The organism is Nitrospira sp. (assembly GCA_029194535.1).
In the GTDB taxonomy this organism is placed as follows: Bacteria; Nitrospirota; Nitrospiria; order Nitrospirales; family Nitrospiraceae; genus Nitrospira_C.
Genome location: JARFXR010000001.1, coordinates 1323806 through 1381476, shown reverse-complemented (window position 1 = coordinate 1381476; position 57671 = coordinate 1323806). Strand labels below are relative to the sequence as shown.

Genomic DNA, 57671 nt, shown 5'->3' with positions numbered 1-57671 from the left:
CGTCGCGTTCGATGGCCGGATAGATAGCAAGGTCCGGGCAACGGCCACAGCCGGTTTTCCACCGATCGCAGTCAAACGAATGTGCGCAATGACCGCTCAATAACCAGGCATCTCGAAGATTGACGATGACCGGAACCTCATAGCTGAGGCTTGAAAGAACGCGCAGGTCGAAGTAGTTGCCATGCAGGTTGTGGCAATGCACGATATCAGGTCTGCGTGGAGGGAGACTCAACAATCGCCACGTTCCAGGAAAATCAAACTCCTCCATCCCTAGGGATCGTTGCATCTGAAGCCAGGGATTCGACCAGGTCCTGAGCCATTCCCGTACTCGTCCTACCCCCGCCACGTCTTCTTCAACAGCCTGTAATCGTTCCTGGATATTCTCGTTGAGTCGCGTCCAGAGATTCCGGGGTCGCGCGTTGGGGATGACCAGCACATCCGCGTCGTCTGTGCGTTTCGTTCCGACGGCCAACCACGATTCATGGCCTCGATCTTTATAGGCGCGATACAGGTTCCACGCCGAGCGCTCCGCGCCACCGGCTCTGTCCGATGTACAGACTTGTAGAATTCTCAAGGGGTGAGATTTCACCAGGTTTGTATCTCCGTTCGCGGCATATGCACCTGGATTAGTTACTGTATTCATTTCCGGATCCTAATGGGAACCGACTCTCTACCCAATGCCAGGTGAGCACGAAGCAACGGACAGCCTATAGTGTGGTTTAGGCGCATCTACGTGCGGAGCCCACAATGCCGTTCGAACCATATCGGACTTCGATATCCGACAGCTTGACCTCTTCGAACCACGACTGGATGTCACCAATCGTTTGGGGCTGGTCGTACTTCGGCGATAAGGAATTGAACGTGTCGAGAATGGCCCAGTCCATGATTTGTTGCTCTGACAGCGGCAACGCTCCGGTATAATTCCAACAGGGCACGATTCCGCGCACATAGCTCGCAAATCGCCAGAGGAACGGTATCTGATCGAGCTTGTTATCTAAAGGCAGCCACCACGGCATGTACCATTTCACGAACCGGAATAAGAGATCCTCCGGCATCCGTTTCGTCACCGGTCGCCACAGATATTTGCTGGTCCATCGACTGGGCCATTTGTCCTTTCGATACACGTCTACCGCCAGCTTCCCCCCGGGCTTGAGAAAATCGATCAAACTCATGAAGGCCCGCTTCACATCAGGCGTGTATTGGAGGACTCCAAAGCAAAATACCTTATCAAAGGAGAATTTTCTGAACGGCATCGCATAGACATCCCCTTGAACGACGTTCAGGCGGGGGTGCGGTCCATGGTTGGCCCAACATGCATCGACGACATTGCTATAGTCCAGAGACCAGACTTCTGCTCCGGCATCAAGCATAACTTGAGTGAACCGACCGGCTCCGCACCCCACCTCCAAAATTCGTTGCCCCTTCAACTCCCCTGCAGACCAACCGGTGCCATTGTAGAATCTCGTAGCGGAGATAGTCGTCCCATTGACGCGATCTATTTGCAACTGCCGAAAGCTCTCCCATTGCCAGCCGAATTTCATCCGGTATGAACTGTCGTCCACAAATCTCGGAATGAAGTTTCGAATCGGAACAAGGCGATTCGACGAATGGTCAATGAGGCACCCCTCTTTGATTTCGTCGCCGACCTTTTCATCCACCTGTTTCAGTTCAAATTCACTTCCATTCGCAGGCAGGACATAGGCCTTCACAGCTTCATGCCGCATAGCTGTCACTCCCCTTTTATTATATGATCAAAGAGCCCCGGACGGGCACACGGATGCGGACCGGTGTAGAGACGCCGCTATGACGCAACCGCCACGCGCGATACGTGGAAGCGATCACGCGCCGTACCATCGAACAAGCTGGCGATCGAACTCATCTCCATCCCAATCACGGACTAAAAAGCGGGGCAACTGCCAGGGATCAGTGTCTGGCCGCACAAGACCTTCGAAATTGGAGCAGGCATATTCATATCCAGCTTCCCGTACCAGACTTATGGTCTGAGTTGTGTAATCCGAACGTGTTCCGTACGGATAGGCAAAGCTTCGTACCGGATGTCCTAAGAGTTCCTCCAGCCGACTCTTGCTCCGTTCTATCTCCTCTCGCTGCATCGAAACCGGAAGCGCGGAAAGAACCGGATGCGTCACTGTGTGGGAGCCCGCCTCCACAAGCCCGTCTTTGGTCGCCTGACGGACCTCGTCGGGAGTGAGGACACGATACGCAGGGCGACCGGGTGACACCCTATTTGCCCAGACTTCCAGCGTCTTGAACACTGTTCGCTGCTCCTGATCTGGCAAGGGGTGTAGGAGTTGGCAAAGAGACCGATACACTTCGTGCCGTGGAGTGGGATTCTCCGGTCGGATCACATTCCAAACGCGATGCCGCCGATACGCATCCTGGCTATACTCGGCCGCATCGCCTAGATACCACCGATGCGCGCGTCCGTTGACGGTAAGGGAAAGCTCTTGGGGCAAGGTTCCCGGCTGCAAGAACAGTCGTTCAACTTCGTCCCACCAGAATTCCCGGTCATGTCCAAGATATCCGGTGGCGACGAAGAAGGTCGCGGGGATACTATGACGCCTGAGTAAGGGTCCGCCACTGATCAGGTTGTCTGCATATCCGTCGTCAAATGTGACCGCTACCGCCCGCTGTGGCAGTTTGTTCTCTCGCCAGGCTCGAACCATGTCTTCGAGCCTCATAGGATGTGCCTGCTTCTGCAGAATCTCGAGGTGTTGTTCAAAGTGCTCGGGAGTCACGCTCAACAACTGAGGATCCAATTGTAAATCGGCGACACGATGGTACAGCAGAATGAGAGGCTGCCGAATGAATCGGCCTTTAATCCGCCGAGCGGCCTGTCGCAACTTTGTGATTCCCTGTCTAATCATTGTCCATCAGCGGGTTCACTGCCCGAAGACCGATAAGAAGTTCATAGCCCTGGTTGCGAGGGTTCAGCTATCGTTGGTTTAGATCTTCAACCGCAAGCAGATGTAAAAATGCGACCGCAGCATAGACATTCCCATACGCTTCGACCGAAGCATTCTCCACTGGAAATACTTCCTCGAGGAGTCGCCGTGCCGATCGAGTCGTAAACCGCGAGTACTCACCCCAACGCTCCACATCATGGCGGCTGATCTGGCTGATCCCCGGCGTGGTGGCCAGCAAGACCCCCCTGGTTTCAGGATGGAAAAGACCGTTTCAACCGACCCTCGCAAATTGTAAATGAATTGGAGAGTCTGGGTGAGAATGATGCAGCCGAAGGCAGCTCTGGGTATTCCCTGACCTGTTGCCAAATTACCAATCAAGGTGGCTTGAGGATTGCCCGAAACAGCATGGAGGACATCCGAACGCGTGACTCTCCCTCCGCCAAATTGACGGATATACCGAGGTGTTTCAACCTCTAATATGTCTCCTCGGATATCGTCGATATATTTCCTCAACAGCATTTCTATGTAATACCGGTCGACTCCTTGCCCCCGTTCTATGCCGAAGGTAGGGCTGATCGGCGCGAGCCTCTTTAGAGTGCCAAATCGGACCCACCCAGGCGAAGACCGCAGACAGGAACAATGCCGCTCTATACGAACCCACTGCTTCAACGAAACAGGCAACAATCCCTTCACTGCCGAGATACGGCCGCCGACAATAGAATCATCACTTGGGAGCGCTTCTCGATAGGTTTTCTCGCCCACCTGGATCCTGCTTTCACCTATTGCCGCACCGCCGTGAAACAGGGGCAACTCACTTGTTCGCATAGCCTTGGGGACCGAACTCCACCCACATTGCCCTACAGGTACTTGGAAATTATCTCGCTCAGGTCTTGCATTCGCTGAAAATACGTATGTGTCTGCAACGTTTTGCGCTGTCCTGAGAGTGCGATCGCTTCTCGCTCGTCGTCATGTTCAAGGTAATATCGTACCTTCTCAACGCATTCATCAAGGCCTCGATACGCTACGACTTCTTTCTCCAGCTGAAACATCTCGTGGAGATTCTCCTTCCAGTCAGTAACTAGCAGGGCCCCCGTACCGGTCGCTTCATACAGGCGCATGTTATTCGCGTAAGACTGCGCGACATCACTATGATAGTTGATGACGATCTTTGAACCGGCGAGGATCCTGAACATATTGATACCCCAGACAGCCCCCAGGTAACAAGAACGAATCGACGAATCCTGTGGCAAGCGTTCAATTCCGACTCCCCACACGTTGGTGGGAAGTGTCACGCACAGTCGCTCCAGCAACTGATCCCGCTTGGAATGCGAACTTGTGAAACTGCCGACAAAGGAAACAAGAATGTTTTTCTTTTGATGTTTGAGCGTGTGCAAGACCGACGGCTCAAACGCCAACCGATTAAATTCGCTGCGAACTCCGATGCCACGAAAATACTCCACAAAGTTCGGCAGGGAGGAAATCACGAGATCGTAGACGCTCCAGTTCTCTCCGGTCGGTAGGTAGGCCGCAATTTGTCCCGCCAAGAGCCCCGTATGGGGTTTCATTTCCTTGAGGAAGACACTGCTAATTCCGTCCATGGCCAGGTTCAGAATGACGTCGGGTCTGTACCATCTGATCTGAGCAGCCAGGATGGTATAAAACCACCGACGCGGGTCGCTGTGTGAAATCCAGGGTACGATCCCCCGACGTAATCGAAATTCCCAATCCAACCCGATATTGACTCCATGCTCCTGCGCCCACCGCTTCTGCATGATCTCATTGTTCACGTGCAGATCCTGAGCATCATGACCAAGCGCGCGTAGGTGTTTGGCGCAAAATCCCGCCATGCCAAAGCATGCCTCTGTATGAACGCCCAGCTGCTCGTCGAAGGGCTTGCCTTCCAGCCCGGGATTCTCGGCGTAAAGCCAGGCGGTAAACGCAGGATAATCGGTATCTAGAATGAGGAAACGCATGGTTCTAGTCTAGATTCCTCTTGCCATCGACTCCGGGAGCTTTAAGAACGTAGCCCGCTGAATAACGGCATGAAGCAAAGCAGCTTCGTCGAAAGCTGAGTCTGCTCCTAGACTGTCCTTGTATAGGCAAAATTCGCTGGAGGACTAAAGACCCTCAACCGGTAATCTTTTTTCCGCAGCAAACGATCGATTTCTTCAAAGTTTCTTTTTCCCCGGAGCGAGGGCGCTTGCAGCTCTTCGAATTCGACTAGAATCTGGGAAGGATAGATTCCCTTGCTGATCATATCTCTGATCACATCCCTCTGGGCGCCTTCGACATCCAGCTTCAGCAATACCGGATGCGACTTCAAAGAGAATGTTTGCAGCAGCTTGTCGATCGTAATGCATTCAACGTCGCAGGACGGACCCTGCCTCGAGTAGTTGTTCTGGAGGTCGACGATACTATGACTCACGCAGCTCGGATCCGGAGGAGCAAAAAACTCGACAGTATTGTTGTGAGTCCAGATCGCCTTGGGAACGAGGTGAAGATTATGCCTGTCGAGCTTGGATAAGTCATACGAATTGACGGGCTGGTTCCCGCCTTTAACATAACTCCTCTCTCTGCCCATGCCGATCCGCGTCATGATTTCGTCAAAATGCTTGATGGCCCGAACAGTCGGGTCTACAACAATTACTGTTGCGTTGTACCTTGATGCAAACTCGACATCGAAGCTCGCATCTTCACCCAGCCCGCAACTGATCACTGTTCCACCATAGAATCTTTCATCCTCCACAAAGTCCCAACCTCCATAGTCAGTTCCTAGTCTTCGGGTATTCGGAAGCGGTTCGACGACAAACTTAGGAGTGCGCAAGTACTGTTGGAGCGGGCTCATGAGAGCTTTCCCGAAGAGACGGACCGAGATGGCCCGCCCTACACCGCACGCCCCTTCGCGTTTGAACTTATTCATGACTTTACTGATCATATGAACGCGGCTCTCATGGGTTGTTCCTCCTCTTCGTCTGCCGACTACGGAACGCTATCCAGCCAATCGTTCGAGCAAGGCAGAGTGGTTGAGTGCGGGTGGAGGTTCGAAGATTTTTCGTTCCATCTTCCCAAAACGGCCATACGATCAAAGGACGTGAGGGAAACCTAGCAAGCGGAACCCACTGTCCACTTGTGCTTGACCAGGAATCCCTCATCATGGGTCTTCAACTGGCCCGTACCGAAGAAGTCGCCTCCTACGACATTGAGCGATCCCGCCTGCGTCACCCAATCAGCCATGACCCCTCCCACGGTTGAGTACAAATTGAACACGTACCGACCCGGTGCGAGCGGCAACTCAGGAATATGGCAGAACACCCGCCCCATCGGAGGGAGCGCTTCGAACGGATGCCCACTGGCCTCGCTCGAACAATTGAACATAAATTGACCCAATGTCGTATAGAAGGTGATGTGCATATCCAATCGAGAGATCGGCTTGTTGTCGCGTGACCGGTAGGACACTGGAATGGTGATGTCTTGACCGGAAAGAGCTTCATCGATCGGGGAACCTTTTCCGTCACAGATCGAGACATCCTCGATCCGAATCTCGCCGTTGCCTTGGCGATCCTGCCGTTCTCCCAGTTGCGTCAGTTGGCCCGACGCAGCGCCTGCCATGTATTCCTCGATCACCGCGCGCGGAGCCCCCTGTGCAACCAGCCTGCCGCTCTTCAACATGTAACACTGAGAGCAGAGCCCCTGCATCGCGGCCATGTTATGGCTGACAAACAATACCGTTCGTCCTTCTTTCGCCACATCTCCCATCTTGCCCAGGCACTTCTGTTGAAACATTGCGTCGCCGACCGCCAGCACCTCATCCACCACGAGAATTTCAGGTCTCAGATGTGCCGCCACCGAAAAGCCCAGGCGGACATACATTCCGCTTGAGTAATGCTTGACTGGATCGTCAATGAACTCCTCCACCCCTGAGAACTCGACGATCTCATCGAATCTCCGATCAATTTCCGACTTTTTCATTCCTAAAATGGCGCCGCTTAGATAGACATTCTCTCGCCCACTGAGGTCGCCCACGAAGCCGGTGCCGACTTCGAGGAGAGAACCCATCCGGCCGTACACCCGAGCTCTCCCCTCAGTCGGCTCCGTGATCCGGGACAAGATTTTCAGCAAGGTGCTCTTGCCGGCTCCGTTGCCACCAACGAAACCTATGACCTCACCTTGCTTGACCTCAAAGCAGATGTCTTTCAACGCCCAGAAACTCTTCTGACCAAGATGCAGCTGTTTATTACCCCTCCACATAGACCACAGACCATCCGCAAGTTTATCACCCAGCCTGTCATGCCAGTCATTTGCTGACTTTATGTGATACTGCTTCGAGAGATGCTCCACGCGGATGGCGATAGTGTCCATGGACTCGAATCCTCACTGGGAAGTCTTAATCGTGTTCGTCGCCGACTGATTTCTCATGTCTCCTGCTTCGCGGCGGCCGAAACCGGCTCAATCTCAACGACCACGCGGCTCCTTACTTCTCCATGCTCAGGATCGGATGGGTTGGAACGGAAGTTCCAGACCCATTCTTGAAGCTCTAATTGACTAATTTTCCGATCAGAGGGAGAATTCTTGTTGTAAATTGCGCCGCTCAGAATGAGGAACTTTTGGCAGGTTTCGAGGTCTTTCGCCAGCGAAGCACCTTTCTCATCGAGGTGGCCACTGAAGCATTTTTTGAGGAGAGGGGTGTCCCGACCGTCGTAGCGGAGCGCGCCAACGGAGTCTCCTACGCGGACAGGAATAACCGCCCCGGAGGCCTGCCGCCCGACCGCCTTAAAATAGCTGATCTCCCCTGAGTAGTTTAAGGATGCATACAGGTGCCATGAGGTCATCACAGGGTAAAACTCGACCCTGTAGAAATAGGAGACAGCCATGACGACGCAGAAGACAGAGATGAGCCAGGCGTAGCGGAACGCCTGTGGCCCTTCACTGACTTGGAACGTGGTCCGGAGGTCGGTGGTTCCTGAAGGCACGGTCGGACAGTGCGTATCGCAATGGAGCAGAGCGAGCCGATGGCGCGCGATATAGCCATAGACCCGCTCGCCAAACCACGAGACTCCAGGGATATAGAGCAAGGGGCTCAGCAGCCAAAACGCAGGCAATGCCCGTGACAAAACACGGTAGCCATAATACCCGACATACACCTGCCCCCGGCTGATGACATACATCTCTCTATCGAGATCTTCGATCGTCAGGGCTAATTGATGTCGTCGGTTGTACTCGGCGAGGTCCAACCGACGAAAGTCGATAAATTCAAGCCGGGTGAACAGGTCGAAAAATCCCAGGACTCGGACTGTCCGATTGCAGAGAGGGCAGTGTCCGTCGAAGAGAATTTGTATCGGGCCGGAAACGGTCTCCAGGCGCCGTGCGATCGTTTTCCGGATTCCGGTGAAATCGTAGAAGAGCGCCTGCAGGAGTATGAGATCGATGAAGAGGATCTTTTGTAAGAACAATACTCCTGTATGAAAGGTCGCCGTCAAGATAGGCCAGTACCTGCGAACGGTCTTAGAAAACAACACCGCAATCCAGAAGGACTCGAAAACCAGAACGAACAGTCCCAGAAAAACAAACAACGCATCAGGGGCCTGAATCAGGGAGAGGGACCAGGACCAAGGGTATTCCCTGGGGAGAAGGGTGTCTTCATAAAAGGTCGCCCTTAAGCCATCCGCGCTGCCCCAGGACAGTCCACCACCACGGAGCTTGCAGAGCCCGGTTTCCCAATACGTCACCGCGATCGCCACCCAACAAGTATATCGGGCCCATCCATACACGGGCACGGCACGTTTGGGATCAGGGACTGGCTGTCCACGGACGACTCTCAGGAGCCGATCCACCGACCACCCATCACCGCAAGGAGTGAAGGAAAGGATCGTGATCAGATAGAGCGGGACCCATCCCTGGTGCCAGTTGAAGCTATAATCACGCAGGATACCGCCCAATAGGGCGAAACAGACCGCGCCGAGCGGAATGACCAGTCTTGTCCTATAACCGATCATCCCCAAGAACAAGAGCAGTTCCGTCAGAAACTGAAACACATGCAGTCCTGCTTCACTCGCGACCAGTTTGTCGAAACCGATCGGAAGGGCGTACAGCCAGCCCATCACCCCCACCGGATTTCGCCCTTCGACGGGAAGCCATGCAATGCTGGGGAGATCTTCTATCACTGTCCAGAGCAAGAGAATTCCACATGTCCACGCCCTGATCGCGCCGAGTGTCCCGGGTGTCGCTTCTCCCACGAACTTGCGGAAGAATGTCGGACTGGTTGCCATCATGAATACCAGCAGACCAAGTAGCCCGAAGACGGTGGAGGCCACCGTCGTACGCCAGGCAAGTTGATCCCAATCCCGCAGATATTCATCCACTGAATGGGTTGCATGCCCCTTGATAAGACCATTGAAGACCGGAAAACTTTGGCCCCGGTGCGCGCTCTCGATCACCGAGGGCACGACCAGATCGGCGAAAACGATCCAGAGTCCCAATGCTACACACATCATCACTAGGGGCAACCGGATGCGTTTCATGCCCATCCACAGATCACCGTCGGGGTTCATTGTTACTACCCTCCTTTGTTTCGGCCTCCGCAAGGGCTGAAGTCATCGCTCTAATCCCAGGTCCCTTCATGTTTTCCATCGCCCGATTCCCTCAACCAGTTGTGACAACCGTCGGAAATCGGAAGTCTTGTGATGCATCTATATGATGTCGGCGAAATTCCGTTCCATTCGTTTAAAAAATACCAGCCCGCCTACGAAAACCAAAAGCACCACCACTACGCTGATGAACATCACGGAGAAATCCGGATTCTCTTTGCCCAGCAGCCCCCACCGAAATCCCTCGATTACCCCGACCATGGGATTCAGGCTATAGATCAGTCGCCAGGACTCAGGAACCAGGCTCACAGGATATACGACGGGCGATGCGAACATCCAAAACTGAGTCAGGAATGGAATCGTGTGACCGATATCTCGGTAGCGCACATTCAGGGGGGCCAGCCAGAGCCCTACCGCCAACGCCGTGACCATGGCCATGACGAGGAATAGCGGCAAGGCCAACAGTCCCCAGCTTGGCGTTACTCCAAACCAGCCGATCATTCCAAGGAGAAGCAAGAATGCAAACAGGAAATCCACGGCAGGCGTGATTACATCCGATAGCGGAACGACCAGGCGGGGGAAGTACACCTTCGTAATCAAGTGGGCATTACTGACAAGACCGGTCCCGCTCCGCCCTAGGGCCTGACTGAAGTAGGTCCACGGCAACAGCCCGGTGTAGGCAAACACCGCGTAGGGCAAACCGTCAGAAGGAATCTTCGCCAATTTTCCGAAGACTATCGTAAATATCACCATTGTCATGGCCGGCTGAAAGATCGCCCATCCCGCCCCGATGAGCGTCTGCTTATAGCGCACTTTGAGGTCGCGCCAGACGAAAAAATACAACAGCTCGCGGTATTCCCACAATTCCGCGAAATCGAGACTGACAAGCCCGCGTTGTGGGCGGATTTCGACCGTCCACGGTCCCATCCCATCCACACTCGCGTCCATCGCGTCAGGGACTTTCGTTTGGCTGAGGATCACTTCGGCCGCCCTCTCTTGGATTTATCGCGCAAGGTCACGCGCGTCCGGATAGCTGTTTTCTGCTCGTCAAGACGAGTATTCGCTCACACGTTCGCTTTAGGAGACTATGCAGAGCCTAGCTTCTAGCGAATCAGAAGCCGACTGGCCTGCAGGCGTATGCTGGAGGCCGGATTGATCGGCGGAATATTCAATCTGTGTCTCAAGATCGTCCGCAGTCTACATTAGGAAAGATCATTCATTCTTCTCACCGTTTCCAACATTTACGTCCCTTGCGGAACCTCGCACGAACGATGGGCCGGCAATGACGCGATATGTTGGCGGCATATTTGGGCGACAGGTGTGATCGTCTCGCATATTGGGGCAAAGCGGAAATCCCTGAGAAGTCGAATCAGCCGCCCCTCCGTCTTGTCAAGATTGACGTAATGGCGGAATCGTGACAACAGCGGTCCCTTCATTCTCGGCTGGGTGACATCAAATTCCCACGGATGCAGATACATGACCAGCGGCTGTCCCATTTGCTCGATCCGTCTCAAGCAATTCCTCAAGATCCCATATGGAAACAGGCGGAAATATCCCCCTCCTGCGACTGGAACTCTCAATCCGAGCACACTGATCGTCGACGGAGGAACCTCCCACAAACGTCCGACAGCCGTCTCCAGCTCGTGACAGGCAGGTTGTGCCTCGGGCATCCCATATCTATCGTGCACGATTGGGAACACGCTTGAATCGTAGACATGTCCCTCCTCTACCAGAATGGGTAACGCCCATACCGTACTCCTCGTAATTGAAAAGCTCGGGGCGCGATATCCATAAATGCGTCGGCCCAAGATATCCTCCAGAATGATCTTGGCCTTGCGGATGTCATTCCGAAAGGTCGCAGGAGTCTGGGACGTAATCAATTCGTGTCCATAACCATGGGATGCCACTTCATGCCCTGCGGCGGAAATGCTTCTGACAATTACCGGATAACGCTCCGCCACCCACCCCAACACGAAAAAGGTCGCGCGAACCTGCTGACTCGCAAGCAGTTCAAGGATCTTATCCGTATTTTTGTGAACGCGACTTTCGCACTGTTCCCATTGGCTCCGTCTGGCCGGAGATTCAAAAGCTGAAACCTGGAAGTGCTCTTCCACATCGAACGAGAGACAATGCACGAGATTTCCCTCTGAAACATTCATCGAGCGCCTTCGCCCAGGAGAATAACTCGCACCGTCTCAAGCAGAATGCGCGTATCCAATCGCATCGACAGATGCTTGACATAGTAGAGGTCATATTGCAATTTCACGTGCGAGTCCTCTACTGAGGCACCGTATCTGAACTGGGTCTGGGCCCAACCGGTGATTCCGGGCCTGACGGCATGCCGAATATCATAGTACGGAATCACTGCCCTGAGTTCCTGGACAAAAACGGGGCGCTCGGGCCGAGGACCGACAAGGCTCATCTCACCTTTCAGCACATTGATGAGCTGCGGAATCTCGTCAAGTCTCCATTTCCTTAAATACCGGCCAACCCGTGACACGCGAGGATCCTTTTCGGTCGTCCACCTGGCGCCGCCCTTCTCGGCGTCGAGAAACATCGAGCGGAACTTCCAAATCATATACGGCTGCGCGCGCAATCCTACTCTCACTTGCCGATAAAAGACCGGGCCGGGAGAATCCAGTCGGATCACAGCCCCGATCAACACCACAACAGGGAAAAGCACAGTGAGCCCGACGAATGAAACGCAAATGTCGATGAGTCGCTTGACGGTCTTAACAACGAACCCGGCTCGAAACCCGGTGGAGAAGATGATGGCGCTCGGCTTCAGCTCGTCGATCGGAATCCGGCCTGATTCCTCTTCATAGAGATGATGCCCGTCGAACACATCGATCCCCATCCCCTTCAAATCCAGTAGTTCCTTCAAGGGCAGAACTGCCCTCCGATCTTCGAGGCACACAGCGATAGTGTCGACACGATGGCGTTCGACTACGTCGATCAGCTGTTCCATCGTCCCGACCACCTCGCTCTGGCTATCGACCATCTGCCCGTTGTCTTTGGCAAGCATTCCCACGACATCGGTGAACATCTTTCGTCGCGAAAGTAGGATCTGCGACAAGCCTTTGGCCAATTGTCCTGTCCCAAGAATTAGAATTCGGCGCTTCGCTCCCGGGACGCGAAAAATGGCCTTCGGGGCTCGATCATCGATGAGCACCTGGGCTCTTTGCGACGCCGACCTATCTGAGCTGCTTACGATTAGGCTCATACACCCTGCTGCTATAGTTATAGTAAGAGTATGTCGTATCCTGCGCTTCGACTCCGTTCAAGACAATGGCAACGGCCCGCTCCTGCCCAATCATCTTGATAGCATTACTCACTACATCACGAGAGGTGGCTCGAGCCCTGACGACATGAGCTACTACATCTGCGGACCGGACTATGAGCATGGCTTCAGCAACAGGAAGCAGCGGGGGAGAGTCAACAACGACATAATCGAACCGCTCTCTCAGACTGGCAATGAGCTCCGTGAGCCGATCAGCATGGGTAAGTGCGGCAGTTCCAGACTGCTCAATTCCGGCTGGTAGGATCCAGATTCCTAACTGCTCATGGTATTCTAGGCACTCCTCCAATGTCTTGTGTCCAAGTAATACTTCAGCTACTCCGGCTGCCAGTTCCAATCCTGCATAAGCGTGTACCATCGGCCTTTTCAGATCACAATCAAGGAGCACCGTCTTTCTATTCAGATCTCTTGAGAGCACATGGGCCAGATTCAATGCGGTGGAGGTTTTCCCTTCGCCCATCAACGCGCTGGAGACACACACGACAGAGCTCTTCATCTTGTCCACCATCAGGCCGAGTCGGGTGGCGGCGACACGATACTGTTCCGCCACAGCCGACCTGGGATACCACATCGCAACCAGCTCTGGGCAGACGGTGACCTGGCTGAGACCGTTCACAACGGAGTCGTCCCTGCCTAGGCCGGGCAGTGACAACAATCTTGGCTTGCTCGAAGCCTGCTCCACCGCCCTGGCGGATCCTGGCCAGGCGGACTCGAATTGAAAAATCGCGGCGAGCACCGGAAGTCCCAGGGTAATTTCAATTTCTTCAGCCGACACGAATCCTCTCCGCAACAGTTCCATGCCGAATGCGGAGCCAAAACCCAGCGCGCAGCCAGCCGCCAAGCCTCCAAACATGATCATGTAGAGGTTCGGCTTCTCGGGCAGGTTGGGCAAACCGGCCTGCTGAATGATCCTTAGTTTCGTTCCTTGACGCTTCTCCTCGAGATCGCCCGCCATCCCTATCGTGAGCTTTTTCTCCAACAGCGACTGATAATTTTTTTGAAGATTGTCATAATCACGTTGGATCGACATCAACTCCTGCTGGTGCATGGTGGTGCCTTCTATCCTGGCCTCATACTTCTTGATCTCCGCTTTGATGCGCGATTGCCGCAGGCCGATCATCTCCAGTTCCCTCATCACTTCTTCCCGCTGCTTTGTCAACTCCGCCTTGTACGGGTCGAGAGCCTTGCGTTTCCGTTTCCCTCCTTCATCAACTTCGACGGGCTCCTGCTCTACATAGAGCGCAATGTAGTCCTCTGTGGTCATCGCCTGAAGTTTCTTGATCTCATTGCGCACCACGGCTACGTCGGGATAGGACTCTTTGTAGACAGATTGCAATGTCGCCAGATTGCGTTCAAGGGATTTGATCTTTGCCAATCGAGGATCTTTTTCCGCGCGTTTCTGGCCCGCGTCACTCGTCGGGTCTTCATACTCTCTGATCGCCTTATCGACGGATTCAAGACGGAGGTTGATCGACTTTTCCACTTCCTGTTGTGAGGCCAACTCGGTCTCCAGCCGATCGATCGCGTGCACGTTAGAATTGAGTTGATCTGGCAACTGTCCGAGGTGCGATTGTTTGAACTCGGCGAGTGCCTGTTCTTTGACTTCCAGTTGCTTTTTCAGGAGATCCAACTCGTGCTGCAGAAATTCGGAGGAACTTTGAGCGATCACGGCGCGGCTTTCCGTGTGCTCCTTCACAAAAAGATCCGCCAAGCGGGCTATGACGTCTCTGGCCATCTCGGGACTGGAATCGGCGAACGAGACCCTGACGAAGGGTGCCTCCTTCCCATCGAACTTGACCTGTACGCGCATTCTCGTCGCCACAAAGTCATCGATGTCAGGAGTCGATCCCTCCTTTTCGTATCCGTACAAATGGAATTCCTGAGCGACTTGCGTTAAGAGTTCCCGTTTATAGAGCCATTCGCTCATGCCCGCTATTCGATTCGCCATCACCAACTCCGGTTTGTCGGTGGGATCATCGACTCCTTGGACGTAACGGACCTTTTGTCCTTCAAATTGCACCAGCACGCTCGACCGGTAGCTTTTCGGCAGCCATTCATACAGCCCCCAGGCGAGACCGGTGCACACCAAGATCGCCAGGAGAATCATCCACTTGTGCTTTACGACGACCTTAAGATAGTCTTCAGGGGTATTAAGGCCTGTGTACACGTCTTAACGGTGCTCCTTGTTCTATTACTTTCCAGGGTCGAGCGGGGACTCGCCGCCGGATGGGCTTTCCCCAGGTCCCAGATCTGAAGGAGTCGCACCTTCAGCGGGAGCAGTCGTTCCAAACGACCCTAGTCCACCCGTCCGGAAGAACGATTGATTTGTGAATGCGTAGGAGAGCGTCAATAGCACCATTTTCTTCGAAAATGCGTATTGGTCTTCGATTCCACCCGGTTGCTCATTAATGTTTGAGAAATACATCCACCTGTAAGTCAGATTGGCGAGCACTGGTCCAATAAGATAGCTGGCTCCGACGTTCGCATTGACTGAGTCGTACGTCGTTTGGGGATTACTGCTTGAACCATGGGCATAATTGAGGCCCAGTTGACCCGAGAGTTTCGAGGTAATGCCCCCGGTGACGTTTGCGCTGACGACCTGCGTTTTCGTCGGACCTGACCCGATCACATAACTTGGGTACACATTGTAGTTGTAATTCAGCGTGGTCCGAAACTGACCGGGTGGCATGATCCCACCAGGCATCAAGGTTCCTTGTAAGGCAGGCAAGCCCTCGAATGGTCCAGGGGCAACCGTGCCCGCGGCTCGGAGACCTTCCGAAAATGTTACGTAATTCAGATTGGCGGTGATGGATGGCGCTATCTGAGTCTTGACCCTCTGACCGGGCGACGTTGAATCTATCGGCAAGGTCATGACTCCTCCCCCCATCAATGTTGTGGTCAGCCTCGAGGTCCACTTTCGTGCCCAGTTGAGCGTCCCGTTGAAAGTTGTGAAAGAACTCGACGCACCTCCATCGTTGGATCCTTCTTGCCCGAAATGAGACATCATCGCAGTGGTTCCCACTGTGTCCCTGAGCGACAATTGATTTGCAATGGTCATCGTCGCCTGATGGCCATCCGTATCAAAAAGCTGATTGTCCTGCCCTCCAGACTGACCTCCAAACATAACCTTGGAGTAGTTATAGCCTCCGGTTACAGTCGTGGTACGTGTCAACTGATAGCCTGTGGTTATTCCAAGATTCACGCTGTGCGTGTTCGTAAAGTTAGTCACCTGGCCGGTATTCAATGGAGCGGTTATGACCGTTGCTCCAGCTCCGCCTCCTAAGCCAGTCGCCTGAGGTCCAAAGGCTGCCAACGCTGGGGTATATTGATACGTACCGGTTAGACCTAAGGAGATAATGCGTGGGGAGATTCTCTCCGCATAGTTCTTGAGATCAAGCCGCCCTGTGGCATTGAGCCCCGTGTAGTTAAGATCGCTGTTGTGAGCATACATCGAAACCAGGCCCCCGACCGAGAAACTACCTCGCACGCGCGAGCCTAAATGCGCCACGTTGATCTGAGGAGTAATTTGTGTGATGAAATCCTCAGGTTGGGTACCAGGCGGCAATAGTGACTTAGGTGTATAAAAAACGTTTGAATCATACGTCTCTGTGACCGACACAAGCGGGATGACACGCGTCTGCGCAAACACGTCCATGCTCATGAACCAACCGAGGGTAGCAAGCACTATAATGAAGGCGACGACACCCCATTGTCCACCTAGGCCGGAATCAGGGTACAACAATGACGTCACCAGCCTTCAGGACAATATTTGCCTCCAGGTTTCTTCCTTGGAGAATATCTTGGTAAGGCACTGGAATCATGACCTGCTTCGTTTCCCCCTGCCCGTTCTTGACCATTCTAAGAACATGTACATTATTTCTGGACGCGAAGGTAGTGAACCCTCCGGCGTAAGAGATTCCCTGGATCACGCTCGCAAAGGACTTCAACACGTACTTTCCCGGCTTCGCGACTTCACCGACGACGAACACATGGTAGCTATTGATCTCTTTAACCTGCACTGACACCGTGGGGGTCGACATGTATTCTGCTAGCTTGTCCGCGACCTGCTTCGATAGGTCCTGCGCGGTAAGACCAGCCGCCGTAATATCACCGACTAATGGGAGAGAAATCTTTCCATCTGGCCTGACAATAACCTCTTTGGAGAGATCCTGATTTCTCCAAACGGTAACGACTAATACATCTTCAGGCCCAATGAGGAATTCGGTGGGAGGCACGGAGGAACCGCGGTACTGCATGTCGTGAGACTGACAGCCCGCTAAAGAATACTGCAGCAACACTACGAGAAGCCACGCAATAAGACGCCCTCTCCCCTCGCGTTCACTAGTGAGAAACTTCTTCGCTACGCCCATGTTGGCTCCATGAGACCAGAATTTCTACAATTTAACTCGTTTGCCGGTCGCCGTCGGTTCAACTTCTAGCGACTGGGGAGCACCACCATCGTCTCAGACGGGACAACGATCTGATCACCTGGCTTCAATTCGATGTTCTGACTCGATCCATCTCGTACGACGATGTCGTCATAGCTAGCCTTGAGCTTGGTCTGTCCTTCGCCATCCTTAGTGAACCGGAACACGACGATCTTGTTACGAGCCGCCATGGGTGTGAATCCTCCAGCGACAGTAATGCCTTGAAGCAAAGTGGTCTTACTCTTCAGAGGATACTTTCCAGGTTTGTTGACTTCTCCCAACACATAAATGTTGTAACTCTGCACGTCCTTGATCATGATAGAAATCGTGGGGTTTTCCATATAGGCCCTGAGCCCTGTCGAGATCTCCTCGGTCAATTGAGTGGGTGTTTTTGCAACCGCAGAGATATCGCCCAGAAGAGGGAGTGAGATTCTTCCATCAGGCCTCACCTGGACTTGCTTGGAGAGATCTGCATTTTTCCAGACGGTGATCTCCAAAATATCCTCGGGACCTATAATATAATCCGACGTGACTATTAGGAGTGATTTTTCGGCAGCGCCAGCTGTTGTCGCCTTTGAAGGAGATACGACATTTTTCTTCAGTTCAACGTCCTGCGCTAAAACCACGGATGCACAAATCAGCTTTATTAGTAGCACCCCGTACAGTCCAAATGCGTCTAGCTTCCGCATATCGATGACCTCATAGCAATATTGTTGTCATGACCAAGACAGGCTACCGCCATTGAGGATACACCTCTACCCCCTCAACCAACCCAAGAGCAGACCTATCTCGTGCACTATAATACTTATACAGCTTCAGGAAATTTTTCGATATCTGAAAGCTGCACAATTGCTCGGCTTTGATAGAAAAGAGTCCGCAGGAACACAATGACTCGTTCCTTCCTCGGTAAAGAAGAGTCAAATACAGCCTTTATTCCGGCCAAAGGACCATGATTGATCCTAACGACTTCGCCAGGTTTGAAACTAGGCAAATGGATCGTGTCCTGTCGTTCCAACCTAATCTTGATTTCCTCTAGTAAAGTTGGTTCGATTTCTGCTGGGAGGTGCCCAAACATCACTATTCTTCGAACTCCTCGACAATAGGATACCATCCGATATTGTCTCTCATAATCAAATCTCGCAAAAAAATAGCCTGGAAACAATCCTGCTGGTCGAATATGTCGTTTACCTCGAACGTAAAAAATTTCCCGGATCTCTGGATAGTAAGTAGCAATCCCTACTTGATGCAGGGCTGAAGCGGTTGGATACTCCTGCTTCGGTTTCGCCATAATGGCGTACCACTTCTCCATTTTTCTACTCCAGATCTCTACTCCCGCAACAACTAGTGATTTCCGGTCAAAACATAAACTTCAGTCCAACAAAATAAGGGCCAAACCCGTTGGGGCGGCTAAACGGCAATTTTCTAGTCCAACGCACTTCAGCTAGTGTGGGAGTTTCTGCAGCGGCCGTCGGTGTCGGGACATATACTTTCAATACTTGCTCAATGGCTGGAGCCTGATCCATTAATACAAGCATTCCGCCGCTACTTATATTGAGCGATAGTGCCTTCCCTTGGCGGGTTCCTCCAGCTGGATCTTCAACTGGAGCCGTAATTTCATACGGAATTGACCTCAATAACGCAACTCGTTCGCTATGCTTCTGAAAATCTTTGGTGATTGCCCATTCCCACTCGTTCTGTGCCACTGCTCCCCCTTTCAACACGTATCTAAGTCATTGTTCCATCAATATTTTCTCGATTTGCTGTGATGTTACCTGTCGCATCAGCGGCAATGTTCCTGTCCATCTTCCATGTGAACTTGCACATTAGAGAGGCAGAAAAACGGGAAGTCACCTCACAATGACGCGAGTATAGAAACGAATCGAGAAATGGACAATACCGAACACGTATGCCAGTGTTCGCTAAAGTGGGTGTTGACTCCCCCAAAAGGGTTAGGTAAAGTTTCCGTATTATCACTGTATTGGAATTAGGATTGTTTACGTAGATTAACAGAAATCATGCGATTGTCTAGCATTGACATTATACCTGTATACCTGTTCTAGAAAGCTTCCTCGGAACATGAGCGAATCACCATCAGCAGGTAACTCGGAAACACTTGCCGACCAGCGTGCAGGCCCAGGCATTGTGGTGCTGTCCGCATCCATGCAGCTACTGCATATGAATCGTCAGGCGTCGGAGCTGGCAAGACAAATCAATCTTGCCGAGCATGGAGGAAATAGCTCACGACCAGCCCAGGGTGTACTTCCGTCTGTGTTGACAGAGCTTTGTGGAGAGATCGTCAAAGCGCTCCACGTTCGCACCGAGGCAAAAGACTGGGAACAATTTGAGATTAAGCGTGTTACTGGCAACCCTGAGCAACCGGTACTTCTTCGAGGATTCGGATTGCCAGATCGGGGCGGAGTCCAGTTCGCAAGACTGGTCGTTACATTAGAAGAATTGACACGTCGACAACAGCTGAATACTGACCAAGCGAAGGAGAAGTTTCAGTTAACAAATCGTGAACAGGCGGTCATTGAGCATCTTGCAAAAGGCTGGACGAATAAAGAGATTGCAAATGCTCTCCAAATCACCGAACAGACCGTTAAGGAACACATTAAGCACATTATGAGAAAGACCAATGCCACCACACGAACCGGTATTCTTGTCCAAATCTTCAATTCCTAGATTATCTTTTGACTTACATTGTTCGATGTTGTATTAAAAATGCAACGGTGCGCTATTCACGCCACATTAGTTTCAACTGTGAAAATTTAATTTTTATTTGTTTTACAATTGGTTACGAGATTCTATCCTTGGTGCACCGATTGCAGTCCTTCGTTGTGCATGAAGAGCACATTGCCAATTCTCGTGGGGCTATCTCTTCTGACAATGCTAGGCTGTCAGAGCTCTAACCTGGCGAGAGAAGGTGACAACAGTAGCTTCTCAGCCCTCTGGCAAACCTATTCCCGCTGCAACAGTGGGGGTAGCATCGATCAACTCAACCGTGATGCTCTAACATTAAGAACTGCTGCAAAACGCTCAAATCCTCAAGACGGATTTGTGATACCGCTACCCGTCAACCTTGAGCGGCTTGTCTCCGCACCTTCCGCTCGCCTTGCTGTCGATGTAAAAGCAATGGCTGCATCCTGTTCGCTACGCGCGGGGCAAGCGGCTGCTCAAATCGGCCAAATCGAAGTCGCTCGATCGCTTTTTGAGAGCGTCCTAGAGTATAGACCTCAAGCTGATTACGCCTATTACTCCTTGCAAGCGAAGGCCGGGCTTTTGAATCTCGATAATCCAGCCATTGCGGTCTCCCTGTATCTCCACTAGGTTCTTGTTTTCACCTTGTTCCTGGACCGACTTCGTCGACCAAATTCACAAAAAGTTCCTCATACGATTGAGCGCTCCCTGCCCACGATACGTCAGTTTTCATACCTCTGCGGACCATATCGCTCCACAACGCTGGGCGTCTATACACCCTGACTGCCCTATGCACGGCATCGACCACAGCATCAGCTGTCGGTACCACGATGTGAAAACCCGTTGCTCTATCTGAGTTCGTGGCATCGCTGCCCAGTGGCGCTACGGTATCGACTAGCCCTCCCGTTTTGGTCACAATGGGCACCGTTCCGTACCGCAAGCTATACAGCTGACTCAAGCCACAGGGCTCGTAGCGCGAAGGCATGAGAAATATGTCGGCCCCACCTTCGATTCGATGAGCTAGCCCTTCATCAAATCCTATGCGCAATGCCATGCGATCTGGAAATCGATCTCGCATCTTCGCAAGACTCGATTCATGGGCGGGATCTCCAGTTCCCAAGACCACCAACTGCAAGTCAAGGTCCATAATCCGAGGAATGGCTGCCTCAACCAGATCGAGCCCCTTTTGCGAGGTTAAACGAGCAATGACTGCAAGCAGCGGCACTGCCTTTCGGGACAACCCCAATTCCTCCTGGAGCGCCTGTTTGCACTGCAGCTTACCGGTTCGACTGTCCGCCGAATACCGGACCGGAAGATGTGGATCAGTCTCAGGATTCCAAACGTCAACATCAATTCCGTTGATGATCCCCTGCAGCTTTGCTCGCCTTGCCTGCAGCACGCCTTCCAATCCGAAACCAAACTCCGAAGTGAGGATTTCCTCAGCATACGTGGGACTGACCGTCGTCAACCGATCGGCGAAGAGTATTCCACCCTTAAGCAAATTCACTGATCCGTAAAATTCAAGGCCCTCAGGGGTGAACAGCGCCTGTGGAAGACCCGTCTGCCAGAATTTCGCAGCCGGGAAAATTCCTTGATATCCGACGTTGTGTAGCGTGAGTACCGTTTTGGTCCCTTGAACATCCGGCCTGATACTGTCAACTGTCTTGAGATACACGGCGGATAGGGCGGTCTGCCAATCATGAAGATGCAATACGTCTGTTTTCCAACCTTTCTGACGATGGAGGTAAATCATCACTTCGATCACCGCTCGAGAAAACCAGGCGAATCGTTCAAGGTTATCTTCAAAATCCCTCCCCTGTTCTTGATAGAGGCCTGAGCGGTTAAAAAAGAACTCGTGCCGTAACGCCCAAACCCGCACCGATAGCTGGCCGGACAGTGAGATGATGTCCTCCTCAATCGACAATTCGCTTGTACCTAGAGGAGTGTGAAACAGGACAGGTTCGAGCACATGGAAAGTTCGCCCTGAATCATCTAAGCTGCGATACCGAGGTAACATAAGGATGACGTTATGACCGAGTTTGGCCAGTTCGGCCGGCAATGCCCCCACAACATCGGCAAGCCCTCCGGTTTTAGCATACGGCACAGCTTCGGACGCAGCTATTAAGAGATTCAGCGGGCGAGATTCTTTCACGAAAAGCCTGCAAAATCCTGGCTAGGGTGCAGAGGGGTTCTCAAGCCGGGAACGATACCGATCTTCCACCTTCCAATTTCGTCCTACCGCATGCAACTGTGCTGCCGTAAGTGCCTCCTTGTAGACCAAGCGTTCATCAAAGAATACCAAGAGCCAGCCACGATCGGGATAGGCTAGGAACAAGGCTTCACCGGCCTCAACACTTGCGTCCCACCCTTTAGGAGCTTCTCCGAGGGCCACACGAGACCGTGGAACGAACGCTCCGTCTTTCATGACAAAAAACTGCATAAACTCGACTCGTTGATAGGTTGGCATCCCCCACACTCCGACAAACGCTCGCGGTGTGAGCTGATGAAGCGGCAACTCGTTATTCCTAATATGCTGCTCCTGCTCAACCAGGGACAGCGTACCGCCGCATCCTGCGAGAATGCCGAGCAGGCAGATCACCGGCACCCCCGACCAGGTTGCGGAGTGTCTCACAATAACCTCCGGCTTCGGGGTTCGGTTGGCTTGACAGGCTGACACAGGTCGCACTGACAGAGCCTTCTCAGCAACTGATATGAATAAATCCCGGTATCGTGCCCATCGCTCCACTTGAACTGCAGAGCATACCGTCCCACCGATTCAATGTCCTGCAGCATGATCAGCAGCGGCACATCGTCCGCCTGCAGCCTTCGTTCTCCCGTCCACTCATCCACACAGGCCGCACAGGGGCATTGTTGACGCAGATATCGAACGGGATATACCGCGCGATGTCCATCGTTCCATTCTATACTCAGCACGCCTTTGTCGATCCAAGACATGTCCTTGGGCTCAAGCACTGCTTCCGCCATGATGTCTACCTTCCTCCGCCAGCAAGTCCTCTCACACGGGGTGCGAAAGAAAATCAACAGGAGGGAGTCGTTTGCCGACTACCACGGTAACATATCCTTCGATGGCATCCTCCACCTCGGCTCTGACCTGGCCTCCTGCCTTCAATCTGGTGATCACCGCCGGAGCCAACCGAAGTGCCTGCTGGAGGAATGCCAGGCTTCCGCGTGAAAGGGGCACACAATGAAACTGCTGTCGTGTCGCGCACGTCGCGCAGACCAGGCCACCGGAAACGGGAGAAAACTGCGATTCTGGAATCGTTCGCCCCCGTCCGCAAGCCGAGCAATGATCCGTCTGTGGACGGAATCCCGTCAGCCCGAGCAACCGGATCTGAAACAACAGCGCCGTCAGCGCAGGATCTTCACTCGCAGCGAGCGAATACAACCCCTGTTCGAGCGTCTCAAAGAGTTGTGGATCAGGATCTCCATCAGGCGTGATGGCGGCAACGACATTGGCCATTCTGGCCGCCGCGGCCATCAATGTCAGATCTTCTCTGAAACACACAAACGGTTCGACCAAATCAGCCTGTGAGACACGATAGAGCGAATCGCCTGATTTTTCGAAAAGATTCAACTCGCAAATCGTAAGCGGTTCAAGCGTCGCTCCTAATCGGCTCTTCGGGCGACGCGCTCCGCGAGCAACACCCCGAACTTTTCCGGCAACTCTCGTATAGAACGTGACAATGCGATCCGCCTCGCCCCACTTCCGGCTTCTCAGCGTGACCGCAGCGGTTTTAATGAGCGGCATGCAATCCAGGTCTTCGGGAAACGGGGATCACCATTCAATCCTCTACGTCAAGGGCTCCGCTACCGGAGATATTCCATAAACACCGTGGCCAGTGTGAGATAGATGGTGATGCCGGTGATGTCATTGGCAGTCGTCACAAAGGGGCCGGCCGCCACGGCCGGATCTACGCCCATCCGCTTCAAGAATATAGGCATAAACGTCGCCATACTGGTGGACACCAGAAACGCGGTAATGAGCGACATGCCGACAACCATGCCCAGAAACCCCTGGTGCCAAATCCAGCCGACCAGGGATAGAATCATTCCGCATGCCACTCCCATCAGCAGTCCGATCTTGACTTCCCTCAGAAAGACCGACCAGACGTCGGTCAATTCGACCACGCCGGTCGCCAATCCTCGAATGATCAATGTCGAGGACTGCAGGCCAACATTACCTCCCATGGCCGCGATAACGGGAATAAAGCTTACGATCGCCACGACTTCCTGAATCGTATATCGAAACTCCCACAGAATTGCGCCGGAAAGCAGGCTTCCCACCAGATTGGTGAACAACCACGGTAACCGGACTTTTGCTGCGGCAAGACTCGAGGACTTCGACACGGCTTCTTCCTGCACCGCGCCGGCCATCTTCAACATGTCTTCTGTCGCTTCTTCTCGGATGACGTCCACGACGTCGTCCACCGTGATGATTCCGACGAGAACCCCTTCCTTATCCACAACCGGAATGGCCAAGAGATTGTAGCTCGCCACTTGCCGTGCTACTTCTTCCTGATCCATGTCGACCGATACATTGATGACGTCACGCGTCGCGATATTTTTCAGAGGCGTCGAGGGAGGAACCGTCAACAACTGGCGCAAGGAGAGCACGCCGACCAAGCGCTCATCCTTGTCAGTGACGTAAATGTAGAACACCATTTCTGCATCGGTCGCCTCTTGAAGCCGCCGGATGGCGTCCTGTGCCGTCGCATCCTCCGACAGCGCGAAGAACTCGGTGGTCATGATGCCGCCGGCCGTGTCCTTTGGATATTTCAGGATGTCGGCGACCTCCGTCGAATCCTCGGTCCGCATGAGCGAAAGGATTTCTTTCGCGCGCTCTTCTGGCAGCACGCCGAGAATGTAGGCGACGTCGTCCGGTCCCAAATCCTTGATCAACCATGCGATATCCGATTGCAACAGATCCGCCAACACCTGTGTGATGCTGTCCGTGTCGAGCTCGCTCAGGACCTGTCCGCGTTTCGAGTCCCCTCGGACCAACTCAAATACTTCACGTTTTTCTTTCGGAGAGGACAGGTGCACAATGACTTTGGCCACGTCGGCGGGGTGCATCCGCCCCAGCATTTTCGCAAGATTAGTAATCGCACCGCGCCGGAGCAACCTCTGGACGGACAACAGAACGATGTCGGATTTCGTCTGACCTCGATCCGCCTGATCCCGCAACGCATCGCGCAAGAGATCCCGATCTCCTGCGCGGTGTCGGGCCTCTGCCGCACGGCTTTCTGTGATCTTATCCGTCTGGTGCATCTTGGCTTCTCAGTACCCCAATTCCCTCAATGCGTGCTCGTCTTCCCGCCAGGCTTCCCGCACTTTCACCCACACCTCCAGAAATACCTTCATGCCGAACACACGCTCCATCTCGATCCGCGCCTCGGTTCCTATCGCTTTTAGCCGTTCGCCACGCTTGCCGATGACGATGGCCTTATGCGACTCGCGTTCGACCAGAACCGAAGCGCTGATCCGCGCCCGCTTCCCTTCTTCGACGAACTGATCGATTTCGACCGCGATCGAATGCGGCACTTCCTCATACGTCTGCCGCAGCAGTTTCTCCCTGATCATCTCCGCAGCCAACGTCCGCATGGACTGATCGGTGATCGTTTCCTCGTCGTACACGGCATCTCCCACCGGAAGGTGGGCCACCGTCACGTCAAGCAGCCGTTCAACGTTCTCACCGGTCTCAGCCGAGACCGGAACGACCTCGACCCATGAATACAACCGGGCATAGGTGTCGATAACCGGCAACAGCTTCATCTTATTCACCAGATCGATCTTGTTCAAAACTAACATCACCGGTCTGGCCTGTTTGTGAACGGCGGTCTTGACATGATCCAGCACCAACAAATCGCTGGGGCCAGGAAGACTCGTGGCATCCATGAGCACAAAGAGCAGATCGGCTTCCTCAAGCGTCTCGAGGGTGGTTCGAACCATCCGACGATTCAGTAAGTGCTCAGGCCGGTGGATACCCGGGGTATCCAGGAGCGCGATCTGGGCACCGAGAGCATGAACCACCCCGAGGATTCTTGTCCTGGTGGTCTGTGGCTTTTCCGATACGATCGCAATCTTTTCCCTGAGCAACCGATTCAGCAATGTGGATTTCCCCACATTCGACCGCCCGACGATGACCACCGTCCCGAATTTCATCGCATCACGGCCTGGATCGATCTTGAGACATTTCCGGAAGCAATTGATAGACCGTTTCGCCTTTGCGCAGATATCCAAGCTGCTCTCGGGCCAATTGCTCGATCTTCAGCGGGTCATGCTCTAGTCGATCAATATCGCCGCGGAATCCTCTGACCCCCCGCTGGAGATCGAGGATCTCAACCTCAAGCTGTCGGGCATGGTCCCTCATGGCGAAATAGCGAGGCAGCCCCATCTCGCCGAAACATAAAGCCAGCAGAAGAAGCAGACACAGACCCAGGCAGGCGTACTGCGCGCCAGTGACGAAGCGCCGTTGCCAGTCCAACCATTGCTTGCCTCTGTTCTGCTTAATGAGCATGAACGATCGTTACTGCCTGCCCGGCATGGCGTCTCGGCCTCGATACACCGCCGCCGCCCCCAATTCTTCCTCGATTCTGAGCAATTGGTTGTACTTCGCGACCCGGTCGGTCCTCGACAGCGAACCGGTCTTGATCAATCCACTGTTCGTCGCGACCGCCACATCCGCAATGGTCGTATCCTCCGTCTCCCCGGAGCGATGAGAGATAATCGCCGTATAGCCGGACCGTTTTGCCAATTCAATGGCGTCGAGCGTCTCCGTCAGAGTCCCGATCTGATTGAGCTTGATCAAGATGGAATTCCCGATCCCCTCCTTAATGCCCTTCGAGAAGATCTCCACATTGGTGACGAAAATGTCGTCGCCCACCAACTGGACGCGATTCCCTAGCTTGTCGGTGAGCATCTTCCACCCCTTCCAATCCACCTCGCTGAGGCCGTCTTCGATCGAAAGAATCGGATATCGATCCAGCAATCTTCCGTAATAACTGATCATCTCCTCGGCCGATCGTTCCCGGCTCTTCTCCGCTTCGAGCACGTAGCGGTTCTTGTCGTACAATTCGCTGGCGGCGCAATCCAGGGCCAGGGCGACCTCCTGACCGGGTTGATAGCCGGCCTCTTCGATCGCCTGTATGATCAGCGCCAAAGCCTCTTCATTCGATTGGAGGTCCGGCGCAAAACCGCCCTCGTCTCCCACGGCCGTGCTGAGCCCCTTCTTCTTCAGCAGGGCCTTGAGCGAATGGAACACTTCCGTCGCCATTCTGAGCGCTTCGTGAAAATGTTCAGCCCCAACCGGCACGATCATAAACTCCTGCAGATCCAGACGATTGTCGGCGTGGGCTCCGCCGTTGATGATATTCATCAAGGGTACCGGGAGCACTCGCGCATTGGTTCCCCCAAGATACCGATAGAGCGGCTGGGCCGTTTCCGCCGCCGCCGCCTTCGCGACGGCCAACGACACACCAAGAATCGCATTCGCCCCTAGTTTGCCCTTGGTCTTCGTTCCGTCGAGCCCGATCATCGCCTGGTCGATGCCGGCTTGGTCGAACGCCTCCATCCCCAGCAGTTCAGGCGCAATCGACTTACTGATGTTGGCCACGGCTTTCGACACTCCCTTGCCAACCCACCGCTTCTTGTCGCCGTCCCGCAATTCAATCGCTTCCTTCTCGCCCGTGGACGCTCCCGAGGGCACGGCCGCCCGCCCCCGCGCGCCGCTCTCCAGCACCACCTCCGCTTCAACCGTCGGATTGCCGCGGGAATCAATGATCTGCCTGCCTCGAATCTCCTTAATCGCGCTCATAATCACATGCTCCAGCCAACGTCATCATGGTTGACACTCCGCTCCACATCATCGAGAAACTCCCAGCTTGCTCTTGAGCAGTTCATTCACCTTACCGGGGTTCGCCTTCCCTCCGCTGGCCTTCATCACCTGACCGACCAAGAACCCCAGCACTTGGTGCTTGCCTTCCTTGAACTGGGCCACCTGCGCTGGACTCCTCGCCAGTACGTCGGCGATGATCGCTTCCAGCGTCCCTTCGTCGGATACCTGTGTGAGCCCCTTGTCTCGAACGATCTCCTCCGCGGATTTTCCGCTCTGGTATAACTCGGGAAAAATTTCGCGCGCGACTTTCAAACTGACGGTACCGCGATCCACCATTGCCAGCAGGTCGACGAGTCGTTCCGGAGAAACCGCGGACGCGCCAACCTCGGCTCCCGCATTGTTCAGTTCCCTGGTGAGTTCTCCCATCACCCAATTGCTGATCGTCTTCGGGTGATTGAACAGACCGACACAACCCTCGAAATAGTCCGCCATGGCCTTGGAGGCGGTGAGGAGGCCGGCGTCATATTCAGGCAACCCGTACTCGTTGACGAAGCGCCGGGCGCGGGCGGCCGGCAATTCCGGGACGCCCCCGCGGAAATCTTGAACCCATTCGGCGTCAAGCTTCAGCGGCACCAAATCAGGATCCGGGAAATAGCGATAGTCATGTGCTTCCTCCTTGCTCCGCATGACCGCAGTTTCTCCGCGATCCAGGTTCCACAGGCGCGTTTCCTGTCGGATGGCGCCGCCGTCGCTCAAGACCTTGGTCTGCCGCTTCACTTCATATTCGATCGCGTCTTTGACGTACTTGAACGAATTGATGTTCTTCAACTCGACCTTCGTACCGAACTCTTGCTGTCCGAGAGGGCGAAGCGAGAGATTGGGCTCGCAGCGAAAACTGCCTTCTTCCATATTTCCGTCGCAAATCTCGAGATACATCAGGATATCCCGAAGCCCTTTTAGATAGGCGACAACTTCTTCCGCCGAACGCATGTCCGGCTCCGTGACGATTTCGAGCAGCGGAGTGCCGGCACGGTTGAGATCTACACGACTGCCGCCCGCGGCCGTTTCGTGCACACTCTTTCCGGCATCTTCTTCCAGATGAGCTCTCCGGATGCGGACCCGCTTTCGGACGTCTCCTGCGGCGATGTCGATCCATCCCCGTTCACAAATCGGCGCCTCATACTGGGATATCTGGTAGCCCTTCGGTAAGTCCGGATAGAAGTAATTCTTCCTGGCGAATCGGTTGGCAGAAGCGATGGTGCAGTTCAGCGCCAATCCGGCACGAACAGCCATTTCGACCGCGGCCCTGTTGATCACCGGCAAGGAGCCCGGCAATCCCAAGCAGACAGGGCAGGTCTGGCTGTTCGCCGGCAGCCCGAAGGTCGTCCCGCACCCGCAGAACATCTTGGACTTGGTCCGCAGCTGGGCATGCACCTCGACGCCGATGACGACCTCGTAACTCACGCGCGCGTCACCCTTCTCCTCGAACCCGATCCCGCTCCCGCTTTACAGCCTCTCGTCCCGCTTCGAATGCCTCACGCAATACGGACTTCTTGGCTTCGACGAATTCCTTCCCCTGATCGATCGCGCCTTCGATCGTTTCACCGGCCTGACCGGCCAAATCACGCAAACTGTCCTCCGCTTGCCTGGCATAGCCGCGGAGCAACTCCCGTGAATCGCGACCCGACCGGGGCGCCAACAGCAACCCCGCCACAGCTCCCAACGCCGCGCCGCTCAGAAACGCCAACACCACGCCCGCCGCCGATCCGTGATTATCCGCCATTGTGTGGTTCTCCTTCCCTTCGGTATCGCTCCCGCATGATGTGCGTCGCGGCTTTGAGTCCTGCCACAACGCTCGCCACGTTGGTCAGAAGCGCGCCGCTCGATCCTCGAACGGCGTTGTGAACTTGCTGAACGGATTCTCCGACTTCTCCGACCGCGTGCAACAGCAACGAGGCGTGCTCCACCCCGCCACGAGCCTGCTCCGTCAGGTCATTGAGATTCTGGCTCATCGCTCGCAGCTCCGATACAAGCGCCGGCATGTCGGTGTTCATTTTGGAGAGCAATTGCTCGGACTCGGCGACCGTTTTGCGCAACTGTATCAGCAACGGCACCAAATAACCGACCAGGACGGCAAAGGCGGCGGCGATCAGAATGGCGGCGATTTCAACGGCGTTCATGCTCTGGTCCTCCGACTTCCGGATCTAGCGAACGATGGGTTTCTTCTGGTGCCATTGGGTCGCTTGCTCATACGCGTGGGCCGCTCGAAGCACCGTCTCTTCTTCAAAGGCACGGCCGATGATCTGCAGGCCGATCGGCAGACGGGCCTTGCTGAACCCGCAGGGCAAGGCAATGGCCGGCAGCCCAGCCAGATTGACCGAAATGGTGAAAATGTCCGACAAGTACATCTGCAGGGGATCTTCGGCCTTGGCCCCGAGTTTGAACGCAGGAGTGGGCGTCACGGGCGTCACGATCAAGTCCACATTACTGAATGCCTCGGAGAAGTCCTGACGAATGAGCGTCTGCACCGCCTGAGCTTTCCCGTAATAGGCCTCATAGTACCCTGAGCTCAGGGCGTAGGTGCCCAACATGATCCGTCGTTTCACTTCCGGTCCGAAGCCTTCCTGCCGCGTCTTCATATACAGATCCAAGAGATCCTTCGTTTCCTTGGCTCGCAACCCGAACTTCACGCCGTCAAATCGTGCGAGGTTGGAACTGGCCTCTGCGGTCGCGATCACGTAATACACCGCGACTGCCGCATCGGTCCGCGGGAGTTGAATCTCCTTGATGTCGGCCCCGAGGCCCTTGAGTTCCTCAACGGCGGCTCTGACGGCCTGCTCGACTTCAGAATCCAGCCCTTCGCCGAAGAATTCCATGGGCACACCCACTTTGAGCTTCTTGAGGTCCCTCTTCTTCAGCGCCTTCATGTAATCCGGCACGGGAAGATCGGCGGAGGTGGAGTCCATCGGATCGTGCCCGGCGATGACACCGAGGAGATACGCGGCGTCGGCGACGCATTTCGTGATCGGACCGATTTGGTCCAGGGAGGACGCGAAGGCGACGAGTCCGTAGCGCGAGACACGCCCATACGTCGGCTTCATGCCGACCACTCCGCAGAACGCCGCGGGCTGGCGGATCGATCCGCCGGTATCGGACCCCAGAGCGGCCACGCATTCGTCAGCGGCCACGGCCGCAGCCGAGCCGCCGCTCGACCCACCTGGTACACACTGCAGATCCCAAGGATTTCGACTGGGCCCGAAGGCTGAGTTTTCGGTAGAGGACCCCATCGCGAACTCGTCAAGATTGGTCTTCCCCAGAAGAAGGTATTCCTGCTCTCGAAGCCTCGCGACCACCGTAGCGTCGTAGGGCGGAACAAAGTCCTTGAGCATGCGGGAAGAGCAGGTCGTCGGCACGCCGGCCGTACACAGGTTGTCCTTGATCGCCAAAGGCATGCCCATCATCGGCGTCGTGTGGCGCCAGGTCTTGAGCTTCTCGTCCAGCGCCGCCGCCTGCGCCAAAGCCGAGTCATGGGTCCTCGTCACATAGGCCTTGACCTTCTGCTCGACCTGACCGATCCGTAACGAATAGGCGCGCACGATTTCGACCGCGGTTACTTCGCCGGCGGTGAATTTCTTTTGCAGATCGCACAACGAAAACTTATAAATCGACATCACGTCATCCCCGGGGCTGCCTCACGATGATCCACGCACGCCCTCTACACCCGCCGGCGCACATGCATCCGAGTTTTAACTCCCGTTCACGATCCGGTTCTTGTCATTGACGCGCACGATTTTCGGCGCGTGCTTCTTGATCTCTTCCTCGGCATAGTATTCGTAGCAAAAGATGATGATCTGGTCGCCGACCGCCGCCTTGCGCGCGGTCGGGCCGTTGAGCACGATGTCCCCGCTGCCTCGCCTGCCGGCGATCGCGTAGGTCATGAAGCGTTCGCCGTTATTCAAGTTCGAGCAGATGATCGCCTCATACGGGAGAATGGCCGCAGCTTCCATCAGATCCTGATCGATCGTCAGGCTGCCTTCGTACTCCAGATGCGTGCCGGTGACCGTCGCACGATGGATTTTCGACCGTAGCATTTGTCGGAACATGAACGCCTCAGCCTTTCGATAGGAATCTCGCAATCACTCGATAATCTTGGGCACCAGGAATCCGTCGGCTTCCCGTTCCGGCGCATTGGCCAGCGCGAGATCCACCGGCAACGACGCACGGACGATGTCCTCCCGAAACACGTTGACCTGCCCCAGCACTGTCGTCGTCGGTTCGACGCCCGCGGTCTCGTACCGGTTCAGCGTCTCGACGTGGGTCAGGATCTGACTCAATTGCCGGGCGAACGCCTCCTGCTCGGACGGAGAGATGGCCAGTCGCGCGAGTTGCGCCACCTTCTCGACTTCTTGTCTGGTGATCTCCACCCTTACCTCCTCGTGGCTTCGCGATGCTTAAAATGGTCTTCCGGCAAGACCGCAGGGAACCCGACAACGAGGCGTACCCTCTGGGGTGCGTCCGCCATTTTCCACATCCCACTATTCTACGGTCACGCTCTTCGCAAGATTCCTCGGCTGATCCACGTCCGCGCCGCGCAGCACCGCAATATGATAGGCCAATAGCTGCAGCGGGATGGTGAACAGAATCGGCGAAATGAGCGGATGCGTTTCGGGAATCGTAAAGACCGCATCGGCGGTCTTCCCCAATTCTCGCTCCCCTTCGGCCACCAGTGCAATGACCGGAGCATGGCGGGCCTTGACTTCCATGAGGTTGCTGACGGTTTTTTCATACAACCGGTCGCGAGGCGCCAGCACCACCACCGGCATGCCCCGGTCGATCAATGCGATTGGCCCATGCTTCATCTCGCCCGCCGCGTACCCTTCCGCGTGAATGTAGGAGATTTCCTTGAGCTTGAGCGAACCTTCCAGCGCAATCGGGTAATTGATGCCTCGGCCCAAGAAGAGGAAATTACGCTTCTTGTAATATCGTTTGGCGATCGCCACGATCTCGGCTTCACGCCGCAGGACGCTTTCCACCAGCACAGGCAGGCGCACCAGTCGATCGAGCCAGGCCTTGCCGTCGGCTTCCTTCATCACATTGCGGACGCGGGCCAGGTGCAGGGCCATCAGATACAGGGCGGTCAATTGAGCCGTGAACGCCTTGGTCGACGCCACCCCGATCTCCGGTCCGCAATGGGTGTACAACACACCGTCCGACTCCCGCGCCAGGGTGCTGCCGACGACGTTCACGATCGACACCACGCGCGCGCCTTTCTGCTTGGCCTCCCGCGCGGCCGCAAGGGTATCGGCGGTCTCACCGGATTGGGAAATCGTCAGGAACAGATCGTTCTTGCCGACCAGCGGGTCGCGGTAGCGGAATTCGCTCCCGATATCGACTTGCACCGGGGTCCGCACCATGTCCTCGAAGAGATACTTGCCGACCAGACCTGCATGCCACGACGTTCCGCAAGCCACGATCCAGATCCGGTCCACGGCCGCGAATTCCTTGGGCGTCAATCCGATATCCGGCAGATCGGCTTCACCGGTTTCGTACGAGTACCGCCCGCGCATCGTATCCAAGATGGTCTGTGGTTGCTCGTGGATCTCCTTGAGCATGAAATGGGGAAATCCGCTTTTCTCCGCATCCGCCGCATCCCAGGTGATCCTGGACGGCTTTCTGACCATGGCATGCCCTTCCGCATCCGTCATGCGGACATCGGAAGCGGTCACCACGGCCACGTCACCTTCCTCGAGATAGGTCACGTCACGCGTGTGCGTCAGCATCGCCATCACGTCGGACGCAACGAAGGAGGCGTTTTTCGCTCGGCCGACGACCAGCGGACAGCCGAGCCTCGCCGCAACCAGAGTCCCGGGTTCCTGCTCGGAAATCACGGCCAATGCATAGCTCCCCCGCACTTCCTTCGTCGCCGCCCGGACCGCATCGGCCAAACCCAGGCCCTTCTGCATATGTTTGTCGATCAGGTGCGCCACAACTTCTGTATCCGTGTCCGAATGGAACTTGTAGCCTTCGCGCTCCAACTGCTGCTTGAGCGGTTGATAATTTTCGATAATTCCGTTGTGCACAAGGACGCAGCTTTTCGACCGATGTGGATGCGCGTTCTGTTCAGACGGCTTCCCGTGCGTCGCCCATCGGGTGTGGCCGATCCCGACCAGGCCGGCCATCTCCTTGTCCTTGAGCGATTTTTGAAGGTTGGCCAGCTTTCCTACGCTCCTCCGCACTTCGATCTTCTGGCCTTGCAGGACCGCGACTCCCGCCGAATCGTATCCGCGGTATTCCAACTTCGCGAGCCCCCCGATCAGGATCGGCACCGCCTCCTGATCGCCGACGTAACCGACGATTCCACACATACGCGACTTACCTCCGCCGCTTGGCCCGGCTCGCAGTCGGCCGCGGCCTCGATGTTTTGGCCGGCGATGGCGCGCCGGTATCCTGAGGCGACGTCAACAGGGCGCGGCGACGTGCGGCCCAGCCCGCGCGATTGACTTGAGGCACGCGGGCGATCACCAATGCGTCCGACGGCACATCCTCCGTCACTGTCGTGCCGGCCGCGATAATGGCGCCTGCCCCGACCGTCAGCGGCGCGATCAGCTGCGTGTCGCTCCCGACGGCCACGTTGTCTCCGATGACCGTTTGATGCTTCTTCACGCCGTCGTAATTGACGGTGATCGTTCCGGCCCCGATGTTCACGCCCTTCCCGATGCGGGCATCCCCCAAATACGTCAGGTGATTGGCTTTTGATCCTTCACCCAGCTCCGCTTGTTTCATTTCCACAAAATTTCCCACCTTCGCCTTTTTCCTGAGGATAGCGCCGGGACGGAGATGCGCGAACGGTCCCAACGCCGCGTGATCGTCGATCCGCGCCTCGCGGAACACACAATGGCCGAGAATCTCCACGCCGTGACCGACGGTGCAATCCGTCAACCGCGTGAACGCATGCACGACGCAATCCTCACCGAGCACCGTCCTCCCGGCGAGCATCACGTACGGATGGAGCACCGTATCCTTGCCAATCGACACGCCGGCGTCGATCCACGTCGAACCTGGATCGATCATGGTCACTCCCGCGTCCAACCAATGCTCCCGTATCTGGCGGCGCAGCATCAATTCGGCTTCCGCCAGCTGCCGGCGTGAATTCACGCCCAGCCCTTCGCCCGGATCGTCGAGCGTAACCGCGCACACTCGACGCTCTTGCGCGACGGCCACTTGCAAAATATCGGTGAGGTAGTATTCCCCCTGCGCGTTGCTCGGATCCAATCGGTCCAACGCCGCAAACAGAAAACCGCCGTCGACAACGTAGGTTCCCGCGTTGATTTCCCTGATCGCTTTCTCGGCCGGACCGGCGTCGCGATCCTCGACGATACGCGAGACGGGCCCGTCGGCGGATTGGCGGACGACGCGTCCGTATCCGCTCGGATCCTCCAGCTTCGCCGTAAGGATGGTCACGGTCGCTCGTTCCTGCTGGTGCACCTGCAGCAGCCTCCGCACCGTCTCTTCCCGCAGCAGCGGCGTGTCGCCGTTGAGGATGAGGTAACAGACCGGCGCCGATTGCCCAGTCGCGTTGAAGACGGATCTGGTCTGCAAGACGGCATGCCCGGTCCCCAGCTGCTCGCGTTGCTCGACAATCGCCACCGGGGCACGGCCGCCGTGGACCGGCAGGGCGGCTTCGATCGCTTGTCGCACCCGGTCGGCCTGATGACCGACGACAACGGCCACACGGTGGCCCGCCACACGCACGCCCACGTCGATCGAGTACAGCACCATGGCCCGGCCGGCGACCGCGTGCAGCACTTTCGGATGCTTGGACTTCATCCGCTTGCCGAGCCCCGCCGCCATGACGACGACGGCAAGCCCCGGAACCGTGGCGTCACCGCCGACGACTCTGCCGGCAGCCGATGCTGTTGCTTCTGTCGGCCGGCTCATCCGATGGGCACTCCCGAATCCGGCTGTTTGATCGGACCCCACTTGGCTTCAGTCGGCATGGCCGCGGCCAGCGACGGGGTGGGCGAATAGAGCCCGCCTGAGACGATTAGCTTCATCGCCTCCTCCACGCTGATATCAACGGACGTCACTTCGCGCTCCGGCACCAACAGAAAATATCCGGACGTCGGATTCGGTGAGGTGGGAACGTAGACATGGATCAACGCATCCGGTGTGATGTCCTGCATCTCCCCCTTCGTCACTCCGGTGACGAAGGCGAAGCAATAGTGACCGTTCTTCGGAAACTGAATCAGGACGACACGATGGTACGATCCCCGCTCGGAAAACGAAAGAATGTCCATCATGGACTTCAGAGTCGAATAGATCCCGCGCACGAGCGGCACGCGGTTCAGCCAGCTCTCCCACGCCTTGACGATTTGCCTGCCGATGAAATTGGCGGCAAACAGACCCGTCGCGAACACCAGCACGATCAGCGCGAGGATGCCCAATCCCGGCACATAATGATTCGGCACCATCGAGGCCAGCAGATTTCCGAGAATGCCGTCCACCGCGATGAAGAGTGTCTTCAAAATGAGGATGGTCCCCCAGATCGGGGTAATCACCAGAAGACCTGTCAGAAAGTAGCGTTTTAGCGAGGCTTTCAGCATGAAATCGCGCCCGTGGAGGTGGAGTCACATCATACAAAGGATACGGAGACGCTCGCAAGCCTTTTGTTGCTATTTTCAATAACTTGGACTACGATTCCGCCCGTTTTCCCCCCTGTCAGGATCCCCGACACGATGAACCGACGGACGCGAACACACCGAGGCCTCTTCATCACCCTGGAAGGATCGGAGGGGAGCGGAAAAAGTACGCAGATCCGACACGTCGCTGCCCTCCTTCGAAGCGCCGGGTACCGGGTCGTCGCCACTAGAGAACCGGGGGGCACCCCGGTGGCCGAAGCGATCCGCAACGTGCTGCTGCTTTCTCGACACACAGAGCCGATCGGCGCGAAGACTGAAGCCCTGTTGATCCTCGCCGCCCGCAGCCAGCACGTGACTCAGGTCATCAAGCCGGCACTAATGCGGGGCGCTGTGGTCCTATGCGACCGTTTCTCCGACTCAACCATCGCCTACCAAGGATTCGGCCGCGGACTGGACAGAGCATGGCTGAAACGAGCCAACGCCGTCGCAACGGAGGGACTGCGACCGGATTTTACAATATTGCTGGATCTGCCTATCGCCGTCGGCTTGGCGCGGAGACGGTCTTCGGCCGGCGGGCAAAACCGGCTGGATCGGGAGGCGGCGCGGTTCCACCGGCTCGTTCGGCAAGGCTTTCTCAGGTTGGCCCAACAGGCGCGCGGACGAATCAAAGTGATCAACGCGGATCGATCCGCGGAGGAAGTCCGCGCAGAGATCGAGCCGCTTGCACTAAGGTGGGCGGCACGGTATGTAGGACGGCGGAAGGGTACGCATGCCGTTTCATGATGTCATCGGTCACGAGGCGACGATCGCCGCCCTGCAAGCTGCCGCAACCGGCGGGCGATTAGCCCATGCCTATCTTTTTCACGGGGACGTCGCGATTGGGAAGCGGCTGACGGCGTTTCGATTCGCCCAGGCCCTCAATTGCGAGCGGGTGGAGACGACGAGCCCACCCGACGCATGCGGCCTCTGCCGCTCGTGCCTCCAGATCGAAGCTCGCACCCACCCGGACGTCTTCGTGATCGAGCCGGACCGAGAATTGGCCACGCCTCAGATCAAGATCGAAGAGATTCGCGGACTCGAACAACAGATGGTGTACCGTCCGCTGGTCGGCGGACAGAAGATTTGCCTGATCGACGACGCTGACCGCATGACCATCGGGGCTTCCAACGCCCTGTTGAAAACGCTGGAGGAACCGCCGGACCACAGCCTGTTCCTACTGATCTCGAGCCGGCCGGCCGCCTTGCCCGCCACAATCCGTTCTCGGTGTCAGCAGCTTCGGTTCGCCGTTCCGGCGCGGGCGCAGGTGGTAGCGGCGCTCATTCGCGATCGGCAGAAGGCGCCCGCCGAAGCCCGGTTACTGGCGGTCCTCAGCGAGGGACGGATCGGGGAAGCGTTTTCCGCCGACGCCGGACACCTCCGAACTCGCCAGCGGGAAGTTGTGGAACTGGTCAGCCGGCAATCTTTGCAGTCGAGCGCCTTGCTGCTCACGGCTGTCGAGTCGCTCCATAAGTCCGAGCGCTCGCAAGAAACCCTGACGTGGCTGGCCCGATGGATCCGAGACGTGGTGTTCGTCAAGGTAGGAGGCGACCCCGACCAACTCATGTTCTCTGAGCATGTCCAGGCGCTTGAAACCTGTGCGCGCCAGGCCGACACTGATTCCCTTCTCCTACTGCTGCAGGACATCGAGCAGACGGAGCAACAGTCCGGCAGACACGTCAATCTCCAGATCGCCCTTGAAAACATTCTCCTTCGCCTGCGTGATGCAGTCTTCCCCCACACTCCGGTCCCGTCGTTCTGACGATCGCAGGGTTCGTCCCCCGTCCCTGTCCGCATAGCTTTCGTTCCGTGCAACCTGGTATCTTCTGGCCCACTGCCCATGAGCGCCAAAAGCACCTTTTACATCACCACCCCGATCTACTACGTCAACGACGTGCCCCATATCGGACACGCCTATACGACCATCGCGGCCGACGTGCTGGCTCGCTACCGAAGAATGAAGGGACGCGATGTCTTTTTCCTCACCGGTCTGGACGAGCACGGTCAGAAAGTTCAGCAGGCCGCCGTCAAGGCCGGCATCGACCCGCAGCACCATTGCGACACCCTCGCGCCGCAGTTCCGGACGCTCTGGACCCGCCTCAACATCTCCAACGACGCCTTCATCAGAACGACCGATGTTCCGCATAAATCAATCGTTCAACGATACCTTCAACAGTTATTCGACAAAGATCTAATTTATAAAGGTTCGTACACTGGATGGTACTGTACGTTCGACGAGCGATTTTGGACCGAAAAAGATGTCCACGACGGCCTCTGTCCCGACTGCAAACGTCCCGTCGAGCAGATCAGCGAGCACAACTATTTCTTCAGGATGGGGCGATATCAGGATCGACTGATCGACTACATCAAGACCCACGATCGTTTCGTGCGCCCGGAGCCGCGCCGCAATGAAGTCTTGGGCTTCCTTCAAACGCAGAAGCTCGGGGACCTCTCGATCTCGCGACCGAAGTCCCGGCTGTCGTGGGGCATCGAGCTGCCGTTCGACGCACAGTACGTCACCTACGTGTGGTTCGACGCACTGGTGAATTACCTCTCCGCCCTCGAGTATAAATTGCCGTCGCCGTCCGTCGGACGATACTGGCCCGCCGCCATACACCTGGTGGGCAAGGACATTCTCACCACCCATGCCGTCTATTGGTCCACGATGCTGATGGCGTTGAATCTGCCGTTGCCGGAAACCATCTTTGCACACGGATGGTGGACGGTCGACGGAGAGAAGATGTCCAAGAGCCGCGGCAACGTCGTGGACCCCAACAGCATGGTGGAGGCCTACGGCGCCGACCCTTTCCGATATTTCCTGCTCAGAGAGGTTCCCTTCGGCCAGGACGGAGATTTTTCAGAACAGGGGATGGCGAGGCGAATCAACAGCGACCTGGCGAATGGAATCGGTAACCTCTTGAGCCGGACATTGACGATGATTGAACGGAGCTGCGCCGGTAGGATCCCGGATGTTCCCCACGACTACCTCGACGGCGAGGATGCGCAGAACAGATACCCGCTCCTCGTTCATGCACGGGAATCCCTGCTGACGTTGGGAGACCGGCTGGACACATTGTTCGATGGTTTTGAGTTCAACACTATTCTCCTCCTCATCGCGAGCCGAGTCTCCGATGCAGACACGTTTATCGATAAACACGAACCCTGGAAGCTTGCGAAAGACCCGAGCAAACAGACCGAGCTGCACGCCGTCCTGTACAGCGCTGCCGAGTGCTTGCGTATGTTGAGCCTCTATCTCTACCCGGTCATGCCGGACACCGCGGAGAAGATCGCAGAGCAGTTGGGCCTGAGCGTTGATTTCAGCCGGCCGTTGTTGCGCAACACAGTCCAGTGGGGCGGGCTCCATGCCGGAACGAAGATCCGCAAGGGGTCTCCCCTCTTCCCACGCGTTGACCCAAAACCACAAGGAGGCAGCCCCGTGAGCGACTTTGCAACACCGTCTCAACCGACCGCCGCCCCTTCAGCTGCGGCGTCCACTCCAACTGCCGTGCCGGCGCCGGTGCCAGCGCCACCCGCCTCGGCTCAGATCACCATTGACGAGTTCACGAAAATCCAGCTCAAGACCGCCAAGGTTCTCGCGGCGGAGCGGGTCCCCAAATCCGAGAAGCTGCTGAAGCTTCGCGTCTCGCTGGGGACGGAAGAGCGCCAGATTGTGGCGGGCATCGGCAAGAAATATGAGCCGGAATCCCTGGTAGGCAAGACCATCGTCATCGTCGCCAATCTGAAGCCGGCGAAGCTCATGGGGATTGAATCGCAAGGGATGGTGCTCGCCGCAGGCGACAGCGACGTGCGGGGGCTCGTCACCATCCTGGAAGAGGTCGATCCAGGAACCAAAGTCAAATGACCAGATCGACGGGCACGATAGTCCTCCTGCTGGCCGCCCTAGCGATTCCTCGGCCAGGTTGGTCGCTCCCCGCGGAGGATGAGCCTCCCCCCGACCCGCATCTCAATGAACCGAAAGCCACCACGATCGTCGTGCGCGTGGTCGCCCATGGCGCGATGGTCCTTGGTCGCGAAGTAGGCGGAGCCAAGGTCACGATCACCGACGCGACCACGAAGCACATTCTGGCCACCGGCATCCAGCAAGGCGAGGCCGGTGATCAGAATCAGATCATGCGGACGCCGCGAACGATGCAGGAACCGATCTACAGCTCTCGACCCTCCGCAGCGTTCACGACGACTCTAGAATTGAGTCGCCCCACCCTCGTGGAGATTTCGGCGGAGGGGCCGCTCGCCTATCCCGCCTCGATGCAACGGACAAGCGAGACGGTCCTTCTTATCCCAGGACAGGATCTCACGAACGACGGCATCGTGCTGCACCTGTACGGCTATCTCGTCCAGATCGAACGTCCGAAGCCGGGCGACTCGCTCATCGCCAAGGAAGACGTGAAGCTTCGAGCATCGGTCCGCACTCTGTCCGGCACCTTGGTCCGACCACACGGGGACTGGGATTCGCGCCGGATCAACATTTATGGAGAAGTGCTGATCGGCACGCGCATCGTGGAACGCCTCCAGATGTTTTACTCCGGAGAAAGCAGCAGTTTTGAGGCTCCATTCTTTGTTCCGACGGTGAAAGACGCGCCGGACGGCATCACGCTGCGCGTGATCGCCACCGATCTCTCCACAGGAAATTCCGGCATGGGAACCACGACCTACCCGGTCCTGCCCGAACGATTGAAACCGGCACCCCGACCTTAAATGCGCGCTCCTCCTACGCGTCCCCTCTCCGCATCCGAATCAACTCCTCGCTGACAAATAGCTGATTTGTTTGACATCCCCAGCCGGCCACGAGATGCTCACGAAGCGTCGCCGGCAGAAATCGTCATGAAACTATCGATCATCATTCCGGCATTCAATGAAGCGGACACTATCGAAGCGGTGGTCCGGCGCATCCTCGCCGTCGATCTCGGAACCGTTTCCAAGGAGATCATCGTCGTCGACGACGCGTCTCACGACGGCACGCCCCGAATCCTCAATTGTCTGACGGGGATCCGGGTCATCCGCCATTCAGTCAATTCAGGCAAGGGAGCAGCGCTGTCAACCGGTATCAGAGCCGCCACCGGCGACATCGTGGTCTTCCAGGATGCTGATCTCGAATATGCCCCCGAGGACTACCCGGCCGTCATTCAACCAATCCTGAACGGCTCATGCGATGCCGTAATGGGGTCCCGCTTTCTTCGAGAGCGGCCGGTGTTTTGGGGCAGAGGCAAGTCACCATATCTGAACCACTATATCGGAAACCTGCTGATCCAGTGCATGACGAACGTTCTATACGGAAAACGATTCACGGACTACGAAGGCTGCTACAAGGCGTTTCTCCGATCGCATCTGCTCGATACTCCGATCCAAGCCACCGGATTCGAGTTCGACAATGAACTGATCTGCAAGCTGCTGAGGAAGCGCCTGCGCATCCGCGAGGTCCCGATTCGATACAACCCGCGGACATACTCGCAGGGAAAGAAGATCACCTGGCGCCATGGCGTCATCATCCTGTGGACTATTGTCAAATGGCGATTCCAGTCCTTTGAGGACGCCAAACTCGAGGCCTATCGGAATGCCGCGACATAGCCCCGGGACGTCATCATGATCGACCACGTTTGCCTCATCATCCCGCCCTCGCTGTTTCTGTTGGACGAACGCGTCTTCATGAGTCTCGGGATCTTGAAGGTCGCGGCCGTGCTCGAGCAGGAAGGCGTTACCGTGGAGTTGCTGGACCTGTCTGGCGTCGCCAATTACGAGGAGGCGCTCGCTGCCCATCTCGAATTCAGCCGCGCGCCCTGTTTCGGCCTCACTGCGACGACCCCGCAGATGCCGGCGGCGTCCAGAATCCAGCACATGATCCGCCGGCTGCGTCCGACCGCGCGGATTATCCTGGGAGGACCGCACGCCACCCTCGTCTGCGCGGCGGCAAAGCATGAACGAAAGCGGAGCGTCCTTGGACGCGCGTCACGAGCGGTCAAACAATTGACGGGCATGTTCGATATCCTCGTGATCGGAGACGGCGAACTCGCCGCGCTGGAAGCTCTTCAGCAGACTCCTGCCCGGATCATCGACGGGGATGACCCGAAGTCGCAGCGGTTTCTGACCAACGCCGCCCTTGAGCGCTTGCCGTTTCCGGCTCGTCACCTGATCGACGTCTCGTCCTACCGGTTTCACATCGACGGCTCACGAGCCCTCTCGATGATCGCCCAGCTGGGGTGCCCGTTCGGCTGCGGGTTCTGCGGAGGTCGGATGAGTCCTTCGCTGCGCCGGATCCGCACACGGTCGCCGGAACACATCGTGAACGAGATGGTGCACCTCCACCACACGTATGGGGTAACCGGATTCATGCTGTACGACGATGAGCTCAATGTGAATCCCAAGATGGTTTCGCTCATGAGCTTGATCGCCAATACGCAGCACCGGTTGGGAGTCGAGTTTCGCCTGCGCGGATTCATCAAGGCCGAATTGTTCACGGACGAACAGGCAGGTGCGATGTACGAGGCGGGCTTCCGATGGATTCTCGTAGGCTTCGAATCAGGCCACCCCAGGATCCTAAACAACATCCAGAAGCAGGCGACGCGCGAAGAAAACGCCCGCTGCCTGGACATGGCCCGGCGGCATCGCTTGAAGGTCAAGGCCTTGATGTCGATCGGGCACCCAGGCGAATCAGAGGAATCGGTCCAGGCGACACGCGACTGGCTCATCGAAACCGGTCCCGATGACTTTGACGCTACCGTGATTACGACCTATCCGGGTACGCCTTACTTCGATGAAGCGGACGAAACGTCTCCCGGCATCTGGACGTACACGTGCCGAGGCTCTCAGGATCGACTCCACAGCGTCGAGGTGGATTACCGTCACGTCGCTGATTACTATAAAGGAGCGCCGGGACACTACACGGCCTTCGTCTACACCGATCACCTGAGCAGCGAGCGGCTTGTCGAGCTGCGCGACCGACTGGAAACCGACGTTCGTACGACACTCCGCCTTCCGTTCAACACCGCCGATCCCGGCCTTCGCTATGAGCATTCCATGGGCCAGGGCACGCTTCCCCCATTCATCTTGCGAACATCGAGTCCGTCGGCGAGGCGAACAGGAACCCGCGCGTTCAGAATTCTGCCTTCCGGGTAGCAGATCGATTTCACGGGAGACGACCCGCCGCGGATCCGGCATCGGATCGGCCGCCCAGCGCCACTCTCGCATCGGTTCACGCCCGCCGAGTTTGCACGCCCCACGACGGAAGTACACCCCTGCGGCCAGATCGCATGGCATCGGCAACATCTGCTTCCGAAAACGACATAGGATCCCCGATTTGATTGACATTCCTTCTGTTTCACGGGAACCTCACCTCAGACGCCGTACAGTCATCATGTCATTCCCTGTCACGGTCCTGGGTCGTTTCGACTTCGATGCTGCGGCAGATCGCTCCTCGCCGAACGCCTCACAGAACAAGAGTCTGAACCGTGCAACGCACCGGCACAGAGACAGAGACGAGTACTCCAGTGCAGGCCGGATCTCCGGCTGTCTCCGTCTTCCTCCTCGCCACCATGATCGTTGTGGTCGGAACGGCGTTGATCGACGCGGTGCGTCTTCCATTGGTGATGATTCCCGCCTCCTTTCTGCTGGCTGCGTACGGAGCCGGTCAATTCGCCGTACAGATCGCAGGATCTCATGTGCCTCCTATTCCACGGCATTTACCGATGGTAGGGCTGACGCGGCGACTCGCAATCGGCGTGTCTCTCATCGGAATAGCGGCGACACTCTTGGGGCTCAGCGGCGTATACCCCTGGACGGGCATACTGGTGATGATCGCCTGCGGCTGGGGCTGCTATTCGCTGATTCAAACCGGTAAATGGCGCACGCTCCGCATCGACACGGGCATCCTCGTCGGCGGGATAGGAATCGGTCTCGTCTGGACCGTCGCTTGGCTATGGGGAACCGTTCCTCCAGCGTTCTACGATGAACTGGCCTACCATCTGCCGATTCCTCAATCCGCACTCCGAACGGGGAACCTGCCCGCCTCTCCCTGGTCATGGTTTACCTTGATGCCCCACCTCTCTGATCTCTTGCTTGGATGGGGACTGGCCGTGGGAGGAGAGTTGGGAGCGCGGGCTCTGCATCTCGCATTGTGGTTCGGAATCTGGATCGCGGCCTGGGGCCTCGTAGAGGCGATACACCCCTTGAGTCAACGGAAGCTAGGGTTGCTCCTGGCTGGCACGTTCTCGTCTTCGGCAACGGTGTTCTTTCTTGGCACGCTGCCCTTTGCCGAATGCTCTCTGACATTCGGCGTGCTTGCTTCGTTGGCGCTGATCCTAGCGCCCTCTCTGCGGGCCGATTGGATTGCGGTCGGACTGCTCTGGGGATTTGTCATGTCGGTGAAACTTTCCGGACCATCCTGGATCCTCGCCTCAGGGCTTGCCGCACTCATGGTCGGCTGGCCGTTGCGATCCGTCGTTGCCGCCGCCGCGCTCGGAATCGGCTGCGCCGCCCCATGGTGGATCCGCTCGTGGGCGCTGACCGGCAACCCGCTGTACCCGCTCGGATACAAATGGATTGGCAGCCGGTACTGGACCGACACGAGCGAAAAGTTATTGCAGCAGGATCTTCCTCATTTCGCGGACGCGTCTGAGCTTGGGGCATGGCTTCGCCTGCCGTACGACCTGGTCGCTTACCCCGAGCGGTTCGGATCCGCATCCGATGTCGGGCTCATCGCCGTTCTGGGGTTATGTCTCATGTTGACTCTGCCCATGTGGACGATGCTGCTACGGAGCGAAGGGCGCGTGCAGCGGATCGCCCGGGCCGTCAGCGTCTTTGTCATCGTTTCAGGAGCCTGTTGGATTCTGACTTCAACAACGGTTCGCTTCTTTGCTCCGACGTTCATGCTCGGACTCACGTTGATCTCGGCCTTCACCCTGAGATGTCGCCCACCTGTCCAGGCCGCCGCCATGCTCGCGTTCACGACGCTCGGCATCATGGGAACGGACCGCTTCATCACACAACATTCCGATGTCTTTTCATCGGACCAGATTGTCCTTGGTCGAGAATCCCGCTCGGAATACCTGTCGAGAACCGTGGATCATTTCGAGTCGGCACAATATGTCCGCGCACACGTTCCCTCCGATGCACGCCTGCTGTTCATCGGAGAATCTCGGCCGTTCTATTTCGAGCGGTCCACCCTGGCCCCATATCCCTTTCACGAGCATCCGCTGGCCGTCTGGTTGAAGGACGCAACCTCGGCCGATCAAGTTGTGGATCACTTACGAGCGGAAGGAATTACGCATGTCGTGCTCAACACGAGGGAGTTCAAACGTCTTCACGATGCCTATCACGTCCTGGCCTTTGATGGCACGGACGGCCCCCTTCTTGATCAACGACTCAAGCGCCTGCCCGGTTCGATGACCTTGTTGTTCGCCAAGAACAATGTGTTCGTATTCGAAGTTCCCTCCCTGCGCCAACCTTCCAAGCCGTCTTGATGTTGCGCACCCCTCTCTGTGTTGAGACGGGCACCCCAGCACTTGCCGCAGCACTTGCCGCGAATGCGTGCGCGTGCGACACTATGCACGTGAGCACACCGACCGCCTATCACCATCTTCGTGCCCGCCTGCACCTCGCTCTGGGATTGAATGCTGTCATCATCGTCGGCGAATTCGCCGGAGGGTGGCTGTTGAACAGCATGGGACTCATGAGCGACGCAGGCCACAATCTCGTCGACCAGGGGTCGTTGTTTCTCGCTTTGTACGCCCATCTCCTGACCTCGAGGCCCGCCACGGAATCTCGAACCTTCGGCTATCATCGCGCCGGGATGATCGCCGCCTTTCTGAACTCGTTCATTCTCTTGGTGACCGCCTGCGGTATCCTGCTCATCGGCCTCAAACGGCTGTTCGAACCGGTCGTCGTCGACGGCGCTTGGATGATGGGCATCGCTGCCGTGAGTTTCGCCGCCAATTTGGGCATCGCCCTGCTCCTTCAACAGGGCGCCAAGGACGACCTCAACATCCGCAGTGCCTTCTGGCACATGCTGGCCGACGCCTGGGTGTCCTTCGGCGTGATCGTGAGCGGCGGAGCCATCCTGCTCACGGGCTGGACCGTGCTCGACCCTCTCATGAGCATCTTCGTCGTGGCCGCCATCGTTCACGGGGCCTGGCCGATCTTCAAAGAATCGTTGGAGGTGCTGTTGGAATCGACTCCGCCCGGCATCAACGCCTCGAGCGTCGCCGCGACAATCGAATCGATCCAGGGCGTGGTCAACGTCCACGATCTCCACATTTGGGCCATCGAACCTCGGCTGATCATGCTCACCTGTCACATTCTGATCGAGGGAGAAGATACCGCCGACACCACATCGTTGCTGAAGACGATCCGTGACCGGATCACCGGAGACTTCGGGATCAAACACATGACGATCCAGTTGGAGACCAGCTGCGCTCATCCGAATGCGATGCACTGCAATCTCAACACATTGGCGGGACACCACCCGAGCGTCGCATCCGTCCACGTCATCCACTGACCCGATGCCATGATGCCTTCGCCGGTGCCGTTCTATCTGTTGTGCGGATCTCTGGGGGCGGGCAAGACCACGCTCCTGATGCGCCTCCTCGAACATTGGAAGTCAACCGGCAAACGAGCGGGCGTCCTCATGAACGAGGCCGGCGAGATCAGCATCGACGGGCCGCGCGCCGGCACCATCGCCGAACAGGTGATGAATCTAGCCGGCGGATGCGTCTGCTGCGATACGAAGGAAGATCTCTCCTGGGGCATCGCGCAGCTGGTTCACGATCATGAATCGGACTTGATCGTGTTGGAATGCTCGGGCTTGGCGGATCCGGTCGAAGTCGTGGACGCCGTCACCGACCTCTATACGTCCCGGCTCGCATCGCTCGAACGAGTCATCGCGCTGCTCCATCCCGTCGCAGAGGATCACAGCCACTCCAGTCGGTTCGTGACGTCCCAGGCGATTCGATGCGCGGATGAGCTGATTCTGAACAAGCGGGACCTGTACATCCCGGGGCATTGGGAACAGTTCAAAGAGTCGATCGTCCGAGACAATCCGTTCGCTCGGCTCTGGGAAACCACGCAGGCCCGAATTGATCCGGGAACGCTCCTGGCTCCTCGTACCGCGCTCAAACCGACCCCGACCAATGTCCGCTTCGGTAAGGAGCGGCCTCTCGGCATACAGACTCGTGAGTCCTACCATCCCATGGCCACCACCGTTCGGCTCTCCGGTGCTCTACACCGCGAACGGCTGCTGGAATGGGTAGAGACGCTGCCCAAGGCATTGGAGAGGGCAAAGGGATTCTTCCGCTTTTCCGGCGAGCCGGACCTGCAGGAATTACAGTATGCGCCGCCGGGATCCGCCACCATCACGCCGGTCATGTTGCTGGATGAACCGAATCACGCCGTCGTGATGATCGGGCGCAACTACGAGGTGGATCGCTGCGTGGCCGGTCTCCTGGCTTGCATCGAACTGCCGACCAAAAACTGACTCACCGTTTCGCGGCGACACCGGTAGAAGAGGGGGAGGAAAGCGCACGACGCCGAAATCTCGGCCATTGGAGGAGCGCCCAGGCCGTCGCCGCCCCGAACAGACCGCCCAGCAGCCAGCCCGCCAGCACGTCCGTCACATAATGAGCGCCGATGAAGACTCGCGCCAAGCCGATCATGGCCACGAGCGGCCAGCTGACCCAGGCCGACCGAGGGTACAACACGTGAAGGAAGGCAGCGGCGGCGGCCGTGTTGATCGCATGGTTGGAGGGAAAGCCGAACGCCTTTCCGCAGGCCTGGATCTGATGAATATCCGGCAGCGCGACGCACGGTCGCGGCCGGGCCACCAACCCCTTAATACGGGCACCGAGAAAATCGGCGATGCCGATCACGGCGCCCAACAGAGGGGCGGCGATGATCATTTCCTGCCGAGACAGCCACAGCCAGTAGCCTCCCAGCATGATGGCGGGAACCCAGAGAAGATCGGGAGAGGACAGCGTGAGCGCCAGCCAGTCCAAGATACCCGATCGTCCGGCGAGGCCGTTGACGGTCCGGAACAGGGATTCATCCCAACTCACGCGGGCATCTTAACACGAGGCAGGACAATCAGCGATATTGGGAACGCTCTGGTTTCAACCTCCTCACCGGCTGCGGAAGTGAATGCGGACCGTCAGTTCACCGTCAACGGGATCATCTCCCTTCATCTGCGGCTCGAAGGTCCACTTATTGAGCGCCGCAATGCCGGCCTGGGTCAACTCCCGATGTTTGGCAGGCTCCAGCACGATGACCGTCGACTTGGCGTCCTTGGAGACCAACACCCGGGCTTTCATCCAATCGTCGATGACGGTGCCTTCGAGCGCGGGAGGAATTCGGGGCCAAGGCGTGGACTTCGGCACCGGTCCGAGTTGCTGGTCCTTGTTGAGCGGAACGCCATGGACATGGACTTCCGGGAGTTCCACGACGTCTTCCTCGTGATCGCTTTGATGCGTGGCATCATCACCAGCCACCGCGAACGCGGCGGCCGGCGCGAGCCAGATCGATAGCAACACAAGACATTTGAAAATCCACATAGGATTCAAGAATTCTAAAGTGTAATAATGCTCAAAACGGCTCTCCAGCAAGGCCGCAAGGCCCGAGGACCCCGACGCGTACTCTGCCTCGTACGTGGAGGGGTTTGAGGGCCAGGACACAAAGCTGGCAGTCGTATTCAGCATCATTCATCAAAAAAACCACTGGGCGCGAAAGAAGAACGACCGGGGCATGCCCGCGTGCGCGATTCCGAGGCCGATGCTGCCTTCTCCCGAGTTGTAGAAATATTGCTCGTTGAACAGATTGATCAGATCGAAGCCCAGCAATATCTTTTGGTTCTCCCAGGGCAAGGGAACCACGTGGGTGATCGATGCATTATAGACGGTGTACGACGGCTCATGCGAGGAATTCGTCTTCGCGCCCACTTCGGACGTCCTCAGGCCGTAGCCGTACAACATCTGTCCCGAGATCGTCGTCCGTTCCCACAGCCTATAGCTCAGCACGGCGTTGCTGGTCACGAACTGGGAGTGGTCGCAGAAGACGCCGCCTGCCGAGTTGATGTCGTCGATCTCCGCCTGATCGAGCAGAAACTGCCCCGACTGCAATCCATAGCCTTTACACTGCCCATAGGAGACGTTCCCGCGCCCCGTCAGGTTCTCCCCGACCTGCACTTTCAAGGCCCCGTCGATCCCGGCCTGCCATCCCTGCTCGAACGCGAAAAAGTTCATTAAGGGGGTTGAGCCGAATTGTCCTGCGTCCGACAGATATCGGGAGAGCTTGTAGTACCCCGCCACCTCCAGCGTGGCATAGTCGTTGAGGGCGTGATAACTCCCCACTTCAAAATAGTGCGCGCGCTCCGATCGGGGGCGAAACCCCGTCGGATCGTCCGGTGCCGCCGTGGTGTTTTGCGTGTTGAGATTCACAAATGCGACCTGTTCAATGTTCGGCGGCGTGAAGAGCCGCCCGTAGTAGGCGTGAAACACGTTCGATGGATTGTGTTTGTACGTGACGCCGATACGCGGGCTGGCCTGGCCTTCGTTATAGAATCCCTGAATCGCATCACCTCGCAGGCCCAAGTTCAGCGTCCAGTGCTCATTCGGACTCCACTGATCCTGGAGCCAGAACTCCTGCCTCGTTTGAATGTTGGTGTTAGAGGCTTCTCGGGAGACGACCGGCCCGACCGGCGCGCCGCCGCTCGTCTCGAAGGCGAACAGCTGCGACGAATTGTCCGCCCGGCTGTAGTCGATCTGGATCCCACCTTTCACCAGATGCTGGCTATTGGGAACCCACGTATGATCCAAGCGCAGGCCGCCAGAATAGGCCGTGCGCTTCTGGCTGGCCGTCTGTGCCGTATCGACGTCGTCCGCATAGGCCAGTGCGTTCAACGCATCGGTCTGGAAGTCCGCCACACCGCGTCGGAAATAAAATCCCAGCCCGAAGAAATTGCTCGCGTTCACGTCATGCCGCCATACCAACTGACTGTATTGATTATTCTCCTTCTGAAACTGATTGACGGACTGCGACGCCGCCGGGACAAATCCGGCCGGCAGCAGCGCCAGCACGTCGCCGTTGGCCTCGAGACCCGGTATCGTCGGAATCTGGTATTTCGCCACGGAGCCGAGGAAAATCCAGCTGAAGTTATTCCGATTATCGTGCTGATAATCCCCGCGGAGATAGGTGTTATTCTTTTCGCTCTGATTGTGGTAGCTCGGCCGCCCCAATGTCGGAGGCTCGATGCCCCGGTTGGTCGTAAGATAGCTGTTGAGGACATAAAACCTGGCTTTCTCGCCGATAGTCCCTCCGTATTCGAATGATGGGTTCACTGTTTCGTTGGAGCCGCCGAATACTTGAACGGATCCGAATCCCGGTTTGGTTCCGCTCTTGCTGGTGATGTCGAGAATGAGGGCGGTCTTGTTCCCATATTGCGCTTCCATGCCGCCCAGGATGATGTCCGATCGTTCCCACGCACGCGGGGGTACGATATCCGCGAACGCCCCCGTGACCGTGTCGGGGATGGGAATGCCGTCGATGCGGAACTGCTGGTTCGCATGGTCCTGACGGATGTGCGTTTGCTTCAACGCTCCATAGGCGACGCCGGGAATCGTCATCAGCACGTCGTGAACCTCGTTGTTGTTGCCGCGAGGCAGCAGCTCCACCTCTTTCCGGCTCAATTGGTAGGTGGTACTGGACGCCTTGGACTGGATGGCCGGCAACGGAGACACGATCTCTAGCGCGATTTCCTGCGTCATCGACAGGGTAAGCGTCACCGAAGCGGGTTGCTCGGTTCCGACCTTCACCACCACATACTCGCTCTTGTACGTATCCTGCACTGCGCTGATCGAAAAGAAGCCGTCCTCAGCCACCGTCAGGGAAAACTCGCCGGCCTGATTCGTGACGCCCTGCGTCACGACGTTCCCTTCTTGATCGCGAACCTGCACGATCGCCTGATCCACCCGACGCAAATCCTGATTTTGGACCGCCCCGGTGATGACCCGCATGGGCGGCGTCTCCTCCGCATGTAGAGACGCCGTGGAAAAGGATCCTGCGACGACGCTCGATAGAGAGACCGCCAGACAGACGTGCAGACAGGTATGAACGGGTGCAAGGCGACGCATCGCCACTTCCTCCGACGCCGATGAATGCAATCGAATCGGGAGCAGCGGCCGGCCCGACGAGCCGAACCAGCGTCCCCCGCGATGACCGGCAATCAGACGTGAGGAGGCGCCCGAGAAGGACCGACGGAGGAAAACTCAACGGAGAGAAGAGCCGACTGAGCCGGGACCTCGCAATGGCCGACGAGTTCCCAAACGGTGAAAACCGGCTCGCTGAAATCGAGTGAACCCGAGGTATGGTGTTGCACCCATTGGCAGAGGTCGGCATCCGAATGCTCATGCCCATCGTCGTCCGCCGCTGCCAGCTCGTGGTGAACATCCTGAGCGACGGCAAACGGGGCCATCGTGAGCAGCAACAGCACAAGCCAAACCGATAGCCCACTGTGCAGCAGTCCGTTTCGTGGCTCTTGCGAGGAAATAAGGCCCATGGAGGGCGCAGTCTGTAGCACAATGATCGGAAGTCTGTCAAATTAGAGTGGCTTGTTGAGTATTACGGCTAAGACTTCAATCACTTATGGACTGACCAGTGGACATTTCCTCAACATTTCGTTATGCTGCACCACCCTACTAACCTTTTGGCCGAACCTGCCACCACGCCATGAACCGACCGCTCGATAACCAGCACGTCATAGAAATCAAGGCGTTGCCTTCCCCTCGCGCCATCAAGACCAAGCTGCCCATCAGCGATCAGGCGGCAGCCCTCGTGGTCGAAACCAGAGAGGCGATCCGCCGAATCCTTCATGGCACCGATCGTGACCGTCTTGTCGTGATCGTCGGTCCTTGCTCGATCCATGATCCGGATGCCGCCTATGAGTATGCCGACCGGCTTAACGTGACGGCGGATGCCTTGCGCGACCGGCTGCTCATCGTCATGCGCACCTACTTCGAAAAGCCCAGGACCACCGTCGGATGGAAAGGGCTCATCAACGATCCCCATCTGGACGGCACGTGCGACATCGCCACCGGGATGGAATTGGCCCGAACGATCCTGCTTGAGATCAACCGACGAGGTCTCCCCTGCGCGACGGAGCTGCTTGATCCGATCAGCCCGCAATACATCGCCGATCTCATCAGCTGGACCGCCGTCGGTGCGAGGACGACGGAGAGCCAGACCCATCGGGAAATGGCCAGCGGAGTCTCCATGCCGGTCGGCTTCAAGAACGGCACGGAGGGCAGTCTGCAGGTGGCGGTCAACGCGATGATCTCGGCCCGGACGCCCCATCACTTCGTCGGGATCAACGCCGACGGGCAGACCTCCATCATCAAGACCTTGGGCAACCCCGACCGGCATATCGTGCTTCGGGGAGGCGGCGGGAAAACGAACTATGACGCCGAGCATGTGGGAAAGGCCGAGGCTGCGGTGGCCGGCGAAGGCATCGCACGCCCCATCATGATCGATTGCTCGCACGACAACTCCAGCAAGGACCATCGGCGACAAGCATTGGTCGCCCGTGAGGTGGTCCGCCAGTTTCAGGACGGCCGCTCCTCCATCATGGGTCTGATGCTTGAGAGCAATCTGTTCCCTGGCAAGCAGACCTGGCAAGAGGGGAAAGCGCTGACCCACGGAGTCTCCATTACCGACGCCTGTCTCGGGTGGGAAGAGACCGAACAGTTGCTTGCGGAACTGGCCGACGCGATTGTGGCCAGACCTGCCTAGGCAATACCGGCCCCACCCCCACCAGCCCCGCCGGAACCGGATCCATGCTCATCGATACTCATGTGCACCTCGACGATCCCCGATTCGATGCGGATCGCGACGCGACGATGGTCCGCGCTCGCGAAGCCGGTGTCGGGACCTCCATCACCATCGGCTGCGATCTGGCGACCAGCCGGGCGGCGGTCGGTTTGGCTGGACGATATGAGTCGGTCTACGCGTCGATCGGCGTGCATCCCCACGAGGTCAAACATATCGACGATGGCTGGTACGATGAATTCCGCCGACTGGCCGTCGACCCGAAGGTGGTCGCCTACGGCGAAATCGGGCTCGACTACCACTACAACCATTCATCGCCCCGGCAGCAGCGCGATCGATTTCGTGAACAAGTTCGACTTGCACGAGAACTGCGCCTGCCCGTGATCATTCATACGAGAGAAGCGCAAGAAGACACCGTTCAGATCTTGCGGGAGGAACAGGCCTCGGAGATCGGGGGAGTTTTCCACTGCTTTTCCGGAGATGCGTGGCTGGCCAAGGACGCGCTGGATCTTGGATTTTACCTGTCGTTTTCCGGAATCCTGACCTTCAGCAACGCATCCATGTTGCGGGACATCGCAAGACAGACGCCGCTCGATCGCCTCTTGATCGAAACGGACTGTCCGTACCTGACTCCCGTGCCGCACCGAGGGAAGCGAAACGAACCGGCCTACGTCTCGCTGGTCGCCAAACAACTGGCGACATTGCATGCAGAACAGGCGAGTCTGACCCTCGACGACATCGAGCGGATCACCAGTGAAAACGCCAAGCGGCTGTTCAAAATCGCCTGAGCTGCCGTCCTCGACGGCGTGCCGACTTCGGAAGTTTTCTGGGGTTGCCCCGCTTCTCCGGACCACGTCGCACAGGATACGTTTCTCCCGGGTCCAATTCCTTGTGTGCCACCCCCGTGACCGCAGCGGATAACAGCTTTTCGGCAAATTCCCGAGCCTCCATCACGAATGCTCCCTGGGCTCGCGCATAGTCGGTGACTTCGCGGTCGGAGCTGACGACCGCGCAATCCGACTCGAACTCCTTCGCGAGCCGTTGAATCACCTGGTCGGCCCGCTCTCCCCGCTTCGAATAGATGATCTGGATTCCCAAACGATGCTCGCGCCCCTCAAAGAGCTGCCCCGAGTGCCAACCGTCGAACACCACCGTCACCGCATGCCCTTTTCGGCGCCGATAGGCCGACAGATCCCTCACCAAGTTGTCGCGACCCGATGACGAACGCGGGCCGTCGCAGCGAGCCTGCCCGCCCATCACGGCGAGCAGATTGTACCCGTCGATGATAAGGTGTACCGGCATGGGCAAACCCTACGCGCGAGGTCGCGGGCTGTCAACCGCGGCGACCACGCGCGTTCTGCCCGTACCCTTGACAAGTCGTTGAACTTCTGAGACATAGATGACATTCTCATTGTGTTGAGCTTCGTCATGCCGTTGGCTCTCTGGCGCGCTCTCGTCATCGCCGTCACGATCAGTTTGACCGGTCCGGGCTGCTACGACACACCCGGTTCCCCCACAGCCCTGGCTGAAACCCATCGTTCCCTCCAGGATCAACCAAGCACCTCCAAACGCAGCCGTAACTCGCGCATCAGCATGACGCCGACCACGATCGGCATCACGACCATTCAAAACCTCCGCACGGCCGTCTCTTCCGATGTGACCCGGTTGGTTCTGGACCTCGACCACGTCACCCGCACCCCCGCCAGACCGGCGCCGCAGGCGGAAGGCGTCGTCATTGAAATCCCGCGCGCCACGCTGGGCAAGTCCGCTCAAGCCAAACTCGCTCGAGGCCTGCTGGCCAAGCCCTTTGTCATTGCGCAAACCTCCGACAAGGCCGTTTCGATCGCACTGCCCGCCGGCACGTTTCAGTCCTACAAACTGCTGTCCCTCTCGAATCCTCCTCGGTTGGTCGTCGACGTCGTACCCTCAAAGCAGGCCGGAGGCTTGCCCGCTCCCGATGCCGTGGAAGAAACGCCTCCGCCGTTCTCCCCGCCTGTTCAGCCAGTCCCGCCGCGAGCCAAGCCCTTCACGACGGTGGTGATTGATCCTGGACACGGCGGCCGAGACCCGGGCGCGCACGGCCAACGCGGGACGGAGGAAAAGGACATCACGCTCAAAGTGGCGCTCAAACTGCGTGATCTGCTCGCAAAGGAGCCGGGGCTGCGCGTCGTCATGACGCGGGACCGTGATATCTTCGTGGAATTGGAAGACCGGGCGAAGTTCGCCAACGGCCATGAAGCGGATCTCTTCGTGTCGATCCACGTTAATTCCCATCCCCAGCGCTCCGTGCGCGGCATCGAAATCTATCACTTCGGTGAAGCCAAGGATCAGCGGGCGCTCGAGGTGGCGGCCCGGGAAAACGGCACGCCGCTGAGCAGCACGGGAGTCGGATGGGAATACCTGGTGGCGGATCTCCTGACGACCAGGAAGATCGAAGCGTCATTGGAACTGGCCTGGACCGCCAAGGAAGCGATGATTACACATCTCAACGGCCACTATTCACTGGTCGATCATGGCGTCAAGACGGCGCCCTTTTACGTCCTGCGCTTCACGAGCATGCCGAGCATCCTGGCGGAGATCGCCTACATCTCCAATTCGGCGGAGGAAGAGCTGCTTCGTAACCATACGTTCACCACCCGCGTCGCCGAATCGCTGCATGAAGGTGTGCGGGCATACCTGGCGGCTTCCAAGCAGCCGCTTCGATGACCGGCGGCCCGCTGCGCCACTGATCCCATGGCCACCGTCAAACTGATCGTCGAGTACGACGGCACCGCCTATGCCGGCTGGCAGCGGCAGCCGGACCATCCGACCATTCAAGAAGCCCTCGAAACCGCCGTGCACCTTCTGACACAGACCGAGGTTTCGATCGTCGGAGCCGGGCGCACCGACGCCGGCGTCCATGCATTGGGACAGGTCGCCAGTTTCCGCATCGACAGAGACTGGACCTCGCGAGAGTGGCTCAAGGGTATGAACGCGAGGTTGCCCAAGGACATCGCGGTCCGGTCGGCTGAGATCATGCCGGACGGTTTCCACGCGCGTTACGCGGCCAGCGGTAAATTGTACGAATACCGCATTCTCAACCGTCCGACTCGTTCGGCCGTCGACCGGCATCACGTCTGGCATATCCACAAGCCTCTGGACGTCGAGGCGATGCAACGAGCCGCCTCCTTGCTGACCGGTTCACATGACTTCACGTCGTTCGAAGGGTCGCTGACCGACAATGAGGATCCCCTGTGCCGGCTTCAACGATTGTCGATCTACCGCGAGGGCGATTACCTGCATATTCAAGCTTACGCCGACCGCTTCCTCAAACACATGGTTCGCGCTATCGTGGGGACGCTGGTGGAAGTGGGCCATCTGCAACGCAGTGCCGAGGAAATACCCGCAATGCTTGCGGCGAAAGACCGCACGAAGGCCGGACGAACCGCCCCGGCTCACGGCCTGTTTCTGCTGCACGTCGATTACCACCAATAAATCTGCGCCTGTTCTGCAGACAGTCTCCAGAAGCTTTGCTATAGTGGCGCCGCCTAACCCGCATTATTCACGATGACTTCTTCTGCAACCGCCGATAGGCCGCCGCGACAAGCTCGGACAGCCGACGGTATCTCTCCGGCGGCGCAAGGAACAACGGCTTCGCCGCATGAGCCGCCGGACCACACGAAGTGCGGTATGCTCCGCGCGCCCGTCTCGCGTAGCGTCTTGGCGGTTTCGTTACGAACTCTCGTGAATAATGCGGGCTGATGATGTGTCCGCATCGTCTCTGAACGGCGACCGCGCCTTCCGACGGCGCCTCGTAGTCGCAGACAGGAACGAGGCGGACGCCATCCGCGCCGTTCACCTACTCACAAAGGAGTGCCGCCGATGAAGATCACCGGTTTGATCGTGCTGTCGTGTTTCGTGGCCGCCTTGGGACTCGCCCAGACCGGCGGAGCCGCGCCTCCGGAGCAGAACAAGATGAAAGCCTGCAACGCAGCGGCCGACGAAAAGGGATTATCGGGCGAAGGCAAGGGAGAGGCCAGGCAAGCGTTTATGAAGACATGCCTGTCGGGTAAGTCCGGCAAGGGGGGAAAAACGGCTCAGCAGGAAAAGATGAAGACGTGCAACAAAGAGGCGGGACAGAAGAAGCTTGCGGGAGAGGAGCGGAAACAGTTTATGAGCAGCTGTCTCTCAAGTTGAGGCGAGGAACGGGGCGCGGGTTTTCTCGCGCCCCGCTGACCTGTTTGGCTTGTAGCACGAAACCGTGAACGATGTGCGCGAAGCGGTGGGTTATGATCGCGAAGGAGGGTTATCGCGATTTTCGAGCTTCTTGCGTAGCTGGATTAGTTCCTGCTCAAGAGCCAGGAACCGATCGCTGATCGGATCGGGCAGGTTGGTCTGGTCCATCGTCGCGTCCGGC

54 protein-coding genes (2 of these 54 running past the window's edge) are annotated in these 57671 nt (G+C 57.1%); 15 read left to right on the top strand and 39 right to left on the bottom strand.

From position 1 onward, the window contains the following. From P0111_06300 to P0111_06225, 16 genes are all read right to left on the bottom strand, one after another. Nucleotides 1-643, bottom strand: partial view of a glycosyltransferase gene (locus P0111_06300; GenBank protein ID MDF0643623.1) — the beginning only. It extends 827 nt beyond the left edge of the window; 643 of the gene's 1470 nt are visible here — the first part of the coding sequence; the start codon lies at nucleotides 641-643; its stop codon lies off the left edge, out of view. A gap of 76 nt (nucleotides 644-719) precedes the next feature. Continuing rightward, a complete protein-coding gene (locus P0111_06295) occupies nucleotides 720-1724 on the bottom strand; it encodes a methyltransferase domain-containing protein (GenBank protein MDF0643622.1) in 1005 nt (334 codons plus the stop codon). A gap of 114 nt (nucleotides 1725-1838) precedes the next feature. Further along, complete coding sequence (locus tag P0111_06290) at nucleotides 1839-2885, bottom strand: polysaccharide deacetylase family protein (protein ID MDF0643621.1); 1047 nt, start codon at nucleotides 2883-2885, stop codon at nucleotides 1839-1841. 896 nt (nucleotides 2886-3781) lie between these two features. Further along, nucleotides 3782-4897 carry a glycosyltransferase gene (locus P0111_06285; protein MDF0643620.1) on the bottom strand — a complete coding sequence of 372 codons (1116 nt, stop codon included), beginning with the start codon at nucleotides 4895-4897 and terminating at the stop codon, nucleotides 3782-3784. Between the two features lie 107 nt (nucleotides 4898-5004). Further along, nucleotides 5005-5844, bottom strand: a complete 840-nt coding sequence (locus P0111_06280) for an FkbM family methyltransferase (GenBank protein MDF0643619.1) — start codon at nucleotides 5842-5844, stop codon at nucleotides 5005-5007. Nucleotides 5845-6026: 182 nt separating this feature from the next. Continuing rightward, complete coding sequence (locus P0111_06275; protein MDF0643618.1) at nucleotides 6027-7283, bottom strand: ABC transporter ATP-binding protein; 1257 nt, start codon at nucleotides 7281-7283, stop codon at nucleotides 6027-6029. A 53-nt stretch (nucleotides 7284-7336) separates the two neighbouring features. After that, nucleotides 7337-9472 carry a DCC1-like thiol-disulfide oxidoreductase family protein gene (locus P0111_06270; GenBank protein MDF0643617.1) on the bottom strand — a complete coding sequence of 712 codons (2136 nt, stop codon included), beginning with the start codon at nucleotides 9470-9472 and terminating at the stop codon, nucleotides 7337-7339. Between the two features lie 138 nt (nucleotides 9473-9610). Next, complete coding sequence (locus P0111_06265) at nucleotides 9611-10489, bottom strand: ABC transporter permease (protein ID MDF0643616.1); 879 nt, start codon at nucleotides 10487-10489, stop codon at nucleotides 9611-9613. Between the two features lie 260 nt (nucleotides 10490-10749). After that, complete coding sequence (locus P0111_06260; GenBank protein MDF0643615.1) at nucleotides 10750-11667, bottom strand: DUF3473 domain-containing protein; 918 nt, start codon at nucleotides 11665-11667, stop codon at nucleotides 10750-10752. Beyond that, a complete protein-coding gene (locus tag P0111_06255) occupies nucleotides 11664-12680 on the bottom strand; it encodes a TIGR03013 family PEP-CTERM/XrtA system glycosyltransferase (protein MDF0643614.1) in 1017 nt (338 codons plus the stop codon). The genes P0111_06260 and P0111_06255 overlap by 4 nt, the downstream gene beginning before the upstream one ends. Before the next feature lie 22 nt (nucleotides 12681-12702). After that, a complete protein-coding gene (locus P0111_06250) occupies nucleotides 12703-14541 on the bottom strand; it encodes an AAA family ATPase (protein ID MDF0643613.1) in 1839 nt (612 codons plus the stop codon). Nucleotides 14542-14997: 456 nt separating this feature from the next. Next, a complete protein-coding gene (locus P0111_06245; GenBank protein ID MDF0643612.1) occupies nucleotides 14998-16467 on the bottom strand; it encodes a hypothetical protein in 1470 nt (489 codons plus the stop codon). Nucleotides 16468-16534: 67 nt separating this feature from the next. After that, a complete protein-coding gene (locus P0111_06240) occupies nucleotides 16535-17176 on the bottom strand; it encodes a polysaccharide biosynthesis/export family protein (protein ID MDF0643611.1) in 642 nt (213 codons plus the stop codon). A 65-nt stretch (nucleotides 17177-17241) separates the two neighbouring features. Next, a complete protein-coding gene (locus P0111_06235) occupies nucleotides 17242-17922 on the bottom strand; it encodes a polysaccharide biosynthesis/export family protein (GenBank protein ID MDF0643610.1) in 681 nt (226 codons plus the stop codon). Nucleotides 17923-18038: 116 nt separating this feature from the next. Further along, nucleotides 18039-18542: a transcription termination/antitermination NusG family protein gene (locus P0111_06230; protein MDF0643609.1), complete on the bottom strand. Its 504-nt coding sequence runs from the start codon at nucleotides 18540-18542 to the stop codon at nucleotides 18039-18041. Between the two features lie 46 nt (nucleotides 18543-18588). Then, nucleotides 18589-18936: a PilZ domain-containing protein gene (locus tag P0111_06225; GenBank protein MDF0643608.1), complete on the bottom strand. Its 348-nt coding sequence runs from the start codon at nucleotides 18934-18936 to the stop codon at nucleotides 18589-18591. 373 nt (nucleotides 18937-19309) lie between these two features. On the opposite strand from P0111_06225, the gene P0111_06220 reads away from it, so the two are divergent. Continuing rightward, nucleotides 19310-19915: a LuxR C-terminal-related transcriptional regulator gene (locus P0111_06220; GenBank protein MDF0643607.1), complete on the top strand. Its 606-nt coding sequence runs from the start codon at nucleotides 19310-19312 to the stop codon at nucleotides 19913-19915. A 655-nt stretch (nucleotides 19916-20570) separates the two neighbouring features. Here P0111_06220 and glgA read toward each other — a convergent pair. The 17 genes from glgA to P0111_06135 form a co-directional block, all read right to left on the bottom strand. Next, nucleotides 20571-22082, bottom strand: coding sequence for a glycogen synthase GlgA (glgA, locus tag P0111_06215; GenBank protein MDF0643606.1), 1512 nt, complete (start codon nucleotides 22080-22082; stop codon nucleotides 20571-20573). A 21-nt stretch (nucleotides 22083-22103) separates the two neighbouring features. Next, nucleotides 22104-22562, bottom strand: coding sequence for a hypothetical protein (locus P0111_06210; GenBank protein ID MDF0643605.1), 459 nt, complete (start codon nucleotides 22560-22562; stop codon nucleotides 22104-22106). Next, on the bottom strand, nucleotides 22559-22915 hold the full coding sequence (locus tag P0111_06205) for a DUF971 domain-containing protein (GenBank protein ID MDF0643604.1): 357 nt from the start codon (nucleotides 22913-22915) through the stop codon (nucleotides 22559-22561). Before P0111_06205 ends, P0111_06210 begins: the two co-directional genes overlap by 4 nt. 31 nt (nucleotides 22916-22946) lie before the next feature. Further along, complete coding sequence (recO, locus tag P0111_06200) at nucleotides 22947-23699, bottom strand: DNA repair protein RecO (protein MDF0643603.1); 753 nt, start codon at nucleotides 23697-23699, stop codon at nucleotides 22947-22949. 59 nt (nucleotides 23700-23758) lie between these two features. After that, nucleotides 23759-25219: a magnesium transporter gene (mgtE, locus tag P0111_06195; GenBank protein MDF0643602.1), complete on the bottom strand. Its 1461-nt coding sequence runs from the start codon at nucleotides 25217-25219 to the stop codon at nucleotides 23759-23761. A gap of 9 nt (nucleotides 25220-25228) precedes the next feature. Continuing rightward, a complete protein-coding gene (gene era / locus P0111_06190) occupies nucleotides 25229-26113 on the bottom strand; it encodes a GTPase Era (protein MDF0643601.1) in 885 nt (294 codons plus the stop codon). 4 nt (nucleotides 26114-26117) lie between these two features. After that, on the bottom strand, nucleotides 26118-26468 hold the full coding sequence (locus tag P0111_06185; GenBank protein ID MDF0643600.1) for a septum formation initiator family protein: 351 nt from the start codon (nucleotides 26466-26468) through the stop codon (nucleotides 26118-26120). Nucleotides 26469-26477: 9 nt separating this feature from the next. Continuing rightward, complete coding sequence (gene eno / locus P0111_06180; protein MDF0643599.1) at nucleotides 26478-27764, bottom strand: phosphopyruvate hydratase; 1287 nt, start codon at nucleotides 27762-27764, stop codon at nucleotides 26478-26480. Nucleotides 27765-27812: 48 nt separating this feature from the next. Then, on the bottom strand, nucleotides 27813-29249 hold the full coding sequence (gatB, locus tag P0111_06175) for an Asp-tRNA(Asn)/Glu-tRNA(Gln) amidotransferase subunit GatB (protein ID MDF0643598.1): 1437 nt from the start codon (nucleotides 29247-29249) through the stop codon (nucleotides 27813-27815). A 7-nt stretch (nucleotides 29250-29256) separates the two neighbouring features. Continuing rightward, nucleotides 29257-29568 (bottom strand): YtxH domain-containing protein, encoded by a 312-nt coding sequence (locus tag P0111_06170; protein ID MDF0643597.1) that lies wholly within the window; start codon nucleotides 29566-29568, stop codon nucleotides 29257-29259. Next, a complete protein-coding gene (locus tag P0111_06165; protein ID MDF0643596.1) occupies nucleotides 29558-29965 on the bottom strand; it encodes a DUF948 domain-containing protein in 408 nt (135 codons plus the stop codon). The genes P0111_06170 and P0111_06165 overlap by 11 nt, the downstream gene beginning before the upstream one ends. Before the next feature lie 24 nt (nucleotides 29966-29989). Continuing rightward, nucleotides 29990-31456 (bottom strand): Asp-tRNA(Asn)/Glu-tRNA(Gln) amidotransferase subunit GatA, encoded by a 1467-nt coding sequence (gene gatA, locus P0111_06160; protein MDF0643595.1) that lies wholly within the window; start codon nucleotides 31454-31456, stop codon nucleotides 29990-29992. Between the two features lie 75 nt (nucleotides 31457-31531). Next, a complete protein-coding gene (locus tag P0111_06155) occupies nucleotides 31532-31888 on the bottom strand; it encodes an aspartate 1-decarboxylase (protein MDF0643594.1) in 357 nt (118 codons plus the stop codon). A 33-nt stretch (nucleotides 31889-31921) separates the two neighbouring features. Continuing rightward, a complete protein-coding gene (gatC, locus tag P0111_06150) occupies nucleotides 31922-32209 on the bottom strand; it encodes an Asp-tRNA(Asn)/Glu-tRNA(Gln) amidotransferase subunit GatC (GenBank protein ID MDF0643593.1) in 288 nt (95 codons plus the stop codon). 111 nt (nucleotides 32210-32320) lie between these two features. Further along, nucleotides 32321-34150, bottom strand: coding sequence for a glutamine--fructose-6-phosphate transaminase (isomerizing) (gene glmS, locus P0111_06145; protein ID MDF0643592.1), 1830 nt, complete (start codon nucleotides 34148-34150; stop codon nucleotides 32321-32323). A gap of 7 nt (nucleotides 34151-34157) precedes the next feature. Beyond that, nucleotides 34158-35723: a bifunctional UDP-N-acetylglucosamine diphosphorylase/glucosamine-1-phosphate N-acetyltransferase GlmU gene (gene glmU / locus P0111_06140; protein ID MDF0643591.1), complete on the bottom strand. Its 1566-nt coding sequence runs from the start codon at nucleotides 35721-35723 to the stop codon at nucleotides 34158-34160. After that, the gene (locus tag P0111_06135) at nucleotides 35720-36388 is read right to left on the bottom strand and encodes a DUF502 domain-containing protein (protein MDF0643590.1); all 669 of its coding nucleotides are present in this window, start codon (nucleotides 36386-36388) and stop codon (nucleotides 35720-35722) included. The genes glmU and P0111_06135 overlap by 4 nt, the downstream gene beginning before the upstream one ends. A gap of 132 nt (nucleotides 36389-36520) precedes the next feature. Between P0111_06135 and tmk the strand changes: the two genes are divergently transcribed. From tmk to P0111_06090, 9 genes are all read left to right on the top strand, one after another. After that, on the top strand, nucleotides 36521-37207 hold the full coding sequence (gene tmk, locus P0111_06130) for a dTMP kinase (GenBank protein ID MDF0643589.1): 687 nt from the start codon (nucleotides 36521-36523) through the stop codon (nucleotides 37205-37207). Continuing rightward, complete coding sequence (holB, locus tag P0111_06125) at nucleotides 37194-38222, top strand: DNA polymerase III subunit delta' (GenBank protein MDF0643588.1); 1029 nt, start codon at nucleotides 37194-37196, stop codon at nucleotides 38220-38222. Before tmk ends, holB begins: the two co-directional genes overlap by 14 nt. 78 nt (nucleotides 38223-38300) lie before the next feature. Continuing rightward, a complete protein-coding gene (gene metG, locus P0111_06120) occupies nucleotides 38301-40322 on the top strand; it encodes a methionine--tRNA ligase (protein MDF0643587.1) in 2022 nt (673 codons plus the stop codon). Continuing rightward, nucleotides 40319-41176, top strand: coding sequence for a hypothetical protein (locus tag P0111_06115; GenBank protein MDF0643586.1), 858 nt, complete (start codon nucleotides 40319-40321; stop codon nucleotides 41174-41176). The genes metG and P0111_06115 overlap by 4 nt, the downstream gene beginning before the upstream one ends. 126 nt (nucleotides 41177-41302) lie before the next feature. Beyond that, on the top strand, nucleotides 41303-42046 hold the full coding sequence (locus P0111_06110; GenBank protein ID MDF0643585.1) for a glycosyltransferase family 2 protein: 744 nt from the start codon (nucleotides 41303-41305) through the stop codon (nucleotides 42044-42046). A 15-nt stretch (nucleotides 42047-42061) separates the two neighbouring features. Beyond that, nucleotides 42062-43591, top strand: coding sequence for a radical SAM protein (locus tag P0111_06105; GenBank protein MDF0643584.1), 1530 nt, complete (start codon nucleotides 42062-42064; stop codon nucleotides 43589-43591). A gap of 371 nt (nucleotides 43592-43962) precedes the next feature. Continuing rightward, the gene (locus P0111_06100) at nucleotides 43963-45933 is read left to right on the top strand and encodes a hypothetical protein (GenBank protein MDF0643583.1); all 1971 of its coding nucleotides are present in this window, start codon (nucleotides 43963-43965) and stop codon (nucleotides 45931-45933) included. An 89-nt stretch (nucleotides 45934-46022) separates the two neighbouring features. Beyond that, nucleotides 46023-46967, top strand: coding sequence for a cation diffusion facilitator family transporter (locus P0111_06095; GenBank protein MDF0643582.1), 945 nt, complete (start codon nucleotides 46023-46025; stop codon nucleotides 46965-46967). A gap of 9 nt (nucleotides 46968-46976) precedes the next feature. Beyond that, on the top strand, nucleotides 46977-47942 hold the full coding sequence (locus P0111_06090) for a GTP-binding protein (GenBank protein ID MDF0643581.1): 966 nt from the start codon (nucleotides 46977-46979) through the stop codon (nucleotides 47940-47942). A gap of 1 nt (nucleotide 47943) precedes the next feature. Here the strand turns inward: P0111_06090 and P0111_06085 are convergent, their stop codons facing one another. The 4 genes from P0111_06085 to P0111_06070 form a co-directional block, all read right to left on the bottom strand. Next, nucleotides 47944-48519 carry a phosphatase PAP2 family protein gene (locus P0111_06085; GenBank protein MDF0643580.1) on the bottom strand — a complete coding sequence of 192 codons (576 nt, stop codon included), beginning with the start codon at nucleotides 48517-48519 and terminating at the stop codon, nucleotides 47944-47946. 63 nt (nucleotides 48520-48582) lie between these two features. Beyond that, nucleotides 48583-49011 (bottom strand): energy transducer TonB, encoded by a 429-nt coding sequence (locus P0111_06080; protein ID MDF0643579.1) that lies wholly within the window; start codon nucleotides 49009-49011, stop codon nucleotides 48583-48585. A gap of 150 nt (nucleotides 49012-49161) precedes the next feature. Then, nucleotides 49162-51585 carry a TonB-dependent receptor gene (locus P0111_06075; protein MDF0643578.1) on the bottom strand — a complete coding sequence of 808 codons (2424 nt, stop codon included), beginning with the start codon at nucleotides 51583-51585 and terminating at the stop codon, nucleotides 49162-49164. Between the two features lie 92 nt (nucleotides 51586-51677). Further along, nucleotides 51678-52010, bottom strand: a complete 333-nt coding sequence (locus tag P0111_06070) for a hypothetical protein (protein MDF0643577.1) — start codon at nucleotides 52008-52010, stop codon at nucleotides 51678-51680. Nucleotides 52011-52180: 170 nt separating this feature from the next. Here P0111_06070 and P0111_06065 point away from each other — a divergent pair, with 170 nt between their 5' ends. Then, entirely contained in the window at nucleotides 52181-53239 is a 1059-nt protein-coding gene (locus P0111_06065; protein ID MDF0643576.1) for a 3-deoxy-7-phosphoheptulonate synthase, read from the top strand. Nucleotides 53240-53283: 44 nt separating this feature from the next. Then, nucleotides 53284-54063: a TatD family hydrolase gene (locus tag P0111_06060; GenBank protein ID MDF0643575.1), complete on the top strand. Its 780-nt coding sequence runs from the start codon at nucleotides 53284-53286 to the stop codon at nucleotides 54061-54063. Here P0111_06060 and P0111_06055 read toward each other — a convergent pair. Beyond that, entirely contained in the window at nucleotides 54050-54577 is a 528-nt protein-coding gene (locus P0111_06055) for an NYN domain-containing protein (protein ID MDF0643574.1), read from the bottom strand. The two genes, P0111_06060 and P0111_06055, sit on opposite strands and share 14 nt — an antisense overlap. A 126-nt stretch (nucleotides 54578-54703) precedes the next feature. Between P0111_06055 and P0111_06050 the strand changes: the two genes are divergently transcribed. The 3 genes from P0111_06050 (at nucleotide 54704) to P0111_06040 (ending at nucleotide 57451) form a co-directional block, all read left to right on the top strand. Then, a complete protein-coding gene (locus P0111_06050; GenBank protein ID MDF0643573.1) occupies nucleotides 54704-55981 on the top strand; it encodes an N-acetylmuramoyl-L-alanine amidase in 1278 nt (425 codons plus the stop codon). Between the two features lie 27 nt (nucleotides 55982-56008). Then, nucleotides 56009-56749, top strand: coding sequence for a tRNA pseudouridine(38-40) synthase TruA (truA, locus tag P0111_06045; protein ID MDF0643572.1), 741 nt, complete (start codon nucleotides 56009-56011; stop codon nucleotides 56747-56749). Between the two features lie 387 nt (nucleotides 56750-57136). Continuing rightward, on the top strand, nucleotides 57137-57451 hold the full coding sequence (locus P0111_06040; protein MDF0643571.1) for a PsiF family protein: 315 nt from the start codon (nucleotides 57137-57139) through the stop codon (nucleotides 57449-57451). Nucleotides 57452-57541: 90 nt separating this feature from the next. Here the strand turns inward: P0111_06040 and cysE are convergent, their stop codons facing one another. Further along, nucleotides 57542-57671, bottom strand: partial view of a serine O-acetyltransferase gene (cysE, locus tag P0111_06035; GenBank protein MDF0643570.1) — the final stretch only. The gene runs 524 nt beyond the window's last position; only the last 130 of its 654 coding nucleotides appear in the window; its start codon lies beyond the right edge, outside the window; its stop codon occupies nucleotides 57542-57544.

Excerpts from the sequence above, each read along its gene's own strand:
- P0111_06230 (MDF0643609.1), bottom strand. The coding sequence starts at position 18,542 with ATGGAGAAGTGGTACGCCATTATGGCGAAACCGAAGCAGGAGTATCCA.
- P0111_06075 (MDF0643578.1), bottom strand. The coding sequence starts at position 51,585 with ATGCGTCGCCTTGCACCCGTTCATACCTGTCTGCACGTCTGTCTGGCG.
- glmU (MDF0643591.1), bottom strand. The coding sequence starts at position 35,723 with ATGAGCCGGCCGACAGAAGCAACAGCATCGGCTGCCGGCAGAGTCGTC.
- glmS (MDF0643592.1), bottom strand. The coding sequence starts at position 34,150 with ATGTGTGGAATCGTCGGTTACGTCGGCGATCAGGAGGCGGTGCCGATC.
- gatA (MDF0643595.1), bottom strand. The coding sequence starts at position 31,456 with ATGTCGATTTATAAGTTTTCGTTGTGCGATCTGCAAAAGAAATTCACC.
- P0111_06290 (MDF0643621.1), bottom strand. The coding sequence starts at position 2,885 with ATGATTAGACAGGGAATCACAAAGTTGCGACAGGCCGCTCGGCGGATT.
- P0111_06220 (MDF0643607.1), top strand. The coding sequence starts at position 19,310 with ATGAGCGAATCACCATCAGCAGGTAACTCGGAAACACTTGCCGACCAG.
- P0111_06080 (MDF0643579.1), bottom strand. The coding sequence starts at position 49,011 with ATGTGGATTTTCAAATGTCTTGTGTTGCTATCGATCTGGCTCGCGCCG.
- holB (MDF0643588.1), top strand. The coding sequence starts at position 37,194 with ATGCCGTTTCATGATGTCATCGGTCACGAGGCGACGATCGCCGCCCTG.
- P0111_06235 (MDF0643610.1), bottom strand. The coding sequence starts at position 17,922 with ATGCGGAAGCTAGACGCATTTGGACTGTACGGGGTGCTACTAATAAAG.
- tmk (MDF0643589.1), top strand. The coding sequence starts at position 36,521 with ATGAACCGACGGACGCGAACACACCGAGGCCTCTTCATCACCCTGGAA.
- P0111_06065 (MDF0643576.1), top strand. The coding sequence starts at position 52,181 with ATGAACCGACCGCTCGATAACCAGCACGTCATAGAAATCAAGGCGTTG.
- P0111_06285 (MDF0643620.1), bottom strand. The coding sequence starts at position 4,897 with ATGCGTTTCCTCATTCTAGATACCGATTATCCTGCGTTTACCGCCTGG.
- P0111_06070 (MDF0643577.1), bottom strand. The coding sequence starts at position 52,010 with ATGGGCCTTATTTCCTCGCAAGAGCCACGAAACGGACTGCTGCACAGT.
- P0111_06280 (MDF0643619.1), bottom strand. The coding sequence starts at position 5,844 with ATGAATAAGTTCAAACGCGAAGGGGCGTGCGGTGTAGGGCGGGCCATC.
- P0111_06185 (MDF0643600.1), bottom strand. The coding sequence starts at position 26,468 with ATGCTCATTAAGCAGAACAGAGGCAAGCAATGGTTGGACTGGCAACGG.
- P0111_06270 (MDF0643617.1), bottom strand. The coding sequence starts at position 9,472 with ATGAACCCCGACGGTGATCTGTGGATGGGCATGAAACGCATCCGGTTG.
- era (MDF0643601.1), bottom strand. The coding sequence starts at position 26,113 with ATGAAATTCGGGACGGTGGTCATCGTCGGGCGGTCGAATGTGGGGAAA.
- P0111_06060 (MDF0643575.1), top strand. The coding sequence starts at position 53,284 with ATGCTCATCGATACTCATGTGCACCTCGACGATCCCCGATTCGATGCG.
- P0111_06155 (MDF0643594.1), bottom strand. The coding sequence starts at position 31,888 with ATGTTCCGACAAATGCTACGGTCGAAAATCCATCGTGCGACGGTCACC.
- P0111_06205 (MDF0643604.1), bottom strand. The coding sequence starts at position 22,915 with ATGGCGGAAGCAGTGCTTGAGCCCAAGGACATGTCTTGGATCGACAAA.
- P0111_06240 (MDF0643611.1), bottom strand. The coding sequence starts at position 17,176 with ATGGGCGTAGCGAAGAAGTTTCTCACTAGTGAACGCGAGGGGAGAGGG.
- P0111_06040 (MDF0643571.1), top strand. The coding sequence starts at position 57,137 with ATGAAGATCACCGGTTTGATCGTGCTGTCGTGTTTCGTGGCCGCCTTG.
- P0111_06165 (MDF0643596.1), bottom strand. The coding sequence starts at position 29,965 with ATGAACGCCGTTGAAATCGCCGCCATTCTGATCGCCGCCGCCTTTGCC.
- P0111_06250 (MDF0643613.1), bottom strand. The coding sequence starts at position 14,541 with ATGGCCAGAGACGTCATAGCCCGCTTGGCGGATCTTTTTGTGAAGGAG.
- recO (MDF0643603.1), bottom strand. The coding sequence starts at position 23,699 with ATGCCGCTCATTAAAACCGCTGCGGTCACGCTGAGAAGCCGGAAGTGG.
- mgtE (MDF0643602.1), bottom strand. The coding sequence starts at position 25,219 with ATGCACCAGACGGATAAGATCACAGAAAGCCGTGCGGCAGAGGCCCGA.
- P0111_06050 (MDF0643573.1), top strand. The coding sequence starts at position 54,704 with ATGCCGTTGGCTCTCTGGCGCGCTCTCGTCATCGCCGTCACGATCAGT.
- P0111_06275 (MDF0643618.1), bottom strand. The coding sequence starts at position 7,283 with ATGGACACTATCGCCATCCGCGTGGAGCATCTCTCGAAGCAGTATCAC.
- P0111_06115 (MDF0643586.1), top strand. The coding sequence starts at position 40,319 with ATGACCAGATCGACGGGCACGATAGTCCTCCTGCTGGCCGCCCTAGCG.
- P0111_06055 (MDF0643574.1), bottom strand. The coding sequence starts at position 54,577 with ATGCCGGTACACCTTATCATCGACGGGTACAATCTGCTCGCCGTGATG.
- P0111_06110 (MDF0643585.1), top strand. The coding sequence starts at position 41,303 with ATGAAACTATCGATCATCATTCCGGCATTCAATGAAGCGGACACTATC.
- P0111_06260 (MDF0643615.1), bottom strand. The coding sequence starts at position 11,667 with ATGAATGTTTCAGAGGGAAATCTCGTGCATTGTCTCTCGTTCGATGTG.
- P0111_06295 (MDF0643622.1), bottom strand. The coding sequence starts at position 1,724 with ATGCGGCATGAAGCTGTGAAGGCCTATGTCCTGCCTGCGAATGGAAGT.
- eno (MDF0643599.1), bottom strand. The coding sequence starts at position 27,764 with ATGAGCGCGATTAAGGAGATTCGAGGCAGGCAGATCATTGATTCCCGC.
- P0111_06105 (MDF0643584.1), top strand. The coding sequence starts at position 42,062 with ATGATCGACCACGTTTGCCTCATCATCCCGCCCTCGCTGTTTCTGTTG.
- P0111_06245 (MDF0643612.1), bottom strand. The coding sequence starts at position 16,467 with ATGAGCATGGACGTGTTTGCGCAGACGCGTGTCATCCCGCTTGTGTCG.
- P0111_06090 (MDF0643581.1), top strand. The coding sequence starts at position 46,977 with ATGATGCCTTCGCCGGTGCCGTTCTATCTGTTGTGCGGATCTCTGGGG.
- P0111_06170 (MDF0643597.1), bottom strand. The coding sequence starts at position 29,568 with ATGGCGGATAATCACGGATCGGCGGCGGGCGTGGTGTTGGCGTTTCTG.
- truA (MDF0643572.1), top strand. The coding sequence starts at position 56,009 with ATGGCCACCGTCAAACTGATCGTCGAGTACGACGGCACCGCCTATGCC.
- metG (MDF0643587.1), top strand. The coding sequence starts at position 38,301 with ATGAGCGCCAAAAGCACCTTTTACATCACCACCCCGATCTACTACGTC.
- P0111_06135 (MDF0643590.1), bottom strand. The coding sequence starts at position 36,388 with ATGCTGAAAGCCTCGCTAAAACGCTACTTTCTGACAGGTCTTCTGGTG.